The organism is Streptomyces sp. P9-A4, assembly GCF_036634195.1.
GTDB lineage: Bacteria > Actinomycetota > Actinomycetes > Streptomycetales > Streptomycetaceae > Streptomyces.
In genome coordinates this window covers 3275672-3331317 of sequence record NZ_JAZIFY010000001.1, presented here as the reverse complement: position 1 = coordinate 3331317, position 55646 = coordinate 3275672, and the positions used below count along the sequence as shown (strand labels likewise).

Annotated in this window: 53 protein-coding genes (1 of these 53 cut by a window edge); 31 read left to right on the top strand and 22 right to left on the bottom strand. The window is 72.3% G+C overall.

Features of this window, described 5'->3' with window-relative positions:
* Positions 1–50: 50 nt before the first annotated feature.
* Entirely contained in the window at positions 51–254 is a 204-nt protein-coding gene (locus V4Y03_RS14890) for a hypothetical protein (RefSeq protein ID WP_332435229.1), read from the top strand.
* Between the two features lie 594 nt (positions 255–848).
* Here the strand turns inward: V4Y03_RS14890 and V4Y03_RS14885 are convergent.
* Positions 849–1718: a sigma factor-like helix-turn-helix DNA-binding protein gene (locus V4Y03_RS14885; protein WP_332435228.1), complete on the bottom strand. Its 870-nt coding sequence runs from the start codon at positions 1716–1718 to the stop codon at positions 849–851.
* 15 nt (positions 1719–1733) lie between these two features.
* Positions 1734–2117, bottom strand: coding sequence for a DUF6479 family protein (locus V4Y03_RS14880; RefSeq protein WP_317878994.1), 384 nt, complete (start codon positions 2115–2117; stop codon positions 1734–1736).
* Positions 2118–2255: 138 nt separating this feature from the next.
* Between V4Y03_RS14880 and V4Y03_RS14875 the strand changes: the two genes are divergently transcribed.
* Together V4Y03_RS14875 and V4Y03_RS14870 are read left to right on the top strand one after the other, a co-directional pair.
* On the top strand, positions 2256–2765 hold the full coding sequence (locus V4Y03_RS14875; protein ID WP_317878995.1) for a SigE family RNA polymerase sigma factor: 510 nt from the start codon (positions 2256–2258) through the stop codon (positions 2763–2765).
* A 169-nt stretch (positions 2766–2934) separates the two neighbouring features.
* The gene (locus V4Y03_RS14870) at positions 2935–4245 is read left to right on the top strand and encodes a hypothetical protein (RefSeq protein WP_332435227.1); all 1311 of its coding nucleotides are present in this window, start codon (positions 2935–2937) and stop codon (positions 4243–4245) included.
* A 77-nt stretch (positions 4246–4322) separates the two neighbouring features.
* On the opposite strand, the gene V4Y03_RS14865 is transcribed toward V4Y03_RS14870, so the two are convergent.
* Positions 4323–6014, bottom strand: a complete 1692-nt coding sequence (locus tag V4Y03_RS14865) for a bifunctional 3'-5' exonuclease/DNA polymerase (protein ID WP_332435226.1) — start codon at positions 6012–6014, stop codon at positions 4323–4325.
* A 106-nt stretch (positions 6015–6120) separates the two neighbouring features.
* A complete protein-coding gene (locus V4Y03_RS14860) occupies positions 6121–7365 on the bottom strand; it encodes a helix-turn-helix transcriptional regulator (RefSeq protein ID WP_332435225.1) in 1245 nt (414 codons plus the stop codon).
* A gap of 265 nt (positions 7366–7630) precedes the next feature.
* On the opposite strand from V4Y03_RS14860, the gene V4Y03_RS14855 reads away from it, so the two are divergent.
* The gene (locus V4Y03_RS14855) at positions 7631–8557 is read left to right on the top strand and encodes an NADP-dependent oxidoreductase (protein ID WP_332435224.1); all 927 of its coding nucleotides are present in this window, start codon (positions 7631–7633) and stop codon (positions 8555–8557) included.
* 125 nt (positions 8558–8682) lie between these two features.
* Positions 8683–9243, top strand: coding sequence for a GNAT family N-acetyltransferase (locus tag V4Y03_RS14850; RefSeq protein ID WP_317878628.1), 561 nt, complete (start codon positions 8683–8685; stop codon positions 9241–9243).
* Positions 9244–9484: 241 nt separating this feature from the next.
* On the opposite strand, the gene V4Y03_RS14845 is transcribed toward V4Y03_RS14850, so the two are convergent.
* Together V4Y03_RS14845 and V4Y03_RS14840 are read right to left on the bottom strand one after the other, a co-directional pair.
* The gene (locus V4Y03_RS14845; RefSeq protein WP_332435223.1) at positions 9485–11629 is read right to left on the bottom strand and encodes an ABC transporter permease; all 2145 of its coding nucleotides are present in this window, start codon (positions 11627–11629) and stop codon (positions 9485–9487) included.
* Positions 11623–12495, bottom strand: a complete 873-nt coding sequence (locus V4Y03_RS14840; protein WP_332435222.1) for an ABC transporter ATP-binding protein — start codon at positions 12493–12495, stop codon at positions 11623–11625. The genes V4Y03_RS14845 and V4Y03_RS14840 overlap by 7 nt, the downstream gene beginning before the upstream one ends.
* Positions 12496–12742: 247 nt before the next feature.
* Between V4Y03_RS14840 and V4Y03_RS14835 the strand changes: the two genes are divergently transcribed.
* From V4Y03_RS14835 to V4Y03_RS14825, 3 genes are all read left to right on the top strand, one after another.
* Positions 12743–13882 (top strand): DUF2786 domain-containing protein, encoded by a 1140-nt coding sequence (locus V4Y03_RS14835; protein WP_332435221.1) that lies wholly within the window; start codon positions 12743–12745, stop codon positions 13880–13882.
* A gap of 221 nt (positions 13883–14103) precedes the next feature.
* Entirely contained in the window at positions 14104–16233 is a 2130-nt protein-coding gene (locus V4Y03_RS14830) for an FUSC family protein (protein WP_332435220.1), read from the top strand.
* A gap of 266 nt (positions 16234–16499) precedes the next feature.
* On the top strand, positions 16500–16712 hold the full coding sequence (locus tag V4Y03_RS14825; RefSeq protein WP_063992029.1) for a DUF397 domain-containing protein: 213 nt from the start codon (positions 16500–16502) through the stop codon (positions 16710–16712).
* A 98-nt stretch (positions 16713–16810) separates the two neighbouring features.
* Here the strand turns inward: V4Y03_RS14825 and V4Y03_RS14820 are convergent, their stop codons facing one another.
* On the bottom strand, positions 16811–17308 hold the full coding sequence (locus tag V4Y03_RS14820; protein ID WP_317877662.1) for an ATP-binding protein: 498 nt from the start codon (positions 17306–17308) through the stop codon (positions 16811–16813).
* A gap of 340 nt (positions 17309–17648) precedes the next feature.
* Between V4Y03_RS14820 and V4Y03_RS14815 the strand changes: the two genes are divergently transcribed.
* The 6 genes from V4Y03_RS14815 (at position 17649) to V4Y03_RS14790 (ending at position 23280) form a co-directional block, all read left to right on the top strand.
* Positions 17649–18521, top strand: coding sequence for a helix-turn-helix domain-containing protein (locus V4Y03_RS14815; protein WP_317877661.1), 873 nt, complete (start codon positions 17649–17651; stop codon positions 18519–18521).
* Between the two features lie 62 nt (positions 18522–18583).
* On the top strand, positions 18584–20041 hold the full coding sequence (locus tag V4Y03_RS14810) for an aldehyde dehydrogenase family protein (protein ID WP_332435219.1): 1458 nt from the start codon (positions 18584–18586) through the stop codon (positions 20039–20041).
* 97 nt (positions 20042–20138) lie between these two features.
* Positions 20139–20681: a DinB family protein gene (locus V4Y03_RS14805; RefSeq protein ID WP_332435218.1), complete on the top strand. Its 543-nt coding sequence runs from the start codon at positions 20139–20141 to the stop codon at positions 20679–20681.
* A 53-nt stretch (positions 20682–20734) separates the two neighbouring features.
* Complete coding sequence (locus V4Y03_RS14800; protein ID WP_317877658.1) at positions 20735–21349, top strand: PadR family transcriptional regulator; 615 nt, start codon at positions 20735–20737, stop codon at positions 21347–21349.
* 204 nt (positions 21350–21553) lie between these two features.
* Entirely contained in the window at positions 21554–22519 is a 966-nt protein-coding gene (locus V4Y03_RS14795; protein WP_332435217.1) for an ATP-binding cassette domain-containing protein, read from the top strand.
* On the top strand, positions 22516–23280 hold the full coding sequence (locus V4Y03_RS14790; protein WP_317878710.1) for an ABC transporter permease: 765 nt from the start codon (positions 22516–22518) through the stop codon (positions 23278–23280). Before V4Y03_RS14795 ends, V4Y03_RS14790 begins: the two co-directional genes overlap by 4 nt.
* An 80-nt stretch (positions 23281–23360) precedes the next feature.
* Here V4Y03_RS14790 and V4Y03_RS14785 read toward each other — a convergent pair whose 3' ends face one another.
* Together V4Y03_RS14785 and V4Y03_RS14780 are read right to left on the bottom strand one after the other, a co-directional pair.
* Complete coding sequence (locus V4Y03_RS14785; RefSeq protein ID WP_332435216.1) at positions 23361–24779, bottom strand: glutamate decarboxylase; 1419 nt, start codon at positions 24777–24779, stop codon at positions 23361–23363.
* 37 nt (positions 24780–24816) lie between these two features.
* Positions 24817–26124, bottom strand: coding sequence for an ion channel protein (locus V4Y03_RS14780; protein ID WP_332435215.1), 1308 nt, complete (start codon positions 26122–26124; stop codon positions 24817–24819).
* Positions 26125–26256: 132 nt separating this feature from the next.
* Between V4Y03_RS14780 and V4Y03_RS14775 the strand changes: the two genes are divergently transcribed.
* A complete protein-coding gene (locus V4Y03_RS14775) occupies positions 26257–27018 on the top strand; it encodes a MerR family transcriptional regulator (RefSeq protein WP_332435214.1) in 762 nt (253 codons plus the stop codon).
* Positions 27019–27039: 21 nt separating this feature from the next.
* On the opposite strand, the gene V4Y03_RS14770 is transcribed toward V4Y03_RS14775, so the two are convergent.
* Positions 27040–27408 (bottom strand): YbjQ family protein, encoded by a 369-nt coding sequence (locus V4Y03_RS14770; protein ID WP_317878213.1) that lies wholly within the window; start codon positions 27406–27408, stop codon positions 27040–27042.
* A 152-nt stretch (positions 27409–27560) separates the two neighbouring features.
* Here V4Y03_RS14770 and V4Y03_RS14765 point away from each other — a divergent pair, with 152 nt between their 5' ends.
* The gene (locus V4Y03_RS14765; protein ID WP_317878211.1) at positions 27561–28256 is read left to right on the top strand and encodes a DedA family protein; all 696 of its coding nucleotides are present in this window, start codon (positions 27561–27563) and stop codon (positions 28254–28256) included.
* A 77-nt stretch (positions 28257–28333) separates the two neighbouring features.
* Here V4Y03_RS14765 and V4Y03_RS14760 read toward each other — a convergent pair whose 3' ends face one another.
* Together V4Y03_RS14760 and V4Y03_RS14755 are read right to left on the bottom strand one after the other, a co-directional pair.
* Positions 28334–30004, bottom strand: a complete 1671-nt coding sequence (locus tag V4Y03_RS14760; protein WP_317878212.1) for a threonine/serine ThrE exporter family protein — start codon at positions 30002–30004, stop codon at positions 28334–28336.
* Between the two features lie 119 nt (positions 30005–30123).
* Positions 30124–30615, bottom strand: a complete 492-nt coding sequence (locus V4Y03_RS14755; protein WP_024758444.1) for an inorganic diphosphatase — start codon at positions 30613–30615, stop codon at positions 30124–30126.
* 102 nt (positions 30616–30717) lie between these two features.
* Between V4Y03_RS14755 and dacB the strand changes: the two genes are divergently transcribed.
* The 7 genes from dacB to V4Y03_RS14720 all read left to right on the top strand — a co-directional run bounded on the left by dacB (position 30718) and on the right by V4Y03_RS14720 (position 39138).
* Positions 30718–32121 carry a D-alanyl-D-alanine carboxypeptidase/D-alanyl-D-alanine endopeptidase gene (gene dacB / locus V4Y03_RS14750; protein ID WP_332435213.1) on the top strand — a complete coding sequence of 468 codons (1404 nt, stop codon included), beginning with the start codon at positions 30718–30720 and terminating at the stop codon, positions 32119–32121.
* A gap of 126 nt (positions 32122–32247) precedes the next feature.
* Positions 32248–33384 carry a zinc-dependent metalloprotease gene (locus tag V4Y03_RS14745; RefSeq protein WP_332435212.1) on the top strand — a complete coding sequence of 379 codons (1137 nt, stop codon included), beginning with the start codon at positions 32248–32250 and terminating at the stop codon, positions 33382–33384.
* Positions 33385–33590: 206 nt separating this feature from the next.
* Entirely contained in the window at positions 33591–34607 is a 1017-nt protein-coding gene (tilS, locus tag V4Y03_RS14740) for a tRNA lysidine(34) synthetase TilS (RefSeq protein WP_317876918.1), read from the top strand.
* A gap of 41 nt (positions 34608–34648) precedes the next feature.
* Positions 34649–35188, top strand: a complete 540-nt coding sequence (gene hpt, locus V4Y03_RS14735; RefSeq protein WP_317876926.1) for a hypoxanthine phosphoribosyltransferase — start codon at positions 34649–34651, stop codon at positions 35186–35188.
* A 172-nt stretch (positions 35189–35360) separates the two neighbouring features.
* The gene (gene ftsH, locus V4Y03_RS14730; protein WP_317876919.1) at positions 35361–37376 is read left to right on the top strand and encodes an ATP-dependent zinc metalloprotease FtsH; all 2016 of its coding nucleotides are present in this window, start codon (positions 35361–35363) and stop codon (positions 37374–37376) included.
* A 97-nt stretch (positions 37377–37473) separates the two neighbouring features.
* Entirely contained in the window at positions 37474–38079 is a 606-nt protein-coding gene (folE, locus tag V4Y03_RS14725; RefSeq protein ID WP_317876920.1) for a GTP cyclohydrolase I FolE, read from the top strand.
* A gap of 69 nt (positions 38080–38148) precedes the next feature.
* A complete protein-coding gene (locus V4Y03_RS14720) occupies positions 38149–39138 on the top strand; it encodes a hypothetical protein (RefSeq protein WP_332435211.1) in 990 nt (329 codons plus the stop codon).
* Between the two features lie 3 nt (positions 39139–39141).
* On the opposite strand, the gene V4Y03_RS14715 is transcribed toward V4Y03_RS14720, so the two are convergent.
* From V4Y03_RS14715 to V4Y03_RS14690, 6 genes are all read right to left on the bottom strand, one after another.
* Complete coding sequence (locus tag V4Y03_RS14715) at positions 39142–39621, bottom strand: DUF3180 domain-containing protein (RefSeq protein WP_317876922.1); 480 nt, start codon at positions 39619–39621, stop codon at positions 39142–39144.
* Between the two features lie 61 nt (positions 39622–39682).
* Entirely contained in the window at positions 39683–40282 is a 600-nt protein-coding gene (gene folK / locus V4Y03_RS14710; protein WP_332435210.1) for a 2-amino-4-hydroxy-6-hydroxymethyldihydropteridine diphosphokinase, read from the bottom strand.
* Positions 40279–40638 carry a dihydroneopterin aldolase gene (gene folB, locus V4Y03_RS14705; RefSeq protein ID WP_332435209.1) on the bottom strand — a complete coding sequence of 120 codons (360 nt, stop codon included), beginning with the start codon at positions 40636–40638 and terminating at the stop codon, positions 40279–40281. The genes folK and folB overlap by 4 nt, the downstream gene beginning before the upstream one ends.
* Before the next feature lie 134 nt (positions 40639–40772).
* The gene (locus V4Y03_RS14700) at positions 40773–41180 is read right to left on the bottom strand and encodes a nuclear transport factor 2 family protein (RefSeq protein ID WP_442809777.1); all 408 of its coding nucleotides are present in this window, start codon (positions 41178–41180) and stop codon (positions 40773–40775) included.
* A 65-nt stretch (positions 41181–41245) separates the two neighbouring features.
* Entirely contained in the window at positions 41246–42109 is an 864-nt protein-coding gene (gene folP, locus V4Y03_RS14695; RefSeq protein WP_332435208.1) for a dihydropteroate synthase, read from the bottom strand.
* Between the two features lie 28 nt (positions 42110–42137).
* Positions 42138–43991, bottom strand: coding sequence for a phosphatidylglycerol lysyltransferase domain-containing protein (locus V4Y03_RS14690; protein WP_332435207.1), 1854 nt, complete (start codon positions 43989–43991; stop codon positions 42138–42140).
* Positions 43992–44157: 166 nt separating this feature from the next.
* Between V4Y03_RS14690 and V4Y03_RS14685 the strand changes: the two genes are divergently transcribed.
* On the top strand, positions 44158–45270 hold the full coding sequence (locus V4Y03_RS14685) for an alpha/beta hydrolase (RefSeq protein WP_317877509.1): 1113 nt from the start codon (positions 44158–44160) through the stop codon (positions 45268–45270).
* 25 nt (positions 45271–45295) lie between these two features.
* Here V4Y03_RS14685 and V4Y03_RS14680 read toward each other — a convergent pair whose 3' ends face one another.
* Positions 45296–46303, bottom strand: a complete 1008-nt coding sequence (locus V4Y03_RS14680; RefSeq protein WP_317877508.1) for an ABC transporter ATP-binding protein — start codon at positions 46301–46303, stop codon at positions 45296–45298.
* A 144-nt stretch (positions 46304–46447) separates the two neighbouring features.
* Here V4Y03_RS14680 and V4Y03_RS14675 point away from each other — a divergent pair, with 144 nt between their 5' ends.
* From V4Y03_RS14675 to V4Y03_RS14655, 5 genes are all read left to right on the top strand, one after another.
* On the top strand, positions 46448–47134 hold the full coding sequence (locus V4Y03_RS14675; RefSeq protein ID WP_332435206.1) for an ABC transporter permease: 687 nt from the start codon (positions 46448–46450) through the stop codon (positions 47132–47134).
* Between the two features lies 1 nt (position 47135).
* A complete protein-coding gene (locus V4Y03_RS14670; protein WP_332437182.1) occupies positions 47136–47879 on the top strand; it encodes an ABC transporter permease in 744 nt (247 codons plus the stop codon).
* Positions 47880–47883: 4 nt separating this feature from the next.
* Positions 47884–48882, top strand: coding sequence for an ABC transporter substrate-binding protein (locus V4Y03_RS14665; RefSeq protein WP_317877506.1), 999 nt, complete (start codon positions 47884–47886; stop codon positions 48880–48882).
* Positions 48883–49012: 130 nt separating this feature from the next.
* A complete protein-coding gene (locus V4Y03_RS14660; protein WP_332435205.1) occupies positions 49013–50125 on the top strand; it encodes a hypothetical protein in 1113 nt (370 codons plus the stop codon).
* Complete coding sequence (locus tag V4Y03_RS14655) at positions 50122–50610, top strand: GNAT family N-acetyltransferase (RefSeq protein WP_332435204.1); 489 nt, start codon at positions 50122–50124, stop codon at positions 50608–50610. The genes V4Y03_RS14660 and V4Y03_RS14655 overlap by 4 nt, the downstream gene beginning before the upstream one ends.
* A gap of 13 nt (positions 50611–50623) precedes the next feature.
* On the opposite strand, the gene V4Y03_RS14650 is transcribed toward V4Y03_RS14655, so the two are convergent.
* Both V4Y03_RS14650 and V4Y03_RS14645 read right to left on the bottom strand, forming a co-directional pair.
* Entirely contained in the window at positions 50624–51766 is a 1143-nt protein-coding gene (locus V4Y03_RS14650; protein WP_317878194.1) for an NADH-quinone oxidoreductase subunit D, read from the bottom strand.
* Positions 51767–51770: 4 nt separating this feature from the next.
* Positions 51771–52805, bottom strand: a complete 1035-nt coding sequence (locus V4Y03_RS14645) for an SAM-dependent methyltransferase (RefSeq protein WP_332435203.1) — start codon at positions 52803–52805, stop codon at positions 51771–51773.
* 96 nt (positions 52806–52901) lie between these two features.
* Between V4Y03_RS14645 and V4Y03_RS14640 the strand changes: the two genes are divergently transcribed.
* Together V4Y03_RS14640 and V4Y03_RS14635 are read left to right on the top strand one after the other, a co-directional pair.
* Positions 52902–54104 (top strand): sensor histidine kinase, encoded by a 1203-nt coding sequence (locus V4Y03_RS14640; RefSeq protein ID WP_317878196.1) that lies wholly within the window; start codon positions 52902–52904, stop codon positions 54102–54104.
* A gap of 29 nt (positions 54105–54133) precedes the next feature.
* Positions 54134–54811 (top strand): response regulator transcription factor, encoded by a 678-nt coding sequence (locus tag V4Y03_RS14635; protein WP_317878197.1) that lies wholly within the window; start codon positions 54134–54136, stop codon positions 54809–54811.
* A gap of 14 nt (positions 54812–54825) precedes the next feature.
* Here the strand turns inward: V4Y03_RS14635 and V4Y03_RS14630 are convergent, their stop codons facing one another.
* Positions 54826–55646 carry the 3' portion of a DUF5937 family protein gene (locus V4Y03_RS14630; protein ID WP_332437181.1) on the bottom strand. It continues 262 nt past the right edge of the window, so the window shows 821 of its 1083 coding nt (coding positions 263–1083); the start codon falls outside the window, past its right edge; it ends in the stop codon at positions 54826–54828.

The following is a 55646-nucleotide window of genomic DNA, read 5'->3' as shown; positions in this document are numbered from 1 at the left end:
TGGATCCCGGGTGGAAGGTAGGTCCGGACAACGACGAAGGAGGGCTGCAGGTGTCATACGAGTACGTCGTCATCTGGGTATTGAGCGGGGTGGTAGCCGTGGAAACGGCCGTGATCTGCGGAGGGATCACGGGCGTACTGCACCACCTCGGCGGCAACCCTCTTCCAGCTGTACTGCTGAAGGCTGGCACGGCGTTTGGAGCCTGTCTCACGTTGAGCGCCGCGATGGCAGGGCTCCTGATCAGCAAGGGTTGACGATCCCAGCAAGGCCAGGCAGGGCCCTTCCAGATCTCGCTGGATGGGCCCTGCCTCACCGCACGCGCGCGTGCAACCGCTTGAAGCGGCGGTGGAGCCACCCGATACGACAAAACCACCACCACGCCGCCATCTTCATCGGCCAGCGCGGTGATCGGAAGGAAGCGCCCTGGGCCCCTGGGCTCCAGCCGGGGCGTGAGGTTTGAGGCCCTGGCTCGGGGGCGAGTCACGCAGAGCCAGGAGTAAGGACCCGTACGGATGGTCGCCTTTCGAAGGCCAGCAACCTGCGGTTTTGCGGTCGTCGGACACCCTGCTTGCGTGAGCGCTGCGTGAGCGGACTGAGTGGCACGGGCGCGGACCAGGTGTCACGGTGATCACGGCCGCAAGCCTCTGATCAGCGGAAACGGGATTCTGCGGCATCGCCTGACACCAGCCGGGATGATCTTGCAGGCCCTCGTAATGCGTAGGTCTCGGGTTCGAATCCCGAAGGCGGCTCGGAATTACCCTAGGACTCACTCGCCGTGACCTGGGGTTTTTCTTGTTTTCGGGGTGAAGCGGAGCTGGGGAAAGTCGTATTCCTTCCGCCTGCTCGTGTCACCTCTCGCGCCGGGTGTCCTCCGGGGGAGTGAGCCGGACGCCCAGGTGGTTCAGGTGCTCCTCGTCCGACAGCAGGTCGATTGCCGTGATCCTGCCCTCCAGGACCGTGAAGCCGAGTACGAGCCCCGGGTCCGCGAGCAGGCCCGCCGCTCCGTCCACCAGGGCCGGGCGGGCCGTGCTCGCCGGCGCGGCGACCGCCTCGGCCACCGGACCCGGGCCGTGCGCCCCCGTGGCCGTGATCCCGCCGTCGGCCGCGTCCGTCCGCAGCACCACCTCCGGGTCGAGGAGCGCCCGCAGGGCGGTCGTGTCCCCGTCGCGCGCCGCCGTCAGGAAGGCCTCCACGACCTTCCGCTGGCGCGGCAGGTCCCGCTGCGGCATCTCCTCCGCCTCCCGCACCCGGTAGCGCGCCCGGGAGGCCAGCTGCCGCGCGACGGCCGGCGGGCGTTCCAGGACCGGTGCGACTTCCTCGTACGGGACGGAGAAGAGGTCGTGCAGGACGTACGCCACCCGTTCCGTGGGGGTGAGGCGGTTCAGGGCGGTGAGGAGCGTTCGCTCCTCGGGATCGCCTGGGTCCCGGGGATCCCATGGGTCCCACGGGTGCGTGCGGTGTTTCTCCCGGGTGCGGAGTTCCGCCAGGCAGGCGCGGGCCACCGCCGCGGTCGGATCGTCGGGGTCGGAGGGAACGGCGGGGTCGGCGTCAGGGCCGCCGCTCGCGCGGCGCTCGGCGTCCCGCCGTCTCCCCCGCCACGTCCTTTCCGCAGCCGCCACCGTCTCGTCCGCCTCCGCCCTTGTGCCGAGCAGGTGGTGGGCGATCTCCCTCAGGCGCGGCCCGTTCTTCTCGAAGGCGGCGTCCTCGTCCGCGTTCACGGGGTGTGACCTCCGTCAGTCGCCGTGCCCGGTGCCTCCGCTGCCGAAGCCGCCGCTGGAGATCCCGCCCCACTTGCGCTTCTCCTCGCTCGGCGGGTCGGGTGACGTCTCCGTGGCCGACTCCTTCAGCTGGTACGGCATGAGCCGGTGCTCGCCGTCCGTCTGTGGCATCTCGGCCGGCCTGCGGTACTCGGACATCTCGCCGGGCAGCCGGTCCGTCTCCGGCCGGTGCGGCTGTTCGTCGGGCTTGGGAGTTCGGGATTCGCGGTCGCGGACCCGGAAGCCCAGCCAGACCGCCGCGATCAGTACGGCGACCAGCACGAGGCCGCCGATGACCTGCCCGAGGCCTGACTGCCAGACTCCCGCAGCCAGCGTCTGTGCTGTGCTGAGAGTGTTCATACTCCAGGATTACCCGTTTTGATCCTATTTGGACGCATCCAGTGGAGACAGCTGAAGAATCTTGAAACATTCCCCGCCCCCCATCGCGTCAGTGAGGTGTACGGCGACCACACCACGTGACCGAGGGAATGGAGGGGCATGAGAAAGACCCGCGCGGACGAGTTCCTGGAGTTCGCCTCCGCCCGCTCTGGGCATCTGTTCCGATCGGCATGCCTGCTGACCAGCGGTGACACCCATCTCGCCGAGGACCTCGCTCAGGAGACCCTCGGCCGGATGTACGTCCTCTGGGGCCGCATCGCACGGATCGACAACCCCGCCGCGTACGCCCAGACCGTCCTCGTCCGCACCTTCCTCAGCCATCAGCGGCGCCGCTCCGCGACCGAGCGTCCGCTGGGCGAACTGCCCGACCGCGTCCCCGACGGCGGTGCGGACCCGGCCCTCCGGATCGCGCTGCTCGACGCGCTGGCCGGGCTCGCACCCAAGGACCGTGCGGTCGTGGTGCTGCGCTACTGGGAGGACCGCAGCATCGAGGAGACCGCCCACACCCTGCACGTCAGCTCCGCCGCGGTACGCACCCGGTCCGTACGGGCGCTCGCGAAGCTGCGGGAACGCCTCGGCGGCAGCATCACCGAGTTCGCGACCCGCTGATCCAGGGCCCGCTGCCCGCGCGGCCCGCTGACCTGCGGACCCGCACACACCCGCTGACCTGCGGACCCGCGCGCACCCGCAGACCTGCGCACACCCGCTGACCTGCGGACCCGCGCACCCGTTCCTTCCAGACTTCCGCCATCCATCAACCGGAGACGGTGAATTCGACATGCCCCAGCACGAAGGACCCCAGCACGAGGGATTCGAAGAGGAACTCGGCGCCGTCCTGCGCGGCACCGGCGACATCTTCGCCACCGACGGCCGGCGCGAGCTCGCCGAGGGCGGGCTCCGGCGCGGCCGGCGCCGCCTGGTCCGCCGCCGCCTCGCCGTGACCGGCGGCGTCCTCGCCCTCGCCGCCGTCAGCGTCGGCGGCGTCTACGGCGGCTCGCTGTTCGGCCCCGCCGGGCCCCCGGTGACCGCCTCCGTGGCGGCGCCCCCGCAGCCGAGCCAGGCCGACGGCGCCGCCCACTCCCCGAAGGAGCCGGGTGCCGACGCGGAGATCCCGGTCAAGGACATCGCCGCCGTACTCAAGGCCCACACCCCGCAGGGCGCGTGGACCTTCGACAACCTCGGCGGCACGGGCCGGGCGGTCGTCGGCGTCTTCGACGACGGGAAGGGCAAGGCCGCCGTCACCGTCGGCCTCTTCCGCGCCTCCGGCAGCGGCGAGGGCGGCGAGGAGCGGGTCACCTGCCCCGACAAGGTCGCCGTCCCCTTTGACGACTGCACGACCCAGAACCTGCCGAACGGCTCCCGGCTCATGATCTTCCAGGGGTACGAGTACCCCGACAAGCGAGAGGAGACAAAGAGCTGGCGCGCTGTCCTGCTCACCAAGGACGGCTTCCTCATCGACGCGAGCGAGTACAACGCCGCCGCCGAGAAGGGCGCCCCGATCAGCCGCGCCAACCCGCCGCTCACCCCCGCCCAGCTCAAGAACCTTGTCACGGCCGACGACTGGCGCCCGCTGCTCGCGCGGCTGCCCGTTGTCCCGCAGAAGCCGGGCGGCGGCGACGACGAGCCGCAGACCCCCGAGCCCACCGGCACCGCCGTCAGGAACGCCCTGCGGTCCCTCCTGCCCCAGGGCCTCACGGTGAAGAGCAAGGGCGGCGAGGGCAGCCACGGCTACCTCGTCGTGGACGACGGCAAGGGGGCGAGCCTCGTCGGGGTCGACGTCCAGCCCGGCTCCCGCGAGCTGATCGCGGAACTCTTCAGCGGCGGGGACGTCGTCACGCTGCCCGACGGCCGGATGGTCCGGGCCACCCAGCAGGCCGGTGAGAAGGGCGGCGCCGGAGTCGTCTGGTGGAACATCGACACCATCACCCCCGACGGCTTCCGGGTCATCGTCTCCGCCTTCAACTCCGCGGCGCAGCACGAGGCCGCCACGCGTGCCGAGCCCGCGCTCACCATGGAGCAGCTGAAGTCGATCGCGCTGAGCCCGAAGTGGCAGAAGCTGCCCATGCAGATCGGGCCTCGCCGCCGCTGAGAAGCGGTGGAGAGAGGTGGGGCGGGGGGAGTGGGTAGGGAGGCTGCCTCCCTCTCCGACTCCCCGCTCCTCCCCGCCTACTTCGCGTCCGCGTACCTCTCGACCGTCGCCGTCGTGAACGGGAACCTCACCGGCGTCTCGCCGAACGCGATCCGGCCCGCCTCGTCCCCGGCCGCGCCGATCGCCGCAGCGACCGCCTCCGTCTCCTCCGCCGGGCAGTGCACGATCACCTCGTCGTGCTGGAAGAACACCAGCTCGGCCCGCATCCCGGCGAGCGAGCGCCGCAGCGCCGCGAGCATCAGCAGCGCCCAGTCGGCCGCGCTGCCCTGCACCACGAAGTTACGGGTGAACCGGCCGCGCGCCCGTGCGTTCCCCGAGGCGTACCCGGGGGTGAACTCGGCCTCCGCCGAAGCCGGTTCGCCGCCCTCCTGTGGCAGGCCCGCCTCCTCGTCGTCGCCCGCTCCCACCGCCCGCGGGCTGGTCCGGCCCAGCCAGGTCCGTACGAGCCGGCCCTCCTCGCCCGCCTTCGCCGCCTCGTCGACATAGGCCACCGCGCGCGGGAAGCGCCGCCGCAGCGCCGCCAGGTTCTTGAGGCCGTCGCCGCTGGTCTGGCCGTAGATCGCACCCAGCAGTGCGATCTTGGCGTGGTCGCGGTCACCGGAGAAGGCCCGGTCGGAGAGCCGGGTGTACAGGTCGTCCGGGTGCCCCGCGACCTCCATCAGCCCCGGATCGCGGGAGATCGCGGCGAGCACCCGCGGCTCCATCTGGTCGGCGTCCGCCACCACCAGCCGCCAGCCGGGGTCCGCGACCACCGCCCGCCGGATCACCTTCGGGATCTGCAGGGCCCCGCCGCCGTTGGTCGTCCAGCGCCCGCTGACCGTGCCCCCGGGCAGGTACTCGGGCCGGAACCGGCCGTCCCGCACCCAGTCCTGGAGCCACGACCAGCCGTGCGCCGTCCAGATCCGGTACAGCTTCTTGTACGCGATCAGCGGCTCCACCGCCGGGTGGTCAAGCTCCTCCAGCTCCCAGCGCCGGGTGGACTTCAGCCGTACGCCCGCTCCCGCGAAGGCCTTCACCACGTCCGCGGGAAGGTCCGGCCGGACCCGGCGCCCGAAGGCCGCCGACACCTGGTCCGCGAGCTCGGCGAGGCGGCGCGGCTCGCCCCCGCCCGCGTACCGCTCGCCCAGCAGCTCCGTCAGCAGGTCCCGGTGCACGTCCGCCCGCCAGGGCAGCCCGGCCCTGTGCATCTCGGCCGCCACCAGCATCCCCGCCGACTCGGCCGCCGTGAGGAGCCGCATCCGGCCCGGGTGCTCCGCCCGGTCGTGCCGGCGCAGCTGCTCCGCGTAGACCGCGAGGAGCCCGTCCAACGGTACGGACACCGTCGGGCGCGGCTCGAACAGCGAGTCCTGCGACCCGGGCTCGGCACCGCGCTGCGGCGGATCGGGCGGTACGGGAGCGTCCCGCAGGCGCGCCCAGGCCGCCGCCGCCGAACGGGGCTCGCCGAGCCGCCCCTCATGCCCCAGGAGCAGCTGCTCGGCGTCCTCGATGTCGTAACAGCGCTCGACGCGCACCCCGGCGGCGAGCAGCCGGGGGTACACCTCGGCCGTCGACCGCCACACCCAGCGGGCCACGTCGGGCCTGGCCCGTACGGCCGCCACGAGGTCCGGCTCGCGCCGCACCTCCCCGGCGGGCAGCCCGTCGGGGCCGAGAGGGACGAGCAGTGCCCCGTCCCCCTCCGCCTCGGCGGCCAGCGCCCACCTCTCGCTCATGGGTGCGAGTCTGGCACCCGGCACTGACAGTGGGGCGGAGGCGGGGCTGGGGGCCGGGCGGGGCCGGGGCCACGCGCCCGCGTACGTGTGCGTACCGGCTCCCGCCCTACGCCGCCGCGTGGAACAACGCCGCCGCCTCGCCCCGGGAGTCGACGCCCAGCTTGTTCAGGATGTTCGCCACGTGGAACTTCACCGTCGACTCGCTGATGTGCAGCTCCTCCGCGATCCGCCGGTTGCGGTGTCCGAGGGCCAGGTGGCGCAGGACCTCGACCTCCCGCCCGCCGAGCCCGGTCAGCGGGTGCGCCGCCTCGACCGGCGCGGCCGGTGCCGCCAGCGGGATCACGGCCGTGATCGTCGTGCCCCAGCCGGCCACCGCGTCGATGTCGAGCCGCCCGCCGAGCACGTCCAGCCGGTCCCTGATCGTGCCCGCGCCCAGGTCGCAGGGGGCGAGGGCGCCCGCGCCGTCGTCCCGTACCGAGGCGCGCAGTTCGTGCTCGGTGAGCTGCCAGCCGACGTGGATCCGGCGCACCGAGTCCTGTTCGAGCACGATGAGGAGAAGTGACCTGACGATCGCCCGCGCGCTGTGCGCCACGTCCGCCGCGAGCGAGCGCGTCGAGTCCGGGGCGCCCAGGTCGAGCCGGACCCGGCTGTGCCGCAGCATCGGCCGCAGCTCTCCGGCCAGCCGCTCGAAGGCGTCCTCGGCGGGCTCCTCCGCGAGCGCCCGGTCCCGGCGCTGCTCCGCCCGCATCTCGATCAGCGCCGAGGCGGCCAGATCGGTCGCGGTGGTCCGGGCCGTCGTGTCGTCGAGGGCCCGGCTGCGCAGCACCCCGAGGACCCCGGAGAGCGCCGCCGTGTGCGAGGCGGTCAGCTCCGCGATCACCCGGGCCCGGGTGTCGGCCGCCGCCCGGGAACGGGCGAGCGCCCCCGGCATCGCCTCCGTCGCGAACCGGTCGAAGTGCCCGGACACCAGGTCCCACAGGGCCTGTGCGACACCCAGTTCGGCCGCGCCAGCCGGGGCGGCGCCGTCCTCCCGTACGAGCACGAGGACCGCCCCGCGCCGGGTCGCGTGGCTGGTGACGGCGACGACCTCGCGGGTCCGCCCGCCGATCGTCGCCGGGCCCTGCCAGGGGCTTCCGGGCACGCCGGCCGCGAGGAGCGGCGCGAGTTCGGCGGAGGTGAGCAGCGTCGTACCGCCGAGCGCCTTGAAGGGGGAATGGGCGCAGTGGGTGGAGAGTTCGGCCGCGTCCACGTGCGGGATCAGGGGGGCGAGGGCGGCCGAGACCTTGGGGAGGATCGAGCCGAGCGGCTGCCGGATGATCTCGTACGCGGCGGTCAGGGTGAGCGCGTCCATGCGGCCAGCGTACGGGCGAACGGGCAGGGCGCGGCCGGTCTTTCGGACAGGTGGGACTGGCCGTTGGGAGGGCGGGGAGAGGGGTGCCGGGGGCGCAGGCTTGGGGACGTCGGAGAGCGGAAGCGACGACGGGACGCCGGTGGGCGGGCCCGTCGGTCAGCGGATGCGACGGCGTGGCGCCGAAGCGCGGACACGCCGTAGGGCGGAAGCCGTGGCGTGGCGCCGAGGGGCGGGCACGTCGCAACGGGGAACTGTGGAGGCTGAGATGGAAGCGGTCGTGTACGAGGAGTTCGGCGGTCACGAGGTACTGCGTCACGAGACGGGCGTCGCCGTGCCGCAGCCCGGCCCCGGCGAGGTACGCGTCCGGGTCGCGGCCGTCGGCCTCAACCCGGTGGACTGGAAGCGCCGTTACGGCTGGCTCGAGGAGTTCTACCCGACGACCTTCCCTGCCGTCCCGGGCCTGGAGTTCGCCGGCACCGTCGACGAGGTCGGCGCGGGCGTGACCCGTGTGGCCGTCGGTGACGAGGTCCTCGGCTGGACGAAGACCGGCGCGTACGCCGAGTACGCCATCGCCGGGATCGTCGCCCCCAAGCCCGCCGGGCTCTCCTGGGAGGCGGCGGCGAGCCTGCCGGTCGCCGGTGAGACGGCGCAGCGCGTCCTGGACCTCATCGGCGTACGGGAGGGCGAGACGCTGTTCCTGCACGGCGCCGCGGGGGTCGTCGGCTCAGTGGGCGTCCAGCTCGCCGTCGCCGCCGGGATCACGGTCGTCGGCAGCGCGTCCGAGTCCAACCACGCCTACCTGCGCGAACTCGGCGCGATCCCCGTCGCGTACGGGGACGGGCTTGCCGACCGGGTCAGGGCCGCCGCCCCCGGTGGCGTCGACGCGGTCTTCGACGCCGCCGGCCACGGGGTGCTGCCGGTCGCCATCGAGCTCCTCGGCGGGGACGACGCCCCGAAGGAGCGGATCGTGACGATCGCGGACACGGACGCGGAGCGGTACGGGATCGTCTTCTCGGGGGTCCTGGGCGAGGAGGAGTCGGTACGGTCCGGGCTCGCGTCCCACGCCCGGCAGGCGGCCGAGGGCAGTCTGACGGTCCGGCTCGCCGAGGTGCTTCCCCTGAAGGAGGCCGCGCGGGCACAGGAGCTGAGCGAGTCGGGGCATGTGCGGGGCAAGCTCGTCCTGATTCCGTGACGCGGGCGGGGGCGGGGCGAGGGAGTGGCCCGGGGGAGCGGCCGGGCGGGGTGAGAGGATCACCCCGCCGCGGGGCCGCGAGCAGCCCGGTCCCGCTCCGACCCCGGAAGGCGATGACGACGACGATGTACGCGATACCCCTGGGCGACGACGGCGCGGAGCTGCGCCCGCTCGAACCGTGGCAGGCCGATGAGTTCCTGGCCCACATGGACCGCGGCCGGGACTTCATCGGCGCCCGCAACGGACTTCCCGACGTGATCACGGACCTGGAGTCCAGCCGGGCCTACCTCCGCGCCTACGCGGAGAAGACGGCCACCGACACCGGCCGCATCCACGGCATCTGGTCCGACGGGACCCTCGTCGGCGCGGTGATCCTCCGGATGCTCGACATCAAGGGCGGCCGGGCCGAGGCGGGCTGCTGGCTGGAGCCCGCGGGCGTCGGCAAGGGCCTGATCACCCGGGCGGCGCGGCTGCTCGTCGACTGGGCGATCGAGGTGCGCGGGATCCGCCGGGTGGAGTGGGTGGTGTCCTCCGACAACGAGCCCAGCATCGCGGTGGCCAGGCGCCTCGGCATGAGCAGGGACGGGGTCCTGAGGGAGAGTTACGCGTACCGGGGCCGGCTCCACGACGAGGAGGTCTGGTCGGTACTGGCGGGGGAGTGGCGGGCGGCCAAGTCGGGGGCGTGAGAGCGGGGCCGGATGCGGGGCCGCGTGCGGGTGGTGCCGTGCCCGCGCCCGGGGCGACGCGCGCGTAGTGCCGTGTCCACGCGTGCGTGATGCGTGTCCGTGTCCACGCGCGCGTGATGCCGTATCCAGGTCCACGCGCGCGTAGCGGTGCCCCGGCCGTCGGCCCGTGGCCGTACGCCTGGACGGGGCGGTGACCCGGCTCCGACCCCGGTCACCGCCCCGTCCGTCCCACCATCGCCGCTCAGCGCGTCATGCGCCACGCGGGGAGGGCCGCCGCGGTGACCGCGACCGTCGCGCAGGCGCCCGCCGCCGCGCCGACCGTCGTCCACGGCAGGGTCAGGGCCACCGGGGCGGACAGGGCGGCGAGGCCCGCTCCCAGGGTGCCCAGGGCGAGCGCCGTGACCAGCAGGCCGAGCAGCGTGCCGATCGCGACGGCGAGCGCCGCCTCACCCGTCACCACCCGCAGGATCTGGGCCCGGGTGGCGCCGGCCAGCCGCAGCGAGGCCAGCTCCCCGCCGCGTACCGAGGTCGCCATGAGCAGGGTGTTGGCCAGCCCGATGACCGTGTAGACGAGGGCGATGCCCAGGACCAGGACCAGCCCGAGCCGGGTCTGCGGGCTGCCGCTCGCCGGGCGTTCGGCGTCGGCCCAGGCGTCGGCGGTCCTGACGGTGCCGCCGCTCCTTTCGAGGGCCCGGACCGTGGCCGTACCGCCGCCCCGCGCCTCGATCCGGTCGGGGGCGGAGCCGGGGGCGTTCGCCCGGGTGACGTACGGCCCGTTGTCGCCGGTCCCGACGGCGAGGACGGCCGCGACCCGGAGCCGTACCGGACCGGACCCGTCCGCGCGCCAGACCTCGACGGACTCGCCGACCCGGTGCCGTTCGAACTCCTCGTTGACGACGATCGACCGGTCGTCGAGGTCCCGCAGGTCCCCGGCGACCACGGGCAGCCGGGCGAGCGAGGCGAAGGCCGCCGGGTCGGTGACCGCCCGCGCCCCGTACTTCACGACCGCCTCCGCCCCGTCCCGTACGAAGACGGAGGTCGCGCCGGTGGCGGACACGACGGCCCCGGGCGGCGCCGTCACCGGCCTCAGCGCCGGGCCGGCCACGACGTGCTCGGCGGCCGTCGCCTCCCGCACTTCCACGCCCTTCGCGCGCGTGACGCTCGTCGCCGAACCGAACAGCGTCCCCGCCAGCGCCACGGTCACGAGGACCGGCGCGGCGACGGCGGCGGTACGGCGTACGGACGCGGCGCTGTTCTCCCGTACCAGCGTCCCCACCGCCCCCCGCGCCCGCAGCAGCCGTGCCACCGGCCCGACGAGCAGCGGGGAGAGCAGGGCGACGCCGGTGATCAGGAGCATCGGGAGGGTCGTGTACGTCTTCCGCTTGAGCAGCGCGCCAGGGTCCGTGGCGTACGTCCAGGCCAGGAGTCCGAGCCCGGCCAGGAGCAGGGCCGTACCCAGCAGGGCCCGGCCGGGGGGAAGGGTGTCGGCGTCGACGTCCGCTTCGCGGAGCGCCGCCGTCGGGCCGACCTTCCCGGCGCGCCGGGAGGCGGCGACGGCCCCGGCGAGGGAGACGGTCACCCCCGTCCAGAAGGCGGCGTGGAAGGGCCAGGCCGCCCCGCCGACGGCGAACCACTCGGGGGCGAGACCGCGGGCGACGAGGGCCCTGGCGAGCAGGGGCGCGCCCAGCGCGCCGAGCGCGCACCCGGCGGCGGAGGCGAGCACACCGAGCACGGCGGCCTCGGCGAGGAGCAGACGGCGGATCTGCCCGGGGGTGGCCCCGGCGGTCCGCAGCAGTCCGAACTCGCGGCGGCGCAGTGCCACGGCGAACGCGAAGGTGGAGGCGACGACGAAGACGGAGACGAAGGCGGTGACGCCGCCGGAGGTGCCGAGGAGGGCGTTGAGGGCGACGAGCGCGTCGGCGTCCCGCTCGGGGTCGGGGTCGGCGCGTCGGCGGTCGTCGCCGGTGAGGACCTGGGCGCGGTCGCCGACGAGGGCGCGGACATCGGCGGCGGGGGCGTCGACCCCGACGGCGTCGGGGCCACCGGCGTCGGGGCCACCGGAGACGGGAGTGCCGGAGAGCGTGACCGTCCAGCGGGCTCGGAGCTGGCCGAGGAGTTCTTTGTCCACAGGCTGTGGACGGTCGAGCCGCTGTGACACGGCGGCGGTGCCGGGCCCGCGCCGCACGTCGAGCGTCAGCCGGTCCTGGCCCTGTACGACGACGGGCGAGGAGGCGAACCGCTCGGGAGGACGCTCCGGTGCGTGGAAGGTGGCGGAGAGGCCGAGCCCCATGGTGACGAGCAGCCCGACGCCGAGCGCGAGGGCGAGGAAGCCGCCGAGGAAGGAGGCCCAGCGGGCCCGGAGCCCGGAGAGGACGACAGTCAGCACGGGAGGCCTCCGGCGGGGGGAGCCGAGACGGTCGTGGTGGTGGGGCACTCCGGTGCGGCCGGTATGGCCCCCGGCGCCTCCGGTGCCGTCTCCAGCGTCGCCATCCTGGCCGTGACCGACTCCACCGTCGGGGACGGCAGTTCGCCCGCCACGCGCCCGTCGACCAGGAAGACCACCCGGTCCGCGCGGGCCGCCGCCACCGGGTCGTGGGTGACCATGACGATCGTCTGGCCGTCCCGGTCGACCAGCTCCCGCAGCATGTCGAGCACCTCGCGGCTCGTCGTCGAGTCGAGCGCGCCGGTCGGCTCGTCGCCGAAGAGGACGGCCGGGAGGGTGATCAACGCGCGGGCGATGGCGACCCGTTGCTGCTGTCCGCCGGAGAGTTCGCCGGGCCGGTGCCGCTCCCGCCCCGCGAGCCCGACGCGCGCCAGCGCCTCCCTGACCTCCGTACGGGAAGGGCGGCGGCCGGCGAGCCGCAGGGGCAGGGCCACGTTCTGCGCGGCGGTCAGGGCGGGCAGCAGGTTGAAGGACTGGAAGACGAAGCCGATCCGGTCCCGCCGCAGCAGGGTCAGCCGCCGTTCGCTCAGCCCCTCCAGGGCGACCCCGCCGACCTCCACCCGCCCGGCGGTGGGCCGGTCGAGTCCGGCCGCGCACTGGAGCAGCGTGGACTTGCCGGAGCCCGAAGGGCCCATGACGGCGGTGAAGGTCCCGGCGGCGAAGTCGAGGTCGACGCCGTCGAGGGCATGGACGTCCCGGTGGTGGCGGGTCAGCCGGCGGAGCCGTACGGCGGGGGAGGCGGCGGGGGTGGTGCCCGCCGCACGAGAGGCCGGGGCGGTCGGGGCGGTCGGAGCCGTCGTCGAGGTCATGCCTCAAGCCAACCGTTTCCGCCGCCGCCGATCACGACCACTGGCGGGCGTCCGAGGGTATGCCTGGCCCTACCCCTCCCGTACGGCCCGCGCGAACCCTCCCGTGGTGGCGGCCCGGGACACGGCGGCTGAGACCATCGTGGTGACCGCGAAGACATCGAACACAGCGAAGACCGAGAGCACAGCGAGACCGAGAACGCCGCGGGGCGACCGCGCGAGGAACGGGACACGAGGACGGCGTGAGCGCGTGAGCACCAGCACCACCATCGACAAGGCCTTCGAGGCGCTGTACGCCGGCGACGACGGCTCGCTCGACACGGCCGCGTCTCTGCTGGCCGCCGACCCGGGAGCCGACGCGGAACTGGCGCGGCGCGGGGAGGCGTTCGTACGGACGCTGTGGGAGCGGGGCTGGCAGCCCGCGGACGCCGTACGCATCGTGCGCCGCGACCTGGCCGACGAGCACCTCCGGGTCCTCGCCACCCTGGTCCGGGCCGAGACCGCCCGCTACGAGCGGCTGCCGCACCGCTGGCAGCCGCAGCTGGCCGAGCTGGCCGAGCAGGCCGGCGCTCCCGGGCGGCCGACGGACCGCTTCTCGTACGCCACGACCGTCCTTGAGCTGTACCGGCTCCTGGTCAGGCTGCCGCGCCTCGACGCGGTCGGCCCGGTGCCGGGGGAGACGCTGCCGCCGGCCGCCGCCGGGGAGCCGCGGATGCTCACCCGGATCAGGGCGCTGCTCGCGAAGGCGGAGGCGACCGGGTACCCGGAGGAGGCGGAGGCGCTCACGGCCAAGGCCCAGGAGCTGATGGCGCGGCACAGCCTCGACGAGGCGACGCTCGCGGCCGGCGCGCCGTCGCCGGAGACGCCGGGCGCGATCCGGATCGGGGTGGAGCCGCCGTACGAACAGGCGAAGGCGATCCTGCTCGACGCGGTGGCGACGGCGAACCACTGCCGGGCCGTGTGGAACGAGGCGTACGGCTTCTCGACGGTCGTCGGCTTCGAGGCGGACCTCGACCCGGTGGAGCTGCTCTACACCTCGCTGCTCGTACAGGGCACGTCGGCGATGACGCGGGCGGAGGCGGAGCAGCGGGCCGGCGGACGCAAGCGTACGAAGTCCTTCCGGCAGTCCTTCCTGCTGGCGTACGCGAACCGGCTCGGCACCCGTCTCGCGACGACGTCCCGCCGGGTCGCGGCGGAGGCCCCGACGCTCCTCCCGGCCCTCGCCTCCCGGGACCTGGCGGTCACCACCCGTACGGACGAACTGTTCCCGGAGACGCGGACGGCCCGGGTGCGCGCGGCCTGGGACGAGGAGGGCTGGACGCACGGGGCGTCGGCGGCGGACAGAGCGGGCCTGCATCCGGGGCGGAAGGGGGTGCGGGGGGCGGAGTAGCGGGGCGGGGTCCCGGCCCCGGGCGGGACCCCACCGCCCGTCGGCTGGGACCGACCCGCCCGTCGGCTGGGCCCCACCCGCCCGTCGGCTGGGACCCGTCCCCTTTGGCTGGGGCCCACCGGCCCGCCGGCTCCGCCCACCGGCCCGCCGGCTCCGCGCCCCACTCCACCCCTGCGGGGTGAAATGCCCGGTTCGAGGTAGATCGCGGATACGCTCGGGCCATGAGCTGGCTCCGGGCGTTGAGGGAGACCGCCCGTTCCGGACTCACCGTCGAACGGCGGCGGCTCGAACCCGCCATCGCCGCCCGAGCGGCCCTCGGGCTCGCCCTGGTCATCGGCTTCTCCCTCGCCGTCTTCGGGCCCGCCGTCGCCGCCTCCTCCGCCTTCGGCGCCTTCCAGGCGGCCATCGCCACCTTCCAGCGCTCCTGGCGCCCCCGCCCCACCCTCGCCCTCGCCTCCGGCGCCAGCCTCGCCGTGTCGACCTTCCTCGGCTACGTCACCGGCGCCCACGAACTGCTCTTCCTCGCCCTCCTGCTGCTCTGGACGTTCCTGGCGGGGCTGGTCTGGGCCGCCGGGCCGACCGTCGGCATCATCGCCTCCTCCAACGTGGCGATCATGCTGGTCACGGTCACCCTGCCCACCTCCGTCGCCGAGGCCGCCGGCCACGCCGCCATGATCTTCACGGGCGGTGTCGTCCAGGCCGCCCTGGTCGTCCTGCTCCCCGTACGCCGCTGGGGCGCCCAGCGCGACGCCCTCGCGGACGCGCTCGCCGCCGAGGCGGACTACGCCCGCAGGCTCCGCCACGACCCGGTCGCGCCGTTCGACCCCGTACCGCTGATGACGGCCCGCAGCGCCGCCGCCGTGACGCCCGGCCAGGCCCGCCGCCGCCCGGCGGAACTGGCCGGGGCGCGGGGCCTCGCGGAACGCATCCGCCCGGTCCTCGCCTCGCTCGCCGACCCGGCCGTCGGGGTTCCGGAGGAAGGCCCGGAACGCGCGCGCGTGCGGGAGCTGCTCGCCGCGGCGGGCGCCGTCCTCGACGCCGCCGCGCACGCGATCCGGCACGGCGATCCGGTCGACCTCCCGTGGGCGGCCGCCGCCGCCCTCCGTACCCCGGACACGGGCGAGATCCTCAACGGCCCCTCCCGCCGCGCGGCCGTCCGCCTCGCCGCGCTGCTCGGCGACGTGGTGGAGACGGCGGAACCGAGGACGGAGACTTCGGGCGGCTCGGGCGGTTCGGGCGCGGCGAAGTCCGGCACTTCGGGAAGCGCCGCCTCCGGCGCGGCGGAACCCCCCGCCCACACCCCCCGCACCCGGCCCTCCCTCGCCCGTCTCACCCCCGTCGTCCTCGCCAAGATGCGCGCCGAGATGCGCCGTGACTCCCCGATCCTGCGCCACGCGATCCGGGTCTCGGCGGTCACGGCCGCCGGCTACCTCCTGGGCGCGGTGCTGCCCTTCGGGCACGGCTACTGGGCGCCGATGGCCTCGGTGATGGTGATGCGCCCGGACTTCACGCAGACGTACGCGCGCTCGGTGGCGCGCTTCGGCGGCACCCTGGTGGGCGTCGCGCTGGCGACGGCAATCGTGCAGTCGGCGCACCCGGACGTGTACCTGTCGGCCGTGCTCGCGGTGCTGTGCGCCTTCACGATGTACCTGCTGATGCGCACCGGGTACGCGGCGGGGCAGGTCTTCGTCTCCGCGTACGTCGTCTTCCTGCTCGACATGGAGGGCGCGGGGCTGACGCAGACCGTACGGGACCGGGTGACGCTGACCCTGCTCGGCGGGGTCCTCGCGATGCTGTCGTACGCCGTCTACCCGGCCTGGGAGACGCCCCGGCTGCGCGGCCGGCTGGCGGACTGGCTGGCCTCGGTCGGCCGGTACGCGGCGGCCGTCGTCGCGCGGTACGCCGACCCGGCGGGCACCGGAAGTCCCGACGTACGGCAGGCGCTGCTCGACACCCGTGCGGCCCGGGTGGCCTGGCAGGAGGCGGTGGAGCGGGCGACCCACGAGCCGGTACGGCACCGGGGGCTCTCGCACGCGGCGGTGGAGCAGGCCGACAACGCGCTCGCGGAGTTCGGGCGGGTGGCGATGCTCATGGAGGCGCACGTGCCGGAACGCGGCGCCCCGCCCGTACCCGCCGCCGCGACCCTCGCGGAGTCCCTGCACCGGGCGACGGAGCGGGGTGCGAAGGAGGTGCGCGAGCGGAGGGAGCCGCACTGGGAGGACCTGCGCGAGACGGTCGACGCCTGGTCGGCCGACCCGCCGGACCACTTCCTGCTGCACAAGGGCGCCGTGCTGCTCCTCGACGTCCTGGAAGAACTCACCACGGCACTGACGGAGTCACGGCGGCACTGACGGAGTCACGGCGGCCCCGGCCGAGTCCCGATGGCGCCGACGGGTTCCAAGATCGGGAGCCGTAAGGTGGCCCAGGTGGGGGCGGGTGCGGACCCGTGTACCCGGTGGTAGCACGCTGAGTGGTGTAGCCGCTACGCCACCCCCCGTGCACGTGCATCTGCTCATGCATCGGCATATGAACACAGCTATGATCCGAGGAAGTTGACACCTGCACCAAGCAACTCGGGGAGCTACCAGTGCATCATGCGCATCACGCGTACAACGGCATGGCGGCCACGGAGCTGCGAGGCGTCGTGTGGCAGAAGAGCAGGCACAGCAACTCCCAGGGATCCTGCGTGGAGTTCGCCAAACTTCCGGGGGGAGACGTCGCCGTGCGCAACTCGCGCCACCCCGACGGCCCCGCCCTCGTCTATACGCCGGCGGAGATAGAGGCGCTCCTGCTCGGCGTCAAGGACGGGGAGTTCGACCACCTGGTGTGAGGTCCGCGCGAACGGCGGACACGAGAAGGGCCCGGGCGTGATGACGCCCGGGCCCTTCTCTTCATATGTCTTTCCGTACGTCCGTGCCTTCCGGCGCCCTACTCCGCACCGATCCGGAACAGCGCCCACACGACCTTGCCCCGCAGCGTCCCCGCCAGCGGGTGCCAGCCCCAGCTGTCGCTGAACGAGTCGACCAGGAACAGCCCGCGTCCCGACTCGGCGGCGAAGTCCTCCTCGCCGCCGCGCGCCTCCGGGCTCTCCTGGCTGGGGTCGCGCACGGCGCACACGAGGCGCGAGGACCAGCGCATCAGGTGCAGCCGGACCGGTGGGTTCTGGCCTTCTTCCTGCGGCGCGTCGCCGGGCACCGCGTGCCGCAGCGCGTTGGTGACGAGCTCGGACACGACCAGGGCCACGTCGTCGAAGCGCTCGGACAGTTCCCAGCGGTCCAGCGTCGCGCTGGTGAACTTCCGGGCCCCGCGCACGGCTTCGTACCGCGCGGGCAGGGCGCAGGAGGCGGAGGTGGAGACGGCGCCGGGATCGATCGGCGGCAGGCCCTGCCGTAACGGCTCGAGCACGGTCGATCCATTCGTCCCCATGCGAGGCACTCCCGGGAATCGCGACTGTGGTGCGACAACACGACAACACGAACGAGTACGCGGCTGCGCGGGGTCCATGGTTCCGAATGCGACCACTGGATGCAAGGGCAGATGCACGTGCACGCGCCTGACCTGTCCGCCCCCGTGCCGAATCTATGCATAAGTCATCCACAGGTTGAGGGGAACCTGCCGCTGATTTCCCCGGATCTGCACGCGCCGTGCCCGCGGATGCCCGGAAGTAGTCGTCTTTCCGTAATCGAATGTGTACGCGCTGAAGCGTTTGGTGGCAGAATCCGGGGCTCGACGGGGGCTCGACACCGTAAAGGGGAGGCTGGGAGCCGTGACCGCAGGCGAATCGGGCGGAACGAGCGGGAGTGTGGTGCGGCGCATCCTGCTGGGCTCCCAGCTGAGGCGGTTGCGCGAGTCGCGCGGGATCACCCGCGAGGCGGCCGGCTACTCGATCAGAGCGTCCGAATCCAAGATCAGCCGCATGGAGTTGGGACGGGTGAGCTTCAAGGCCAGGGACGTCGAGGATCTGCTCACGCTCTACGGGGTCGGGGACGAGGCCGAGCGCGGCTCGCTCCTCGGGCTCGCCCGCGAGGCCAACGTGGCCGGCTGGTGGCACAGCTTCGGCGACGTCCTGCCGGGCTGGTTCCAGACGTACATCGGCCTGGAAGGCGCCGCCTCCCTCATCCGCGTCTACGAAGTGCAGTTCGTCCACGGCCTGTTGCAGACCGAGGCGTACGCCCAGGCCGTCGTCACCCGGGGCATGCCCGACGCCCCGGCCGTCGAGATCGACCGCCGGGTCGCCCTGCGCCTCGAACGGCAGAAGGTGCTCGTCTCCGAGCGAGCCCCCCAGCTCCACGCCGTCCTCGACGAGGCCGCGCTGCGCCGCCCCTACGGCGACCGGGCCGTCATGCGGGGCCAGTTGAAGCATCTCATCGAGATCTCCGAGCATCCTGGCGTCACGCTCCAGGTCATGCCCTTCAGCTTCGGCGGTCATGCCGGCGAGAGCGGCGCGTTCACGATGCTGCGCTTCCCCGAGTCCGATCTCTCCGACATCGTCTACCTGGAGCAGCTCACCAGCGCCCTCTACCTCGACAAGCGCGAGGAAGTCGCCCAGTACCAGCGGGTGATGGAGAAATTGCAGCAGGACGGTCCCGATCCGGCCGAAAGTCGCGATCTTCTCCGGGGCCTCCTTCAACTCTCCTGATACATCAGTACGATGACGCCACATCAGTCGCACTGCAGGTAGCGGGTAGAGGGGTCTCCACCATGTCGCACTTCACCGACCTGGCCCACCAGTACATCGATGGCGAGTGGAAGCCGGGCAGCGGCTCGTGGGACATCATCGACTTCAACCCGTACACCGGGGAGAAGCTCGCGTCGATCACCGTGGCCACCGCCGACGAGGTCGACCGCGCCTACCGGGCCGCCGAGCGCGCCCAGACCGAGTGGGCCGAGACCAACCCGTACACGCGCCGGCTCGTCTTCGAGCGCGCCCTGCGGATCGTCGAGGACCGCGAGGACGAGATCGCCGAGACGATCGTCGCCGAGCTGGGCGGCACCCGCCTCAAGGCGGCCTTCGAGCTGCACCTCGCCAAGGAGTTCCTGCGTGAGGCGGTGCAGCTGGCGCTGCGCCCCGAGGGCCGCATCCTGCCGTCCCCGGTCGACGGCAAGGAGAACCGGGTCTACCGCGTCCCGGTCGGCGTCGTCGGCGTCATCTCGCCCTTCAACTTCCCCTTCCTCCTCTCGATCAAGTCGGTCGCGCCCGCGCTCGCCCTCGGCAACGCGGTCGTCCTCAAGCCGCACCAGAACACCCCGATCTGCGGCGGCACGCTCGTCGCCAAGGTCCTGGAGGAGGCCGGTCTGCCGGCCGGTCTGCTGAACGTCGTCGTCACCGACATCGCCGAGATCGGCGACGCCCTCCTCACCCACCCGGTCCCGAAGGTCATCTCCTTCACCGGCTCCGACAAGGTCGGCCGCCACGTCGCCACGGTCTGCGCGCAGAACTTCAAGCACGCCGTCCTCGAACTCGGCGGCAACAGCGCCCTGATCGTCCTCGACGACGCCGATGTCGACTACGCCGTGGACGCGGCCGTCTTCAGCCGCTTCGTGCACCAGGGCCAGGTCTGCATGGCCGCCAACCGCATCCTGGTGGACCGGGCCGTGGAGGAGGAGTTCACCGAGAAGTTCGTCGCGAAGGTGAAGACTCTCCGTGTCGGCGACCCGGCGGACCCTGCGACCCACATCGGCCCGCTGATCAACTCCCAGCAGGCGGAGGCCGTCTCCTCGCTCGTCGACCAGACGGTGGAGGCCGGCGCGACCGCGCTGCTGCACGGCACCGTGGACGGCAACCTCGTCTCCCCGTCCGTCCTCACCGGCTTCGCGCCCGACGCGCCCGTCCTCGGCCAGGAGATCTTCGGCCCGGTCGCCCTGATCGTCCCCTTCGACGGCGAGGAGGAGGCCGTACGGATCGCCAACGACACCCCGTACGGGCTCAGCGGCGCCGTCCACACCGGCGATATCGAGCGGGGCGTGCGGATCGCCAAGCGCATCCACACCGGCATGATCCACATCAACGACGGCACCGTCCACGACGAGCCGATCGTCCCCTTCGGCGGCGAGAAGCACTCGGGCATCGGCAGGCTCAACGGCGAGGCGATGGTGGAGAGCTTCACCACTCAGAAGTGGATCTCGATCCAGTACGGCCGGAGCCGCTTCCCGTTCTGATCTCTCTTGAGGACCCTTCCCTTGAGGACAGTAGCTGTCCTCAAGGGTCCGTAGCGTGAGGGGTGTCGAGAAGGTTCACGTACGGAAGGCGGACATCATGGTCACTCTCGTTTCGGCCGAGACCCACGGCGACGAGCGCGGCGCGCTCCTCAACTTTGTCGAGACCCAGCGCGCGGCGCTCCGGCGCTCCCTCATCGGCCTGACCGAGGAGCAGGCGGCGAGCCGCCCCAGCGTCAGCGAGCTGAGCCTCTCCGGGCTGGTCAAGCACGTCGCCGAGGGCGAGCTGAACTGGCTCCGGATGGCGCAGTGCCGGCCGAACGAGAAGGTGCGCGACCAGGAGACCTGGAGCGAGGGCTTCAAGCTCGTCGACGGCGAGACGATCCCGGAGATCCTGGAATTCTGGGCGGGCGTGGCGAAGGAGACCGAGGAGTTCGCCCGGTCCGTGCCGAGCCTGGACGACACCTTCCCGCTGCCCGAGGCGCCCTGGTTCCCCAAGGAGGGGCGCGTGTCGATGCGCTGGATGCTGCTGCACCTGGTCGAGGAGGCGGCCCGGCACGCGGGCCACGCCGACATCATCCGCGAGTCCCTCGACGGCAAGGGGTCCTTCGACCTGGTCGCGGAGGAGCAGCGGGGGCGGTGACACAGCGCGCGTACCCTGGTCAAAGTTGACTGACTGACTGGGAGGTACACGGGATGTCGGCGATCCGTCTCCTCGTCCTGGGTGCGGTCAAGCAGCACGGCCGCGCCCACGGATACCAGGTGCGCAACGACCTGGAGTACTGGGGTGCGCACGAGTGGTCCCACGCCAAGCCGGGCTCGATCTACCACGCGCTGAAACAGATGGCGAAGCAGGGACTGCTGCACGCGCACGAGGTGGCGCCGAGCACGGTCGGCGGGCCGCCGCGTGTCGAGTACGAGCTGACGGAGGCCGGTACGGAGGAGTACTTCACCCTCCTCCGCGAGGCGCTGACCACGTACGACCAGAAGACGGACGTCCTGTCCGCGGCCATCGGCTTCATGGTGGACCTGCCCCGCGAGGAGGCCGCGTTCCTGCTGCGCCGGCGGGTGCGGGCGCTCGACGAGTGGCGGACGGCGGTCACCGAGTACTACACGCCGGAGGGCGGCCCCGGCCAGCTCGGGCACATCGGCGAGATCATGCACATGTGGCTCCACTCGGCGGACGCGGGCAAGGAGTGGACCCTCGGTCTGATCGAGCGGATCGAGGGCGGGGCGTACGTCTTCGCGGGCGAGGGAGACCCCTTCGTGGGCGTCCTGGCGGAGGGCGAGGAGAACCCGTACGCGGTGTGACGCGGGTCGGGGTGGTCTGACGCGCGGGTCGGGTGGTCTGACGCGGGCCGGGGTGGCCTGACGCGGCTCGGGGTGGCCGGGACCGTCGCTGTCGACAGAGCTAATCAAGTTTGATTATTGCCTCACGAGGGCATACCGTCCTCCGTCGGCGGTATCTGGTCAAGTTTGACTACGACATTTTCGGGAACGCTCAGGAGGAGACGGATGACAGCGGAAGCGATCCTCATGGAGGGCGCGCGCAAGCGGTACGGCGGGAAGGACGCCCTGGCCGGCCTCGACCTGAGCGTCGGGCGCGGCACCGTACACGGACTGCTCGGCCCCAACGGCGCGGGCAAGACCACGACGGTACGCATCCTGGCCACCCTGCTCCGGCACGACGAGGGCCTGGTGCGGGTGGCGGGCCACGACGTACGGACCGAGGCCCGGGAGGTACGGCGGCGGATCGGACTCCTCGGCCAGCACGCGGCCCTCGACGAGGAGCTGGGCGGCCGGCAGAACCTGGAGATGTTCGGCAGGCTCCACCACCTCGGCGCCCGCCGCGCCGGGTCACGGGCCGACGAACTCCTGGAGCGCTTCGGCCTCGCCGACACCGGCCGCAAGCCGGTCGGGCAGTACAGCGGCGGCATGCGGCGACGGCTCGACCTGGCCGCCTCCCTGATCACGGAGCCCGAGGTGCTCTTCCTCGACGAGCCGACGACCGGACTCGACCCGCGCGGCCGGGGCGAGGTCTGGGAGTCGGTGCGCTCCCTGGTCGGGGGCGGCACCACCGTGCTGCTCACCACCCAGTACCTGGAGGAGGCCGACCGGCTGGCCGACCGCATCTCGGTCGTGGACCGGGGCCGGGTCGTCGCCGACGGCACCGCCGACGCGCTCAAGGCACGGGTCGGCGCGGACCGCGTCGACGTGGTCGTACGGGACGCGGCGCGGCTCGACGAGGCCGCCGGGCTGCTGCCCGGCGCGCGGGCCGACGTGGGCGTCGACGCCGACCGGCGGCGGCTCAGCGTGCCCGTGGCCGACCGGACGGCCTCGCTCGTCGAGACCGTCCGGGCACTGGGGGAGGCCGGGATCGAGGTGGAGGACATCGCCCTGCGGCGGCCCACGCTCGACGAGGTCTTCATGCATCTGACGGACGGGTCCGACGCGCGTCGGGAGCGGGAGGTGGCGGCATGAGCGCCGCGTACGTGCTGGGCGACTGCTGGACGATGACCCGCCGGGAACTCGCGCACTGGGCGCGCCGGCCGGTGCAGGTCCTCGTCGGGCTGGTGTTCCCGGTGATGATGCTGCTGATGTTCGGCTATCTGGTCGGCGGCGGGCGGAGCGTCGACGGCGACTACGTCGACTACCTGGTGCCCGGCATGCTCACCCTCACCATGGTCTTCGGTCTCGAAGGCACCATGACGGCGGTGACCCAGGACCTGAACAAGGGCGTGATCGACCGGTTCAGGTCGATGCCGATGACCGACGGCGCGGTGCTCGTGGGGCGGGCCGCCGCCGACATGCTCCAGTCGGCGGTGGGGCTGCTGGTGATGGTCGGGGTCGGGTACGGGATCGGCTGGCGGGCGGCCGGGGGACTCGGGAGCACCCTGGGGGCCCTGGGGCTGTTGCTCCTGCTGCGTTTCGCGATGCTGTGGATCGGGATCTTCCTCGCCCTGGTCGCGGGGCGCGCCGAACTGGTCCAGGCCGTGCAGATCCTGGTCTGGCCGGTGGGCTTCCTCTCCAACGCGTTCGCGTCGCCGGACTCGATGCCGGGCTGGCTCGGCGCGGTCGTGGAGTGGAACCCGATGTCGGCGACCGCGACGGCGGTCCGTGACCTCTTCGGCAACCCGGGCGGCGAGCCGGGGCACGTCGTGGCGGCGGTGCTGTGGCCGCTGGTCCTGCTGGCGCTCTTCTTCCCGCTGGCGGTACGGAAGTTCGGGCGGCTCGGGAAGTAGCGGCACGGAGGCGGACCACGGCCCGGACGGGCGGCCCCGTTTCGCTCCTGGGGCCGCCCGTCCCGGGTCCCTGTCCGCCCTCAGTGGTGGAAGGAGGTCGCCGCGCTCTTGTCGTGGGTGAAGGGGTGGGACTGGCTGCGGAGTTCGGGAAGGACTTGGCTCAGGTCCTCGATGAGGAGTCCCGCCAGGTCGGCGGAGAAGCCGTTGCGGCAGACCACGCGGAGGACGGACAGGTCCTCGCGGTTGGCCGGGAAGGTGTACGCGGGGACCAGCCAGCCCCGCTCCCGCAGCCGCCGTGACACGTCGAAGACGTCGAAGGAGGTGATGTCGGGAGAGGTGGTGAAGGCGAAGACAGGCAGCTGGTCGCCGCGGGTGAGGAGCCGGAAGTCGCCCAGCGCCTCGACTCGTTCGGCGAGCCCGCGGGCGATGTCCCGGGAGGTCTGCTGCACCGCCCGGAAGCCCTCCCGGCCGAGCCTCAGGAAGGTGTAGTACTGCGCGACGACCTGGGCGCCCGGCCGGGAGAAGTTGAGGGCGAAGGTGGGCATGTCGCCGCCCAGGTAGTTGACGCGGAAGACGAGTTCCTCGGGGAGCTCGACGGGCGAGCGCCACAGGGCCCAGCCGACGCCGGGGTAGACCAGGCCGTACTTGTGGCCGGAGGTGTTGATGGAGGAGACGCGGGGGAGCCGGAAGTCCCACACCAGGTCCTCGTCGAGGAAGGGGGCGACCATGGCGCCGGAGGCGCCGTCGACATGGACGGGGATGTCGAGGCCGGTGCGCTCCTGGAGGGCGTCCAGGGCGGCGCAGATGTCGGCGACGGGTTCGTAGGAGCCGTCGAAGGTCGAGCCCAGGACGGCGACGACCCCGATGGTGTTCTCGTCGCAGAGCGCGGCGGCGGACTCGGCGTCGAGGTGGAAGCGGTCGCCCTCCATGGGGACGAGACGGGGCTCGACCTCCCAGAAGTTGCAGAACTTCTCCCAGCAGACCTGGACGTTGATGCCCATCACCAGGTTGGGGCGGGCGCTGCCCGGGTAGCGGTCGGCGTTCCGCTTGGTCCAGCGGCGCTTGAGGGCCAGGCCGGCGAGCATGCAGGCCTCGCTGGAGCCCGTGGTGGAACAGCCGACGGCGGTGGCCGGTTCCGGGGCGTTCCACAGCTGGGCCAGCATGGCCACGCAGCGCCGTTCCAGCTCGGCGGTGCGCGGGTACTCGTCCTTGTCGATCATGTTCTTGTCGCGGCACTCGCCCATGAGGACCCCGGCCTGGGGCTCCATCCAGGTGGTGACGAAGGTGGCCAGGTTGAGCCGGGAGTTGCCGTCGAGCATCAGCTCGTCGTGGACGATCTGGTAGGCGCTCATCGGGGGCAGTGGGCCGTCGGGCATCCGGTGGCGCGGAGGGGCCTCGGTCATGCCGCCGACCGGGTCGGCCTCCGCGAAGAAGGGATTGAGCGCGAGCCGGCGCTCGGGTTCGGAGGGGGAGGTGGCGGGGCCCTGGTGGAGCGGCATGAGGGGACTCCTTCTGTTCGGTGGGCGGGGGAGCGGATCAGCGCAGGGCGCGGCCCCGCTCGTCGAGTTCGAGCTGCGGGCGGCCGGTGACGAGCAGCCAGGCGGGCAGCGAGGCGACGCACAGGAGGGCGAGCATCGCGGGGGAGGCGGCGAGGACGGCCGCGGTGAAGAGGCTGATCCAGCCCTGCCGGGTGGTGGCGAGCAGGACGCCGAGGACGGCGGAGGAGACGGCGACCGCCGGATGGACCTCGGTGACCAGGGCCTGGGCGAGCAGCCCGAAGGCCGCTCCGATGAAGACGGCGGGGAAGATCCGGCCGCCCCGGAAGCCGCAGGAGGCGGCGACGAGGAGGGCGAGGAGCTTGACCACGGCGAACTTGGCCAGCTCGCCGGAGGACCAGCCGCCGAGGGAGGAGGTGAGTTCCTTGACCTCCGCCAGGCCCTTGAAGAGCGTCAGGGGGCCGCCGACGGCGCCCAGGAGGCCGAGGACGAGGCCGCCGACGGGAAGCATCACCATGGGGTGGCGCAGCCGCCGGAAGGCGGCGTGGAGGTAGGGGAAGAGGTAGCAGGACGCGAGGCCGAAGAGGGCCGCGGCGGAGGCGATGACCATGGCGGCGAGCAGGTCGCTCCCGCCGGGGTCGGTGAGCGGCGGGAGACCCATGTCGAAGCTGGGTTCGGCGAGCAGCTGGGTGGTCATCGCACCGGCGCCCGCGGCGACGAGGGGGGCGAAGAGCCGGTCCCAGAGGGAGCCGCGCCCCGGCTGCCCCGCGAGCGCCTCGGAGATGACGAGGGCGGCGGCCACCGGGGTGCCGAAGAGCGCGCCGATGGTGGCGGAGGAGGCGAGCGCGACCCAGGCGGCGCCCGGCACGGCGGGCGCCGCCTTGCGGCCGAGCCAGTAGGCGAGGGCGATGTTGGCGGCGATGATCGGGTTCTCGGGGCCGAGGCTGACCCCGCCGGCGAGGGCGAGGGCGCTCGCGAGGAGCAGTCCCGGTACGACCCCGGGGGCGAGCGGCGGGCCGCCCAGTCCCATGGCGGCCGGGTCGGGGCCCGCGTGGCCCGGCACCTTCCAGACCACGAGGCCCACGGCGACGCCGGTGGCCGTGAGCATGGCGATGATCCAGAGGGAGGAGTATCCGCCGATGCCGAGGGCGTCCGGCAGATCGTCCCAGAGGACGCCCTCCAGCTTCTCCGCGAGCGCGCTGATCCCCAGGAACAGCAGACTCGCCACGACGCCGACCACGAGCGCCGGCAGGACCTGCGGGAGCAGGATCCGCAGCGGGGCCTCGACGGCGGAGGGCGGGACGGCGGAAGGTCCGGAGGGGGCGGGCGGAGCGTGATCGGCGGTCACCGACTCACCATAAGCGGGCAAATGCCGCACGACATCCTGAGATCCCGGGCCGGAGGGACGTACACCGACTTGCACCTCACGTCACGTCAGGCCCGAGGCTGACACGCGTACCGAGAAGAAAGGGGGCGGCCGATGGGCTACTCCGTGGGACAGGTCTCCGGCTTCGCCGGGGTCACGGTGCGGACTCTGCACCACTACGACGCGATCGGACTGCTCTCCCCGAGCGGCCGCAGCACGGCGGGCCACCGCCGCTACGACGACGCGGACCTCGACCGGCTCCAGCGGATCCTGTTCTACCGGGAGCTCGGCTTCCCCCTCGAAGAGGTCGCCGCCCTCCTCGACGACCCGCACGCGGACCCGCAGGAACACCTGCGGCGGCAGCACGCGCTGCTGACCGGGCGGATCGGCGAGCTGCGGAGGATGGCGGCGGCCGTCGAGCACGCCATGGAGGCGAACAGGATGGGCATCAACCTCACCCCCGAGGAGAAGTTCGAGGTCTTCGGGGACAAGGACCCCGAGCGGTACGCCGAGGAGTCCGCCCGCCGCTGGGGCGGCAGCGACTCGCACGAACAGGCCCGGGCCAGGGCCGCCGCGTACACCAAGGAGGACTGGCAGCGGATGAAGGACGAGGTGGACGCCTGGGGCGCCGCCTACGCGGCCCTCATGGACCGGGGCCTGCCCCCGGGCTCCGAGGAGGCGATGGACCTCGCCGAGGCCCACCGCCGCCACATCACCACCTGGTTCTTCGCATGCCACCCGAAGACCCACCAGGAGCTCACCGAGATGTACCTCGCGGACGAGAACTTCCACGCCTTCTACGAGGCGATCCACGAGGGCCTTCCCGAGCACCTGCACGCCGCCGTCCGGGCGAACGCCGAACGCCTGGCGGCCTGACCCGGGGCCCCACGGGCAGGCTCAGGCGTGCGGTGCGATCACCACCGCCGTGCCGTACGCGCACACCTCCGTGCCGACGTCGGCCGCCTCGGTCACATCGAAGCGGAACATCAGCACGGCGTTCGCACCGCGCGCCCGGGCCTGCTCCACCAGGCGTTCCATCGCCTGGTTCCGGGTCTGGACGAGGGTCTTCGTCAGGCCCCGCAGCTCACCGCCGATCATCGACTTCAGCCCCGCGCCGATCTGACTGCCCAGATGGCGTGAGCGGACGGTGAGCCCGAAGACCTCACCGATCACCTGCCGGACCTCGAAGCCCGGCACGTCGTTCGTCGTCACGACCAGCACATCAGGGTGCGGCCCCTGGCCGCCTCCGTACTCCTCGATGCCCATCGGCATGCACCTCCTGACACCCCACCCTCGGGGTGCCGGGCCCGCTCCGCATCTCGTGGGGGCCGGGTGGAACCGGGCGCGTTCGGCTCACGTTGATAGCTTGGGGCCAGCCGTCCCCCCATGCCCCCACCAACCGCAGGAGCCCGGAACCCGTGAACACGCTTGCCCTCGGACCGAGCTGGCTGGACCCGGACTACCTCATCGGCGAGTTCGGTCTGATCGGTGTCCTCACCATCGTCTTCGCCGAGTCCGGACTCCTCATCGGGTTCTTCCTGCCCGGTGACTCGCTGCTCTTCACCACCGGCCTGCTCGTCACCACCGGCAAGCTGGACACGCCGCTGTGGCTGGTGTGCGCCCTGGTGGTCGGCGCCGCGATCCTCGGCGACCAGGTGGGCTACCTCTTCGGCCGGAAGGTGGGGCCCTCCCTCTTCAAGCGCCCGGACTCCAAGCTCTTCAAGCAGGAGAACGTCGAGAAGGCCCATCAGTTCTTCGAGAAGCACGGCCCGAAGTCGCTGATCCTGGCCCGCTTCGTTCCCATCGTGCGGACGTTCACGCCGATCATCGCGGGCGTCAGCCGGATGAACTACCGCTCGTTCATCACGTTCAACGTCATCGGCGGCCTGCTCTGGGGCGCGGGTGTGACCCTGCTCGGCGCCGCCCTCGGCAAGATCGACTTCGTGCACAAGCACATCGAGATGATCCTGATCGCGATCGTCCTGATCTCCGTCGTCCCGATCGCGATCGAGTTCCTCCGCGCCCGGTCCCACGCCAAGAAGGAGCAGGCCGCGGGCAGCGACCACGACGCCCCCGGCACCCCCAACCCCCGCGGCCGCCACGCCAAGCGCTGACGCCGCGACCGACGCACGACGAGGGGCCCCGCACCACGTGCGGGGCCCCTCGTACGTACCGGCTGAGAAGCCCGCGCTCAGAAGCCCCTCGTCCGCTTCGCCGCCCGGCGGGCCGCCGCCGCCCCCGGGGCCTGCATGAAGAGCCGGGCGAGCTCGCCACCCAGGTTCACACCGATCGCGATCGCCAGGGCCAGCGCCGCCGCCTTCGCCAGCGACGCGAAACCCTGGTCCAGATTGTTCTGCGCGATCGCCAGCACCCCGAAGTACGTCGCCGAACCGGGCAGCAGCGGGCCGATCGCCGCCGTCACGTACGGCAGCGACGAGGTGTGCTCGTAGCGGGCGATCAGCTGCCCGAAGAGCCCCACCAGACCCGCCGCCACCGCCGTCGCCATGACCGTCGAGCCCCCGGCGGTCACCGAGATCGACGCGTAGATCACCCAGGCCACCCCGCCGTTCAGCGTCGCGAACAGCACCGTCGCCCGCGACTGCTGCAGAAGGATCGCGAACGTCGCGCACAGCACCATCGACGCCAGGATCTGCGTCACCGGCCGCTCCACCGCCCGCAGCGCCCCCTCGGGGTTCAGCTGCGCGTCGAACTGCACCGCGATGTACAGCACCGACAGCACGCCCACCACGATCGCGACGAAGAAGTACGCGACCTCCAGGAGCCGCGCCGAGGCCGTGATGTAGAAACCGGTCAGACCGTCCTGCACGGCCGCCACGAGCGCCCGCCCCGGGATCAGCGCGAACAGGCCACCGGTGATCACCGCCGAGGGCCGCAGGTCCGCGTGGAGCAGCGTCAGCAGCACCCCCATCGCCGCCGGCGGCATCGCCGCCACCAGGAACTGGTAGAACTCCGGCATCCCGCGCCCCGCGAACAGCCACGCCAGCCGGTCGCCCAGCACCGCGCCCAGCGCCGCCACGAAGAACACCGTGGGACCGCCGCCCAGCAGCACCGAGGCCGCACCCGCGAGCACACCGGCAGCCGCCGTGAGCACCCAGCCCGGATACGGATGCCGGTTCCGCCGGATCTCCGCCAGCCGCCGGTACGCCTCCTCGGGCGTCACCTCGTGCGCCCGCGCGTTGATGTCGGCCAGCAGCGTGTAGACCGCCGCCAGCCGCGTGTAGTCCGTCCCCCGGCGCCGTACCGTCCGGTTCGCCGTGATCGGGTCGTCCACCAGCGACGGCTGGTACGTGACGGACAACAGCGTGAACGTCACCGTCGGCTCGACCCGGTCCAGACCGTACGAACGGCAGATCACGAACATCGCCGCCTCGACGTCCTCCGCACCCTCACCACCCGCGAGCAGCAGCTCGCCGATGCGCAGCGTCAGGTCGAGCACACGCGGCACCGAAGGACCCGACTCGTCCTCCTTGCGCAGCGCCTCCGGCACCGGCCGCTCACCCACCGGCAGCCGCAGCATCGTCCGCATCCGGTCCTGCCACGGAGCGTCCTGCGGCAGCCGCACCAGCGGAATCCCGTACGCCGGGGTGAACGCGGGCGGCGAGTTCTTCGCCGAATAGGTGGCCGGCGTCGCGAACGCCGAACCCTCCGGCTCGGCCGGCGGCTCCGGCGTCAGCCCCGGCGGAAGGGCGAACTCGGAGGTCGGATGCTCCTCCTCGGGCGGCGCGGGCTGATCCACCCCGGCCGGCGGAACGAACGCGCTCCGCGCCTCGTCCGACTGCGGCTTCCGGTCCTCCGGAACCTCGCCCGGAGCGTCCTTCCCGCCCTCCGGCTCCGCCACCACTCTCTCCGCCTCACTGCCTAGGGAACCGTGGCTTCCAGTATGAGCATGAGACGGATGTGCGAAAGGCGGTGCACCCCAAGAGGTGCACCGCCTTCTCACACGACCGGAACGAGACCGGCTCAGTGGCCGCCCTGCTCCTTGGCGCGCGCGTACGACTTCTCGATCTCTTCCTCGGCCTCGGCGCGACCGACCCAGTCGGCACCCTCGACCGACTTGCCCGGCTCCAGGTCCTTGTAGACCTCGAAGAAGTGCTGGATCTCCAGACGGTCGAACTCCGCCACGTGGTGGATGTCCCGCAGGTGCTCCATGCGCGGGTCCGTCGCCGGGACGCACAGCAGCTTGTCGTCGCCGCCGGCCTCGTCCGTCATACGGAACATGCCGATCGCGCGGCACTTGATCAGGCAGCCCGGGAAGGTCGGCTCGTCGAGGATGACGAGCGCGTCCAGCGGGTCGCCGTCCTCGCCGAGGGTGTTCTCCACGTAGCCGTAGTCGGTCGGGTAGGCCGTCGACGTGAAGAGCCGACGGTCCAGGCGGATGCGACCCGTCTCGTGGTCGACCTCGTACTTGTTCCGCGATCCCTTCGGGATCTCGATGAGAACGTCGAACTCCACGGGTGGCTCCTCCTGAATCAACACAAGTGAATGCTCGCGACGGCGCGCGGTGGTTAAGTGTCCCTCACGCACGTGTGTGATCGCGAAAGGGGCTGGTCAGCAATGCCCGAGCCGAGGATGTGGCAGCTCACGGCGGGCTCCGCCGTCCTCGGTCTGGCCCTGGCCGCCGTGGCGGTGACCGCGGCCGGCCCGTGGGACTCGGGCCAGCGTACGGCCGAGCGGGCCCGCGCCGCCGCCCCGCAGGCGGGTGGCGCACGTCACTCCCCGGCCCCCGCGCCGCCCGCGCCCCGCCTCCCCGCGCCCGCCCCCAGCGCCCCCGGCGTCCTCACCGCCCTGCACGCCCCGGCGCCCGCCACCCGCGCCGCCGACCTCGCCGCCGTCCTCGTGCCGCTGCTCGCGGACCCCGGCCTCGGCCCGCTGCGCACCGCCTCCGTCGTCGACACCGCCACCGGCACACAGCTGTACGGCGAGGGCGAGGGCACCCCCATGACCCCCGCCTCCACGGTGAAGATCGCCACCGTCGCCGCCGCGCTCTCCGCCCTCGGCCCCGACCACCGCATCCCCACCACCGTCACCGCCACCCCCGACGGCACCACCGTCACCCTCGTCGGCGGCGGCGACCCCACGCTCGACCCGGCCCGCCTCAAGGCCCTCGCCGCCGACACCGCGCGCGCCCTCAAGAAGCGGGGCACCACCTCCGTACGCCTCGCCTACGACACCCACCTCTACCAGGGCGCCGAGCTCCACCCCATCGGCCCCAACGAGAACCTCGCCCCCGTCGTCGCCCTCATGACCCGCGAAGGCCGCCTCGACGACAGCGCGAGCGGCCCCGCGCCCCGCACCGCCGACCCGGCCGGCGACACCGCCACCGCCTTCGCCGGCCTCCTCACCGGGGCCGGGATCACGGTCACCGGCGACCCGGCCCCCGGCCGCGCCCCCAAGGCCGCCCCCCTCGCCCGTACGTACTCGGCCCCCCTCGCCGACCTCGTCGAGCGCACCCTCACCCACAGCGACAACGACCTCGCCGAGGCCCTCGCCCGGCAGACCGCCCTCGCCCGGAAGCAGCCCGCGAGCTTCGACGGCGCGGGCCGGGCCGTACGGGACGAACTCGGCCGCCTCGGCCTCCCCGTCACCGGCGCCCGCTTCGCCGACGGCAGCGGACTCGACCGGCGTGACCGCGTCTCCGCCGCCCTCCTCACCGGACTCCTCACCCGGGCGGCCGACCCCGCCCGCCCCACCCTGCGCCCGCTCCTCACCGGACTGCCCGTCGGCGGCTTCACCGGCACCCTCGCCGGCCGCTTCGACACCGCGCCGGCCCGGTCGGGAGCCGGCCTCGTCCGCGCCAAGACCGGCACCCTCACCGGCGTCAACACGCTCGCCGGGACCGTCGTCACCGCCGACGGCCGCCTCCTCGCCTTCGCGTTCCTCGCCGGCCGCACCACCTCCCCGTACGAGGCGCAGCCCGCCCTCGACCGGCTCTCCGCCGCCCTCGCCGGCCCGCGCTGACCCCGACCCGGCTGGTACGGGCCCCACCCGGCCCCCGTACGGGACACCGTCCGGCCGCCGCCCCGACCCGCACCGAAGCCGTCCCGAACCCACACCGAACGGCCCCCGAGACCGTACGGTTGACGCATGACGAGCATCGGTGGCGCAGGCACATCCGGGATGGTCGACTGGAACCTCGCGGTCGCGACCGCGACCCGCCTCGTGCGGCCCGGACCCGAAGTCAGCCGCGACGAGGCCCGCGAGGTCGTCGCCGAACTCCGCAGGCACGCCAAGGCCTCGGAAGAACACGTCCGCGCCTACACGCGGATGATCCCCGAGGGCACGGAGCCGCACGACACCCCCGTCCTGGTCGTCGACCGGGCCGGCTGGATCAAGGCCAACGTCGCCGGCTTCCGCGAACTCCTCACCCCTCTCCTCGGCAAGATGCAGGACCGCCGGTCCACAAGCCCCGGCAGTGCCGTCCTCGGTGCCGTAGGCGGCAAGATCACCGGCGTCGAACTCGGCATGCTGCTGTCCTTCCTGGCCTCCCGCATCCTCGGCCAGTACGAGACCTTCGCCCCCGCCACCCGCGCCCTCCCCGCCGGAACCGGCGGCGGGCGCCTCCTCCTCGTCGCCCCCAACATCGTCCACGTCGAGCGCGAACTCGACGTCTCCCCGCACGACTTCCGGCTCTGGGTCTGCCTCCACGAGGAGACCCACCGCACCCAGTTCACCGCCGTCCCCTGGCTGCGCGACCATCTCCAGGGCGAGATCCAGTCATTCCTCGCCGCCACCGACGTCGACCCCGGCACCGTCGTCGAGCGCCTCCGCGAAGCCGCCCAGACCCTCGCCGGCGGGCGCCCCGAGGCCGAGGAGGGCGAACCCGCCCCCTCCCTCGTCGAACTCGTCCAGACCCCCGAGCAGCGCGAGATCCTCGGCCGCCTCACCGCCGTCATGTCCCTCCTCGAAGGCCACGCCGACTACGTCATGGACGGCGTCGGACCCGAGGTCGTCCCCTCCGTCGCCGAGATCCGCGAGAAGTTCAAGGAGCGCCGGGCCCGGGGCGCCTCCCGCCTCGACCTCGCCCTGCGCAAACTCCTCGGCCTCGACGCCAAGCTCCGTCAGTACCGCGACGGCGAACGCTTCGTCCGCGCCGTCGTCGACGAGGTCGGCATGGACGGCTTCAACCGCGTCTGGACCTCGCCCAACACGCTCCCCACCAAGACCGAGATCGCCGCCCCCGCCGACTGGATCGCGAGGGTGCACCGTAAGGCAGACTCGTGAGACGGGTGCGACGGACGGCACACGAACACGTCGCGACACCCCACCAATCACCCATCCGAGGGACCCTGGACATGGGGTGAGGCGTGCAATGCTCGGGTAACGGCCGGGTTTCTGTCACCATCGACGCACTCTGAGTGACTGAGCCCCTTTCCGACCGTTAAGACTCCGACCGAGGCACCCCACCCCCATCACGAAGGGCACCGGACATGGGTCCCCATCCTGCGGTCGCGGCGATACGCCTGGCGGTCCGCCGCGTACTCCACGACGTTCTCACCGAGCACCAGACCGACCCCGCCACGGCGGACGACGGAACCCCCCTCGTTCTCGTCGCCTGCTCCGGAGGCGCCGACTCCATGGCGCTCGCCTCCGCCCTCGCCTTCGAGGCCCGCAAACTCCCCGTGCGCGCCGGCGGCATCACCGTCGACCACGGACTCCAGCACGGCTCCGACACCCGCGCCCGCGAGGTCGCCGGACGCATGACCGCCCTCGGCCTCACCCCCGTCGAGGCCGTCGCCGTCACCGTCGGCCGCGAGGGAGGCCCCGAGGCCGCCGCCCGCGACGCCAGGTACGCGGCGCTGGACGCCGCCGCCGAGCGCCACGGAGCCGCCGCGATCCTCCTCGGCCACACCCGCGACGACCAGGCCGAGACCGTCCTCCTCGGCCTCGCCCGCGGCTCCGGCATCCGCTCGCTCTCCGGCATGGCCGCCGTCTCCGGCGCCGCCGGCCGCTACCGCCGCCCCTTCCTCCGGCTCGACCGCCAGACCGTTCGCAAGGCCTGCGTCGCCCAGGAACTCGCCGTCTGGGACGACCCCCACAACACCGACCCCGCCTACACCCGCTCCCGGCTTCGCCACGAAGGCCTCCCCGCACTGGAGAAGGCCCTCGGCAAGGGCGTCGTCGAAGCCCTCGCCCGAACGGCCCAGCTCTCCCGCGACGACGCCGACGCGCTCGACACCTGGGCCGCCGACGCCGAGACCTCCGTACGCGACGAGGCGGGCGCCCTCGAATGCGCCAAGCTCCACGGGCTGCCCACCGCCGTACGCCGCCGCGTCCTGCGCCGCGCCGTGATCGCCGAGGGTGCCCCCGCCGGCTCCCTCTTCGCCCGGCACATCGAGGAAGTCGACCGGCTCATCACCGGATGGCGCGGCCAGGGGGCCATCAACCTGCCCGGCCGCGTCGAAGCCCGTCGTCAGGGTGGCAGACTGGTCATCCGGCAAGGCTGACGCACGCTGCAACGAAAGTGACCCGGGTGAACGAGAAGGACATGGGCACCGACCTCCAGTCGGTGCTCATCACCAAGGAAGAGATCGACGCCAAGCTGGCAGAGCTGGCCGCGAAGATCGACGCGGAATACGCGGGCAGGGACCTGCTCATCGTCGGCGTCCTCAAGGGCGCGGTGATGGTGATGGCGGATCTGGCTCGCGCCCTTTCCACCCCCGTCACCATGGACTGGATGGCCGTCTCCTCCTACGGCGCCGGCACCCAGTCCTCGGGCGTCGTCAGGATCCTCAAGGACCTCGACACCGACATCAAGGGCAAGCACGTCCTGATCGTCGAGGACATCATCGACTCCGGCCTGACCCTGTCCTGGCTGCTGTCGAACCTCGGCTCGCGCGAGCCCGCCTCCCTGGAGGTGTGCACGCTCCTGCGCAAGCCCGAGGCGGCGAAGGTCGCGATCGACGTCAAGTGGATCGGTTTCGACATCCCCAACGAGTTCGTCGTGGGCTACGGCCTCGACTACGCCGAGAAGTACCGGAACCTTCCGTTCGTCGGCACGCTCGCCCCGCACGTGTACGGCGGCTGACAGTCGCCTCGTCATGGGGAACCCGTACCGCCTTCCCTCCGTTGAACCACGGGAAGGCGGTCGCGGGCGACGATGCTGAGGTACCGTCCGAAGAACAGCTTTTTCACACAGCAGCTCTCACAGCAGCATTTTCCTACGGGCAGGAGGGACGGGGCGTTCTCGCTCCGTATGGATGGACGTGAAGCGATACTTCCGTGGGCCGGTCATGTGGATCGTGCTGGCCGTCCTCGCCGTGGTCGTGCTGATGCAGGTCGTCGGCTCGTCCGAGGGCTACAAGACGGTGGACACCGGCAAGGTCGTCCAGGCGATCGACAAGAACCAGGTCAAGCAGGCAAAGGTCACCACCGGTGACGAGCAGATCGTCAAGATCGAACTCGTCGACGGCCAGAAGATCGACAACAGCAGCAAGGTCCAGGCCAGCTACATCGGCACCCAGGGCGCCGACCTGGCCGACAAGCTGCAGCAGAAGTTCGAGGCCGGGCAGATCGAGAAGGGCTACACCGTCTCCCCGACGAAGCAGTCGCCCTTCGTCTCGATCCTGCTCTCGCTCCTCCCCTTCGTCCTCATCGTGGTCGTCTTCCTGTTCCTGATGAACCAGATGCAGGGCGGCGGCTCGCGCGTCATGCAGTTCGGCAAGTCCAAGGCGAAGCTCATCACCAAGGACACGCCGAAGACCACGTTCGCCGACGTCGCGGGTGCGGACGAGGCCGTCGAGGAACTCCACGAGATCAAGGAATTCCTCCAGGAGCCCGCCAAGTTCCAGGCCGTCGGCGCCAAGATCCCCAAGGGCGTCCTGCTCTACGGTCCGCCCGGAACCGGCAAGACGCTCCTCGCGCGCGCCGTCGCCGGCGAGGCCGGGGTCCCCTTCTACTCGATCTCCGGCTCCGACTTCGTCGAGATGTTCGTCGGCGTCGGCGCCTCCCGGGTCCGCGACCTCTTCGAGCAGGCCAAGGCCAACGCGCCCGCCATCGTCTTCGTCGACGAGATCGACGCCGTCGGACGCCACCGCGGCGCCGGCCTCGGCGGCGGTCACGACGAGCGCGAGCAGACCCTCAACCAGCTCCTCGTCGAGATGGACGGCTTCGACGTGAAGGGCGGCGTCATCCTGATCGCCGCCACGAACCGGCCCGACATCCTCGACCCGGCGCTGCTCCGTCCCGGACGGTTCGACCGGCAGATCGCCGTCGACCGGCCGGACATGCTGGGCCGACTGGAGATCCTCAAGGTCCACCAGAAGGGCAAGCCGGTCGCCCCGGACGTCGACCTCGGCGCCGTCGCCCGACGCACCCCCGGCTTCACCGGAGCGGACCTCTCCAACGTCCTCAACGAGGCGGCGCTCCTCACCGCGCGCGGCGATCAGAAGCTGATCGACAACCACGCGCTCGACGAGGCGATCGACCGTGTGGTCGCGGGCCCGCAGAAGCGGACCCGGATCATGTCGGACAAGGAGAAGAAGATCACCGCGTACCACGAGGGCGGCCACGCCCTGGTCGCGGCGGCCTCACCGAACGCCGACCCCGTCCACAAGATCACCATCCTGTCCCGGGGCCGCGCCCTGGGCTACACGATGGTCCTGCCGGACGAGGACAAGTACTCGACCACCCGCAACGAGATGCTCGACCAGCTGGCCTACATGCTGGGCGGCCGTGCGGCGGAGGAACTGGTCTTCCACGACCCGACCACCGGCGCCGCCAACGACATCGAGAAGGCCACGGCCACGGCCCGCGCGATGGTCACCCAGTACGGCATGACCGAGCGTCTGGGCGCCATCAAGTTCGGCGGCGACAACACCGAGCCGTTCCTCGGGCGCGAGATGTCGCACCCGCGCGACTACTCGGAAGAGGTCGCCGCGCTGGTCGACGAAGAGGTCAAGAAGCTCATCGAGACCGCGCACAACGAGGCCTGGGAGATCCTCGTCGAGAACCGTGACGTCCTCGACAACCTGGTCCTCGCCCTGCTGGAGAAGGAGACGCTGGGCAAGGAGGAGATCGCCGAGATCTTCACCCCCATCGTCCGGCGCCCGGCCCGCCCGGCCTGGACCGGCTCCTCCCGCCGTACGCCGTCCACGCGTCCGCCGGTGCTCTCCCCCAAGGAGCTCGCACTGACGAACAGCGCGAACGGCTCGGCAGCCCCGGTCGACACCACGAAGGGCATCGACATCGCCCCGGTGGACACCCCCGAGGACTGACCGCAGGACCCCGGAATGGCTGCCGCGCCCCCACAGGTTTTAGCCTGTGGGGGCGCGGCATTTCGCGCACATCAGCCAGACGGAACGAGGCACAGAGATGACCGACCCGGTGACGCTGGACGGCGAGGGCAAGATCGGCGATTTCGACGAGAAGCGCGCCGAGGCGGCCGTACGCGAGCTCCTCATCGCGGTCGGCGAGGACCCGGACCGCGAGGGTTTGCTGCAGACCCCTGCCCGCGTTGCGCGTGCATACAGGGAACTGTTGGCCGGAATGAGGCAGGAACCCGAAGACGTTCTGACCACGACGTTTGACATCGGTCACGATGAAATGGTCCTCGTGAAGGACATCGAGCTCGTTAGCTTCTGTGAACATCATTTGCTCCCGTTTCACGGTGTCGCCCATGTGGGCTACATCCCGGCGGAGAGCGGCAAGATCACGGGGCTCTCGAAGCTGGCCCGGCTCGTCGATGTCTTCGCGCGGCGTCCGCAGGTCCAGGAACGCCTGACGACCCAGATCGCCGATTCGCTGATGAGGATCCTCGAGGCGCGCGGCGCGATCGTCGTCATCGAGGCCGAGCACATGTGCATGTCGGTACGCGGCATCCGCAAGCCGGGCGCCAAGACGACCACCTCGGCGGTACGTGGGCAACTTCGTGACGCTACTACGCGCGCCGAGGCCATGTCTCTGATACTGGCTCGTTAGTGGCGGGCTGTCCGCCTTGCTCCATACCGTCCTCGATCAGCGGAGTCGATCGCTGATCAAGGGGGCGGTATGGGGTACGGACCGACCAGCAAGATGCTGGTCAACCTGGTGGACGGGTGCGCGCAGGCCAAGAACGTGGTGCTGGGCAGCACGATGTGGACCCTGGACGGCGACCGGACGGTGCAGACGACGGTCGTGGACGTGACGGCGGCGAAGGCGCGTGCCGCCATGGACGTGGTCACGGACCACATGACCTTCACCGCCAGCCCGGATCTGCTGCTGGCGACACCGGACGGGTGGACGCACGCTGCGGACGCGGCGGGGACGACGGTTGCCTGGACGTATGCGCGGAAGCTGTGCCGGGAGCGACTGACGATCAAGTCGGGGTACGAGTTCGGCTACTTCGTGGGAGCCACGTGCGCCGACGGGACCGTGGGCAAGAACTACGTCTCGCGGGTCGTGAACGAGGAGGCCTTCGCGGCCCGCTACGCGACCGCGCTGACGGCCTGTACGGGTCTTCCGGCACGGCTTGAGGCGGTGACCCGTCCATCCGGCTATCTGAAGCGGGACCTGCCGGGTTTCCGGGTACGGGTGGTGTCGTCGTACCTCTCGGACGCTTTGCGTCACTACGTGGGTGGGGATGCCCACCACATGCGGCAGCGATTCCCTCGGGTGGTTCTAAGAGACGGCGATACGTTCGAGGGCTTCCTGGACGGATACATCGAGGGTGACGGCTGCCGCCTCAAGCATTGGCACGGACGCATGATCGCGAGCGCCAACGCTCCTTTCCTGGCCGAGCTCGCTTCCATCATCGGGGCCCGGTTCACTCCGAAGGCCAAGGGAGCCTCGCAACTCTGCGTATCGGACCGCTGGGCGAGCCGCAACACCTTCGCCCCCGAAGATCACCCCCTCGACCCGCCCGAATCCTCCTGGATCAATATCCAAGAGGTCCGCCCCCGCCCCGCCCTCGGCACCAAGCCCTTCACCTTCTACAGCTACGGGCTCGCCCCGTACCCGACCTTCCTGCTGAACGGGCACCTCGCGCGCGAGGCCCGATAGGGGTCAGGCGGCCGGGGCCCGGTTCTTGTCGTCGTCCTCCGGCAGCCTGCAGACGCGTTCCAGGAAGAGGGCGGCCGCGATGACCGCGATGCCTGCCGCTACCGAGAAGGCCGCGTAGACGGCCTGGTCGCGGCGGGCCGGGACGTCCAGGGAGCCCAGGAGGAAGACACCCGTGCCGCCGTACATGCCGGCGACCAGGGCGGCCACCAGGGCGCTCGCCTGGCCGAAGACCACCGCGCGGGCCGCCATCAGGGGCTCGACGCCCTTCGCGCCGGGGCGGCGCTCGCGCTGGGCCTTGAGGCGGGCGCGGATCGACAGCGCGGTCGCGGTGAGGACGACGGCGATCACGGCGAGGACGATGGGCGCGGCGATCGGCACGCTGGGGAGGGTGCCGACCGAGTCCCAGAGTTTGGCGGCACCCCAGGAGAGGATGCCGGCCACGAGGAACAGTCCGGCGAGCACCTTCAGCCGCAGTTGTTTCACCGGGTGTCCTTCACGTGTTCGTCGGTCGTGTTCGTGGGCGGTCTGCCACGAAGCGTAACGACTACTCGGGCAGACGGAGTTCCAGGTCGGCGCGGCGGGTGACGCCTTCGGCCCCGAGAGCGGCGAGGAGGTCGGTGACGGCGCCGCGGCCGGGGATCAGGGCCTCGGGGTCCACGTCGTGCCAGGGAGCGAGCACGAAGGCGCGCTCGTGGGCGCGGGGGTGCGGGAGCGTGAGGACGGGGTCGGCGGAGACCACGTCGGCGTACGCGACGATGTCGACGTCGATGGTGCGGGCGCCCCAGCGCTCCTCGCGGACGCGGTGGAAGGCCTCCTCGACGGCGTGGGCCCGCTCCAGGAGGGAGGAGGGCGGCAGCGTGGTCTTCACCAGCGTGACGGCGTTGAAGTAGGCCGGCTGACTGCCGGGCTCGACGCCCCAGGGCTCCGTCTCGTACACCGGGGAGACGGCCTTGACCCGGAGGCCGGGAGTGTCCGCGAGGGCGTCGACGGCCCCCTGGAGGGTCTCCAGGCGGTTGCCGAGGTTGGCGCCGAGGGCGATGACGGCCCAGCGGGGGTTGGAGAGGGTCACATCGGCCGCGTCGACGGTCTCGACGACGGAGGCGGGTACGGGCTGGACGGTGGGGTCGCTCTGCGTCGGTTTCATCGTCGGCTCCGGGTGATCGTGACGGTCACGTCGTCGAAGGGCACGGTGATGGGCGCGTCCGGCTTGTGGACGACGACTTCCACCTCCTGGACCCCGGCGTGGCTGAGGCACTGCTGGGCGATGCGCTCGGCGAGGGTTTCGATGAGGTCGACGGGCTCGCCCTGGACGACTCCGACGACTTCCTCGGCGACGATCCCGTAGTGCACGGTCTTCGTCAGGTCGTCGTCGGCGGCCGCCGGGCGGGTGTCCAGGCCGAGGACCAGGTCCACGATGAAGGTCTGGCCCTCCTCGCGTTCCTTGGGGAAGACGCCGTGGTGGCCCCGGGCCTTGAGGCCGCGCAGCGCGACACGATCCACGCGAATCACTCCTGCTGTCGTAGTTCGGGTGGCCACGCAGCCGGGTGCGGACGGCCGGGTGTCCATCGTCGAATCTACCTGCGGGCACCGACAGGGCTTGCCCGTGGGGGGCGTGGGCGGGTCCGGAGCGGGTTCTACGCGTCGTCCGGGCGGGTCCCCTCGTCCTCGGATTCCTCGGTCTCCGCAAGGACAGGGGAGGCGTGGTGGGACCAGATCCGCCAGCCGTCGGGTGTGTGGCGGAACACATTGGTGGCGACCACGAGCTGGCCGACGAGGGGTCCGAGTTCGGCGCCGTCCTCGGCGGGGCCGCCGCTGAGGATGTTCTCGGTGCAGGTGACGATCGCGGTGCCGCCGGCCAGGGAGATCTTCAGGTCGGTGAGGAAGAACTGGATGTACTCGGTGTTCGCCATGATCAGCGCGTACGAGCGGAGCACCTCGCCGCGGCCGGTGAGGACGGGCCAGCCGGGGTGGACGCAGGTGATGGGGGTGGCGCCGTCGTCGAGCCAGAGCGCGGAGACGGTCTCGAAGTCGCCGGTCTCCATCGCCTCGTAGAAGGCCGTGTTGGCGGCTTCGACGGCCGTCTCGTCGGAGTTGCGGCCGGTGCGGCTCACGCGGCTCCCTCGACGGCGCGGGCGACGCGTACGGCGTCGGCGGTGGCCCTGACCTCGTGGACGCGGACGGCCCACGCGCCCGCGTGGGCGGCGAGGGCGGAGACGGCGGCGGTGGCGGCGTCCCGTTCGCGGGCGGGTGGCGGGGCGGCGCCGGGTTCGCGGGTGAGGACGTGGCCGAGGAACCGCTTGCGGGAGGCGGCGACGAGGAGGGGCCGGCCGAGGGCGCGGAGCTCGGGGAGGTGGGCGACGAGCGCGAGGTCGTGGGGGGCGAGCTTGGCGAAGCCGAGGCCGGGGTCGACGACGATCCGCTCGGGGGCGATCCCGCCGTCGACGACGGCCTCCAGGCGGGTGCGGAGTTCGCGGACGACCTCGGTGACGACGTCGTCGTACACGGCGAGGCTGTTCATGTCCTGACTGAATCCGCGCCAGTGCATGACGACGAAGGGGACTTCGGCGGCGGCGACGGCGGGGACCATCTCCGGGTCGGCGAGGCCGCCGCTGACGTCGTTGACGAGCAGGGCCCCGGCCTCGACGGCGCGGGCGGCGACGCCGGCGCGCATGGTGTCGACGGAGACGGTGACGCCCTCGGCGGCGAGGCCGCGTACGACGGGGACGACGCGGCGGAGTTCCTCCTCCTCGTCGACGCGGGTGGCGCCGGGGCGGGTGGACTCGCCGCCGACGTCGATCAGGTCGGCGCCCTGGGCGACGAGGTCGAGGCCGTGTTTGACGGCGGCCGTGGTGTCGAACCAGCGGCCGCCGTCGGAGAAGGAGTCGGGGGTCACGTTGACCACGCCCATGACCGCGCAGCGGTCCCACTCCGGCAGGCCCAGGGCCGTACCCCGGTCGATCGTCGTACTCATGTGTCCAGCGTAGGGCCCATGGGCGGGATCAGGCCGCGTGGATCTCGCGCTCGGCGGGGGCGGGGACGATGTGGGCGCAGGGCCGGGGGGCCGGGGCGGGGCGCCGGCGGGCGAAGGGCCGGGGCAGGGAGACGTTCACGAAGCCTTCGGCCTGCATGGCGGCGAAGCCGATGCGGGGGAGGTCGCGGCTGTTGCGGTAGACGACGAAGCGGGGTTCCCAGCGTGGCCGGAACTTGGCGTTGAACTTGTAGAGCGACTCGATCTGGAACCAGCGGGAGAGAAAGACGAGGAGTCCGCGCCAGACGCGGAGGACGGGTCCGGCGCCGATCTTCTCGCCGCGGGCGAGGGCGGAGCGGAACATGGCGAAGTTGAGCGAGACGCGGGTGATGCCGAGGGCGGGGGCGTCCTGGAGGGCGGCGACGATGAGCAGCTCGTTCATGCCGGGGTCGGCGGAGCGGTCGCGGCGCATGAGTTCGAGGGACATGCCGTCGGGGCCCCAGGGGACGAAGTGGATGATCGCCTTGAGGTCGCCGTAGGGGGAGTGGGGGTCGTCGTCGGTGTCGGTCTTGTGGGCGGTCGCTATCACGGCGTCCCCGTCGCCGGGGGCTCCGATGCGGCCGAGGGCCATGGAGAAGCCGCGTTCGGTGTCGGTGCCGCGCCAGTCGGCGGCGGCGCGGCGGACGCGTTCGAGTTCGGCGTCGTCGAGGTCGCGGACGCGGCGGACGCGGGTGGTGTAGCCGTTGCGTTCGATGCGCTTGACCATCTGGCGGACGTTGCGCATGGCGCGTCCGGAGAGGGAGAAGTCGGCGACGTCGACGACGGCCTCGTCGCCGAGTTCGAGGGCGTCGAGGCCGGTCTCACGGGTCCAGACCTGGCCGCCGGTCTCGGAGCAGCCCATGACGGCGGGGGTCCAGGAGTGGGCCTTGGCCTCGTCCATGAAGCGTTCGATGGCCCCGGGCCAGGCTTCGACGTCGCCGATGGGGTCGCCGCTGGCGAGCATGACGCCGGAGACGACGCGGTAGCAGACGGCGGCCTTTCCGCTGGGGGAGAAGACGACGCCCTTGTCGCGGCGGAGGGCGAAGTGGCCGAGGGAGTCGCGCCCGCCGTGCTGGTCGAGGAGGACGCGCAGCCGGGTCTCGTCCTCGTCGGTGAGGCGGGCGGCGGGGTGCTCGGGCCGGAAGGCGAAGTAGATGGTGGTGAGGGCGGTGAGCATGCCGAGGGCGCCGAGGGAGTAGCCGACGGTCCAGTCGACGCCCTTGGTGTAGCCGACGGGGCCTTCGAGTCCGACGAGTCCGTAGAGGACGTGTTCGAGGCGGTCGGCGAGGCTGGGGTCGCCGATGACGCGGCGCGGGTGGGCGCTGACGATGACGAGGCCGAGGGCGATGGAGCCGGCGCCCATGAGGACGAAGTTGGCGAGGGCGCGCCAGCGGCTGCGGGGGTCGGGGAGGGCGGCGAACTCGTCGCGGTGGCGGAGGAGGAGGGCGAGAAGGGCGAGGGAGAAGAGGGTGCCGATGACGGAGTGGCGCCAGAGGAACTGGGCGGCGGCGCCGAGGGGGAGCAGGACGACGACGGCGCGCCAGGCGCGGCGCTTGTTGCGCTTGAGGCCGTGGGCGAGGAGCAGGAGGAGGACGCCGGCGCTCAGGGAGAGGGCGGCGGAGAGGGGGCCGAGGGGGCTGAGGGTGCCCGGGAGGACTTCGGCGAAGGAGTGCATCCGGCTGACGCGGAAGCGGGGGAAGACGCCGGCGGCGATGTCGATGAGGCCGCCGAGGGTGACGGCCGTGCCGATGAGCGTGGGGACGTTCTCGGGACGGGGGCCGCGGAGAATCCGCCGTACCCGTACCGGAACCAATCCTGATTTGTCCCCATCTACCGTGACAGACATGGCTTCCCGTACTTCCCGTGGTCCTGCGAAGGGTCCTTGACTCCGGTCGGGCCCTGCGGCGCATTCGGCGGGCCGTCCCGGGTGGTGCGCCTCTTAGGACGGAGTCGTGCGGGTTCGGGTTCATCGGTTCACAGGAAATTCTCGGAAAGGAAGGCTCGGTAGTCCCATGGGTCTCACCAGTAGCAAAGTTCTCGTGGTGGCGGTCGTGCTGGCCGTGGCGCTGTTCCTCGCCACGGTCTGGCTGTGGCCGCGGCTCGCGCGCCGGGGGTGGCGCGCGTACACGGGGCGGGTGGGGCTTCTGCTCGCGACCCAGCTGGCTCTGTTCGCGGCGGTGGGGCTGGCGGCGAACCGGTCGTTCCTCTTCTACGGCTCCTGGGCGGACCTGTTCGGGCAGGAGCAGGAGATGGGGGTGGTCGTCGACCACGGGGCCGGTTCGAAGGCGGTTCGGGTGGTGGGCAGGCAGGGGCTCGACGTGCCGGGCGGCGGGCGTCCGGAGGTCGGCGGGCAGATACAGAAGGTCGTGGTGGCGGGGGAGCGGTCGGGGATCGTCTCGCCGGCCTATGTGTACCTGCCGCCGGAGTACTTCCAGGCGCGGTACGCGAAGCGCACGTTCCCGGCGTCGCTGGTGCTCACGGGGTATCCGGGGACGGCGGAGAACCTCATCAAGGGGTTGAAGTACCCGAAGACGGCGTACCTCCAGGCGAAGGAGGGGCGGATGCAGCCGATGATCCTGGTGATGCTGCGTCCGACGGTGGCGCCGCCGCGGGACACCGAGTGCGTGGACGTGCCCGGGGGGCCGCAGACGGAGACCTTCTTCGCCGAGGACCTGCCGAAGGCGGTCTCGGCGACGTACCGGGTGGGGACGAAGCCGCGGAACTGGGGGTTCATGGGCAACTCCACGGGCGCGTACTGCGCGCTGAAGATCGCCCTGCACCATCCGGACCGGTTCGCGGCGGGGGCCGGGTTCTCGGCGTACTACCGGGCGGCGGAGGACGTGACGACGGGTGACCTCTTCCACGGGGACGACGGGCTGCGCAAGCGGTCGAACCTGCTGTGGAGCCTGGATCACCTGCCGCAGGGGAAGTCGTCGTTCCTGGTGACGACGTCGAAGCGGGGCGAGGACAACCTGCGGGGTACGAAGGAGTTCATCAAAAAGGTGAAGAGCCCGGCCAGGGTCTCGTCGATCACGCTGGACAGCGGCGGCCACAACTTCAACACGTGGAACCGGGAGATCCCGCCGGGCATGGTCTGGATGGGCGGCAAGCTCAGCGCGAGCTGATCCCAGGACCGTCCGCCCCGGGGGGTTACGAGACCGAGGCCCGGCGCAGGGCGCGGTGGACGCCCTCCGGGGTGAGGACGCCGAGGGGGCGGCCGTCGGCGCCGGTGACGAGGAGACGGCCGGTGTCGTGCTGGAGGAGCACGGCGAGGGCGTCCTTGAGGGAGGTCCCGAGAGGGACGGGGTCGGGGGCGCCGTCCGCGCTCCCGGCCGTCGCGGTCGCCGGTGCCGCCCCGGGGTCCGCCGCCTTCTCCAGGGGTACGGGTTCCAGGTCGGCCTCGGTGACGGGCGTGACGGCCAGCCGCTTCAGGCCCCGGTCGCTGCCGACGAAGTCCGCGACGTACGGGGTGGCGGGGGAGCCGAGGACGGTGGCCGGGGTGTCGAACTGCTCGATGCGGCCCTGCCCGTAGACGGCCATGCGGTCGCCCATGCGGACGGCCTCCTCGATGTCGTGGGTGACGAGGAGGACGGTCTTGCGGACGGTGGCCTGGAGGGCGAGGAACTCGTTCTGGAGGCGCTCGCGGACGACGGGGTCGACGGCGCCGAAGGGCTCGTCCATGAGCAGGACGGGCGGGTCGGCGGCGAGGGCGCGGGCGACGCCGACGCGCTGCCGCTGGCCGCCGGAGAGCTGGGCGGGGTAGCGGGAGCCGTAGACGGCAGGGTCGAGGCCGACGAGGTCGAGGAGTTCGGCGGCACGCGCGCGTGCGGCGGCCTTCTTCCAGCCGAGCAGCGCGGGGACGGTCGCGGTGTTGTCGAGGACCGTGCGGTGGGGGAAGAGCCCGACCTGCTGGATGACGTATCCGATCTTGCGGCGCAGGGCGACGGGGTCGACGCCGGCGATGTCCTCGCCGTCGACGAGGACGCGGCCGGAGGTCGGCTCGACGAGCCGGTTCACCATCATCATCGTGGTCGTCTTGCCACAGCCGGACGGCCCCACGAGGGTGACGAGTTCGCCCTCGGCGACCTCGAAGGAGAGGTCGTCGACGGCGGTCGTGCCGTCCTCGTACCGCTTGGTCACCTGCTCGAACCGGATCATGGTTCCCCATTCTGGCCCCTGGATGCCGGGGGTGTGTGAAGGGCGTGTTGCCGCATTGTGGCGGGTCTCGGGGATTGTCGGTGGCGGGGGTTAGGGTCGTCACACATGCGTTCGGGAAGGTCGGCCACCCGGGGGGAGGGACGGATGAGCGCACCGAACTGTCTGGTCACGAACGACTGGATATGCGGGGAGTATCTGCGGACGCGCGCCCAGGAGTTGACGGACGCCACGCTCCAGCATGTGGGAATCACGGTCGTGTCGGTACTGATCGCGCTCGCCGTCGCCGTACCGCTCGCCCTGCTCGTCCGGGCCAGGCCGCGCTTCGCGGGACCGGTCCTCGGACTGACCACCCTGCTCTACACGGTGCCGTCGCTCGCCATGTTCTCGCTGCTGCTGCCCTTCTTCGGGCTGTCGTCGGCGCTCGTGGTGACCGGCCTCGTGCTGTACGCGTTGACGATCCTCGTGCGGAACGCGCTGGCGGGGCTCGCCGCCGTGCCCGCCGAGACACGGGAGGCCGCCCGGGGCATGGGGTACGGCTCGCTGCGCCTCCTCTGGCAGGTCGAACTGCCGCTGGCGCTCCCGGTGCTGATGGCGGGGATACGGATGGCGACGGTCTCCACGATCGCGCTGACGACGGTCGGTTCGGTCGTCGGCCGCGGCGGCCTCGGCAATCTCATCGAGGACGCGCTGCCCACCTTCTTCAAGGCGCAGATGCTCGCCGCCTCCGTGCTGTGCGTGCTGCTCGCCGTCGTCGCCGACCTGCTGCTCCTGGGGCTGCAGCGGCTGGTCACGCCGTGGACCCGCATACGGACCGCGCCGGGGGGTGGGTGACATCGGGGTCGTGTCGGACGCCTGGGGCTGGCTCACCACCGGCGCGCACTGGACGGGCGAGGACGGCATCGGGCAACGGCTCGCCGAGCACGTGTACGTGAGCGGGGCCGCGCTGCTGATCGCCGCGGCGCTCGCGCTGCCGCTGGGGCTCTGGCTCGGCCACCTCGGCAGGGGCGGGGCGCTCGCGGTGAACGTGTCGAACGTGGGGCGGGCGATCCCCGTCTTCGCGGTGCTGGCCCTGTTCATGGTGTCGCCCCTGCGGAACGCCGGGTATGTGCCGACGGTCGTGGCCCTGGTGCTGTTCGCGATACCCCCGCTCCTGACCAACGCGTACGTGGGGGTGCGGGAGGTGGACCGGGCCGCGGTGCGGGCCGCGCGGGGGATGGGGATGACGGGCGGGCAGCTGTTCCGCCGGGTCGAACTGCCCCTCGCCCGGCCGGTGGTGATGACCGGGGTCCGCTCGGCGGCGGTGCAGGTGGTGGCGACGGCGACGGTCGCGGCGATGGTCGGGCAGGGCGGCCTCGGCCGGATCATCACGGCCGGCTTCGCCACGTACGACACCGCGCAGGTCGTCGCGGGCGCGGTGCTCGTGGCCCTGCTGGCCCTCCTGGTGGAGGGCGTACTGGTGGGCCTGGACCGACTTCTCGAACTCCGTGGCCGACCGGCAGAACGACGACCGGCAGAACGACGACCGGCAGTACGACGACCGGCCGAACGCCGACCGGAACGACCGACCAAACGCTGACTGGATGGGTGATCTCGTGAACAGGGTCTCGCGTATCGCGGGCGCGGTGCTGGGGACGGCGGCGCTGACCGTCGCGCTCGCCGCGTGCGGCGGTGACAGCCTGGAGCAGGGCAAGCAGAAGGAGTCCGGGGGCTCCGGCGACTCCGGTGGCGGGAAGAAGGGCTCGCTGGTGGTCGGCGCGGCGGCGTTCACCGAGGCCAAGGTGCTGGCCGAGCTGTACGCGCAGTCGCTGCGGGCCGCCGGATACTCCGTGTCGATCACCACGGTGAAGAATCGCGAGCTGTACGAACCGTCGCTGGAGAAGGGCGAGATCGACGTCGTCCCGGAATACGCGGCGACGATCGCGGAATTCCTCAACGCGAAGGTGAACGGGCCGAAGGCGCCGGAGGACGCGCCGGTCGCGTCCGGTGACGCGACGGCCACCGTCGAGGCGCTGCGGAAGCTCGCCGAACCGCGCGGTCTGAAGGTCCTCGCGGCCGGTGCGGCGGTCGATCAGAACGCCTTCGCGGTGACGAAGGAATTCGCCGCGAAGAACAAGCTGACGACGCTTTCCGATCTCGGCCGCGCGAAGCTGAAGGTGAAGATCGCCGCCGGTGACGAATGCGCGGTCCGGCCGTTCTGCGCGCCCGGTCTGAAGAAGACGTACGGGATCGACGTGACCGGGATCGACCCCAAGGGAGTCGGCACCCCGCAGGCCAAGCAGGCGGTGAAGGACGGGGTGGACCAGCTGGTCCTGACCACCACGACGGACGCCACGATCGACGGCTACGGCCTGGTCTTCCTCACCGACGACAAGAAGTTGCAGAACGCCGACAACGTACTGCCGGTGGTGAACGCGAAGGACGCCGGTTCCCCCGAGATAGCCGCCGCCCTGGACAAGCTCACCAAGGTGCTGACCACAGCGGATCTCGCCGAACTCAACCGCAAGGTGGACGCCGAGCGGGCGAAGCCGGAGGACGTCGCCAAGGACTATCTGGTGACGAAGGGGCTGCTCAACAAGTAGGCGTCGGGGGAGGGGCGTCGGCCCGAAGCGGAACCGGAACGGTTGATATCCACTTCTGATGGCGAGAAGTGGCCAAGAGATTGCCGGGCCGACGCCCCACACAGCGCCTACGCACGGTAAATTTCAGGCCATGCCACGTGGACGCCACCGCCATTCCCCGCCTCTGCACAAGCTGCTGCCGCCCTCAGCGGTCGCCGGCGCCGCGGTCGTGTGCGCCGCGGCCGCCTGGCTGCCCGGCGATCAGGTGCTCGCGCGGCTGCTCGCGGCGGCCGCGGCCGCCGCCGCCGTCACCGGGGCCGTCCTCATGCGCAGTTGGGACCGGAGCGCCGGTCTGCGGGTCGCCGAGCTCGACCGGGCGCGCACCGCCGACCAGTGGAAGGCCGAGGAGCGGGTCGCCGAGCTGGAGTCCGACCTCGAGGAGTCCCGCGCGCTGCGGGCCCGCCTCGACGCCAAGCTCCGCGCCAAGCGGGTCGAACTGGCCGGGCTGCGCGGCGAGCACGCCGACCTGCTCCGCCGGTACGCCACCGCCGAGACCGAGCGTGCCAGCGCCTTGGAGGGCGCCCGCGTCCTGGCCCTGGAGACGGCGGCCGGCGCGGTCGCCTCGGCCGCCGCCAAGGCTCTGCCCGCCGGTGGGTCCGCGCCCACCCCGGAGGCCTTCCGCCGCGCCGCCCAGGCACTTCGCGACCTGCCGCGCAGCGCCGCCGCCCAGCACGCCCGCCGGACCACCGAGGCGGCCCGCGCCCGTGACCTCGCCGAGCGGGCCCGCGAGACGGAGGAGCCGCAGGGGAAGCACGCGGCGACCGCCGCGACCGAGCACACCCGCCCGGCCGCCCCCGCCCTCGCGCTCCCGCCGGCCGCGCCGGTCCCGCCCGCCTCCACCATGGTCCCGGCCGTCCCGACCGCGACCGCGATCGTCCCGTACGCGGCCCGCAGGCCCGTGCCGCGCCCCGAGGGCGGCTTCGACTTCTTCGGTACGCAGAAGGCGGCGGCAGCCATCGAGGCCGTGCAGAACACCGACCTCGCCGATGTCGTCGGCGAGGAGGTCCTCGAAGAGGTCCTGGCCGCGCAGGCCGCGCTCGGCGCTCCGCTGCTCACCCCGATCAGCCCCTCGGGCACCCCCGTCAACCCTCTCCCGCCCCGGGTCACCCCGTCCCGCGCGGTCGGCCAGGTCATCGACCTGACCGCGCACGACGAGACCGAGCAGCTCGACCTGGCCGAACTCCGGGGAGCGGTGAACTCGTGACGTACCGCCTCACCGACCTCACGGCCGGTGGGGCCGCCGAGCGCCGCGACGAACTGCTCGCCCTGTGCGCCCAGGCCTTCTGCGGCGCCCCCTGGCACGAGCCGCCGCTCGGCGCCGTACGGACGGTGGACCGGCTGCTGGACTCCGCGGCCGGGCGGCCCGATTACCGGGGCGTCGCCGCGCTCGGCCCCGACGGGGAACTCCAGGGCTTCGCCGCCGGCTGGACCGACACCGCGCTGTCCGGCCGCGAGCCCGCCTTCGAACTCGCCGAACTCGTCGTCGCCCCCGCCCGGCAGGGCCTCGGCCTCGGGCGCGCGCTCCACGACGCCCTGCTCGACGGACCGCCCCCGGGACCCCGGCTCCTGATGACCCTCGACGTACCGGAACTGACCGGGCGGTACGCGCGCTGGGGCTGGACCGTGGCCGAGCGGCGACGGCCGGCCGGGGAGGAACGGGAGTACGTCGTGATGCGCCGGGAGCGCTGACTCCCGGCCCCGGCTACTTGTCGATGTCGCCGACGACGAAGAACAGCGACCCCAGGATCGCCACCATGTCGGCGACGAGCGTCCCCGGCAGCAGTTCCACGAGCGCCTGGATGTTGTTGAAGGACGCCGAGCGCAGCTTCAGCCGGTACGGGGTCTTCTCGCCCTTGGACACCAGGTAGTAGCCGTTGACGCCGAGGGGATTCTCGGTCCACGCGTACGTGTGGCCCTCCGGCGCCTTGAGCACCTTCGGCAGCCGCTGGTTGATCGGCCCCGGCGCCAGCTCCGCCATCCGGTCCAGGCAGGCGTCCGCCAGGTCCAGGGAGTTGTGCGTCTGGTCGAGGAGGCACTCGAAGCGGGCCAGACAGTCGCCCTCCTCGCGCACGGCGACCTTCAGGGTGTCCTGGAGGTCCCCGTAGGCCAGGTACGGCTCGTCACGGCGCAGGTCGAAGTCGACGCCCGAGGCGCGGGCGATCGGCCCCGACACACCGTAGGAGTGGACCGCCGCCGGGGACAGGACGCCGACCCCGCGCGTACGGCCCCGGAAGATCTCGTTGCCGAGGACGAGCCGGTCGTACACGTCCATCCGCGACCGCACGTCGGCGACGGCCTGCCGGGCCCTCCCCAGCCAGCCGGCCGGCAGGTCCTCCTTGAGGCCGCCGACCCGGTTGAACATGTAGTGCATCCGGCCGCCGGAGACCTCCTCCATCACCGCCTGGAGCTCCTCGCGCTCCCGGAAGGCGTGGAAGACCGGGGTGATCCCGCCCAGTTCGAGCGGGTAGGAACCGAGGAACATCAAATGGTTGAGGATCCGGTTCAGCTCCGCGAGGAGGGTACGGGTCCACACCGCGCGCTCCGGGACCTCCATGCCGAGCATCCGCTCGACGGCCATGACCACGCCGAGCTCGTTGGAGAAGGCGGACAGCCAGTCGTGACGGTTGGCCAGCATGATGATCTGCCGGTAGTCGCGCGCCTCGAAGAGCTTCTCCGCGCCCCGGTGCATGTAGCCGATCACCGGCTCGGCCTGCCGCACGACCTCGCCGTCGAGCACGAGCCGGAGCCGGAGCACGCCATGGGTCGAGGGATGCTGCGGCCCGATGTTCAGCACCATGTCGGTGCTCTCCGCCGCGCCGCCGATGCCGACCGTCGTCTCCGTCATGCGGTCAGTATCCCCCGAGGCCCGACACGGCCCGGCCGCCCCGTCCCGGCACCCGCCGGGTCAGCCAGAGGAAGTCCCCGAGCCCCCCGCGCGCGGTGAGCTCCGCGGCCTCGCCGGCGGCGGACAGCGCACGCAGGTACGCGGCGGGATCGGCCGAGGCGAGGGCCAGCGGCGGCCGCCCGCCCTCCACCCCGAGCCGGCCCAGGGCCTCCCGCTGGGTGACGAGCCCGCCGAGGCCGTCCGGAGCCGTCGGGACGTCCGCGCCCCCACCCGCCGCCGCGCACGCGTCAAGAGCCACGTGCGCCGTCACGTCGCAGGAGCCGTCCGGGGCCGGTGGGACCTCGCGGCCCGCGCGGAAGCCGGTCAGGGAGCCGAAGGGCGGCCGGGACGCCCGTACGTGCGCGTAGTCCACGGCCACCGCCCTGCCCGCCGCCAGCGAACCCACCGCCGCCGCCCAGGCCTCGTCCCGGGGCCACCCGATCTCGGCCCGCGCCCCCGGCTCCGTCAGCGGCCACCAGCGGGCCAGCCACTCCGCGTCCCGGCCCTCCACGGGACCGCCGAGCCGCTCCGTGCCGTCCGGGCGGACCTCCACGTACCTGACCGTGCCCTCCGCGTCCGCCTCGGCCACGTCCACCGGCACGTTGTCGAGCCACTCGTTCGCGAAGAGGAGTCCGCGCGTCCCCCGGGGGATCCGGCCGGTCCACTCGATCCGGGGGTCGAGCCCCGCGGGCCGGCCGGCCCGCTCGACGGCGTACGCCCGGACCGTGAGCCCGCTGCCCTCCGTGGCGGCGAGCACCCCGGTGAGGAGTTCACCGCGCCCCGCGCCCACGTCCACCAGGTCGATCACGGTCGTCCCCAGCTCCTCCGCGACCTCGCCGAGCAGCCGGGCCACGGCCCCCGCGAAGAGCGGGGAGGCGTGCACCGAGGTGCGGAAGTGACCCGCGGGTCCCTCCGGGCGCAGATAGAAGCCCCCCGGGCCGTACAGCGCCCGTTCCGCGGCTTCCCGCCACCCCTGCCACTGACACGTCTCATCCGTCACGGGCCCAGTCTCCACCTCGGGGAGTACGGGCCCCGCGCCAAGGATCGACCCCACGGTTGATCCCCGCACCCGCCTCCCTTCCCTACCCTGGGTGACGTGCAGCGCCTCTACGACTTCATCCGCAGACACCCGACGGGCGTCGACAGCTTCTGGGCCGTCGTCCTCCTCGGGTTCTCCCTGCTGTGGGTGGGGGAGACCTCCCCGGGGCTCGGCCAACCCGTCGCGTACGGCGTGGTCGCCCTGCTCTTCTCCCTGGTCCTGGCCCTGCGGCGGCGAGCCCCCGAGAAGATGCTGCTGCTCTCGACCGGACTGGGGCTCGCACAGCTCGGCTTCGGCCTGAGGCCGTTCATCGCCGACTTCGCCATGCTCATGATCATCTACACGGTCGCGGCGCACGACGGACCCCGCTGGGCGTCCCGGCTCGCGCTCGTCGGCGGACTCTGCGCCTCGCCCCTCTCCCAGCTGAGATGGCCGATGGAGGCCACCGACTCCGGTGCGGCCAAGGTCTTCTTCGTCATCATCATGACCGTGCCGTTCGCGCTCGCCTGGGTCCTCGGCGACTCGCTCCGCACCCGCCGCGCCTACTTCGCGCAGCTGGAGGAGCGGGCCTCCCGGCTGGAGAAGGAGCGCGAGGCGCAGGCCAAGGTCGCGGTCGCCGCCGAGCGGGCCCGGATCGCCCGCGAGCTGCACGACGTCGTCGCGCACAACGTGTCGGTGATGGTGGTCCAGGCCGACGGCGCCGCCTACGTCATGGACTCCTCCCCGGAGACCGCGAAGCAGGCCCTGGAGACCATCTCCACCACCGGCCGGCAGGCGCTCGCCGAGATGCGCAGACTCCTGGGCATCCTGCGCACCGGGGAGCACCAGGAGGCCGGGGAGTACGTGCCCCAGCCCGACGTGGGCCAGATCGAGGACCTCGTCGAGCAGGTGCGGGGCGCCGGGCTCACCGTGGACTTCGCCATCGAGGGGAGCCCGCGCCCGCTGCCCAGCGGCGTCGAGCTCACCGCGTACCGGATCGTGCAGGAAGCCCTCACCAACACGCGCAAGCACGGCGGCCCCGATGTCGGCGCCAGCGTCCGCCTGGTCTACTTCGACGACGGGCTCGGACTGCTCGTCGAGGACGACGGCCGGGGCGCGCCGCAGGAGATGTACGAGGACGGCGGCGCCGACGGCCGTGGCCACGGCCTGATCGGCATGCGCGAGCGGGTCGGCATGGTCGGCGGCACCCTGGACGCGGGACCCCGTCCGGGCGGAGGCTTCCGGATCAGCGCCCTGCTCCCGCTCAAGCCCGCTCACTGACGATCCGAACACGACCCCGAAGGAACCTGATGTCCATCCGCGTGATGCTCGTCGACGACCAGGTGCTGCTGCGCACCGGATTCCGCATGGTGCTCGCCGCCCAGCCGGACATGGAGGTCGTGGCGGAGGCGGGGGACGGGGTCGAGGCCCTGGAGGTCCTGCGCGCGACGGCGGTCGACGTCGTCCTGATGGACGTCCGCATGCCGAAGCTCGACGGGGTGGAGACGACCCGGCGGATCTGCTCCCAGCCCGACGCCCCGAAGGTGCTGATCCTGACCACCTTCGACCTCGACGAGTACGCCTTCTCGGGGCTCAAGGCGGGGGCGAGCGGCTTCATGCTGAAGGACGTGCCGCCGGCGGAGCTGCTCGGCGCGATCCGCTCGGTGCACAGCGGCGACGCGGTGGTGGCGCCCTCCACCACCAGGCGGCTCCTCGACCGCTTCTCGCCGATGCTGCCGTCGACGGGCCGGGAGCCCGAGCACAAGGAGCTGGGGCGCCTCACCGACCGGGAGCGCGAGGTGATGATGCTGGTCGCGCAGGGCCTGTCGAACGGCGAGATCGCCGCCCGGCTGGTCCTCTCCGAGGCGACGGTGAAGACCCACGTGGGCCGCATCCTGACCAAGCTGGGCCTGCGCGACCGGGTGCAGGTCGTCGTCCTCGCGTACGAGACGGGTCTGGTCAGGGCGGGCGGCGGCGCGGCGGGCTGACCCGGGGGCAGGTCCTAGCGCAGCACGCTCTCCAGGAAGTCGCTGCCGAGGCGGGCGACGACGGCCACGTCCAGCTGGTGGAGCACGTATCGGCCCCGGCGCTGGGTGGTGACGAGTCCGGCCTTCTTCATGACCGCGAGGTGCCGGGAGACCTCGGGGGCGGTGATGTTGTACGCGTCGACCAGCTCGCTCGTCGTGCTCGAACCCCGGGCCAGACTGCGGCAGAGCCGCATCCGCATGGGGTGGGCGACGGCCTCCAGACGCCGGGTGACCGCCTCGACGGAGGCCACACCACCGGGCTCGCGGTCGGGGACGGGGTACTGGATGACGGGCTGCCAGCCCGGGGCGTAGAGGGCGAAGAGGTGCGGCCAGCCGAAGGCCGTCGGCAGGAACGTCACCGCGGAGCCGGCGGCGCTCGCCCGGCCCTGGACCAGCTTGTCGACGACGATCCGGGAGCCCGCCGCGTCCTCCTCCAGGGTCATCGCGGGGGACGCGTCGGCGACGGCCTCCGCCAGGCCCTTGTGCCGCATCAGCTCGGTCTTGTGGCGGGCGTCGGCGGCGAGCTGGACGCGGACACGGCACCAGGTGTCCGCGAAGAAGGCCTCGTCGCAGTCCTCGAGGAGACGCCGGACCCACGCGCGCGTACCGGGCGGGTCGGCGAGCATCCGCTCCACGAAGGCGACCTGGCGCGGGCCGCGCGCGGCGGCCAGGTCCAGGGTGCGGCGGCGCATCCGCTCGTCGACGAGCGGCGAGGGAGCGCCGTGCGTGTACTTGCTGTTGCAGGAGATCTCCAGGGCGGAGCCGACGTACTTCTCGTCGTCCATGCGGTCGAGGT

Bases quoted from the DNA above. Each gene is read 5' to 3' on its own strand.
- V4Y03_RS14685 (WP_317877509.1), top strand. From the start codon at position 44,158: ATGGGTCTCACCAGTAGCAAAGTTCTCGTGGTGGCGGTCGTGCTGGCC.
- V4Y03_RS14675 (WP_332435206.1), top strand. From the start codon at position 46,448: ATGAGCGCACCGAACTGTCTGGTCACGAACGACTGGATATGCGGGGAG.
- V4Y03_RS14840 (WP_332435222.1), bottom strand. From the start codon at position 12,495: ATGACCTCGACGACGGCTCCGACCGCCCCGACCGCCCCGGCCTCTCGT.
- V4Y03_RS14830 (WP_332435220.1), top strand. From the start codon at position 14,104: ATGAGCTGGCTCCGGGCGTTGAGGGAGACCGCCCGTTCCGGACTCACC.
- V4Y03_RS14810 (WP_332435219.1), top strand. From the start codon at position 18,584: ATGTCGCACTTCACCGACCTGGCCCACCAGTACATCGATGGCGAGTGG.
- V4Y03_RS14795 (WP_332435217.1), top strand. From the start codon at position 21,554: ATGACAGCGGAAGCGATCCTCATGGAGGGCGCGCGCAAGCGGTACGGC.
- V4Y03_RS14865 (WP_332435226.1), bottom strand. From the start codon at position 6,014: ATGAGCGAGAGGTGGGCGCTGGCCGCCGAGGCGGAGGGGGACGGGGCA.
- folE (WP_317876920.1), top strand. From the start codon at position 37,474: ATGACCGACCCGGTGACGCTGGACGGCGAGGGCAAGATCGGCGATTTC.
- V4Y03_RS14680 (WP_317877508.1), bottom strand. From the start codon at position 46,303: ATGATCCGGTTCGAGCAGGTGACCAAGCGGTACGAGGACGGCACGACC.
- folP (WP_332435208.1), bottom strand. From the start codon at position 42,109: ATGAGTACGACGATCGACCGGGGTACGGCCCTGGGCCTGCCGGAGTGG.
- tilS (WP_317876918.1), top strand. From the start codon at position 33,591: ATGGGTCCCCATCCTGCGGTCGCGGCGATACGCCTGGCGGTCCGCCGC.
- V4Y03_RS14805 (WP_332435218.1), top strand. From the start codon at position 20,139: ATGGTCACTCTCGTTTCGGCCGAGACCCACGGCGACGAGCGCGGCGCG.
- V4Y03_RS14635 (WP_317878197.1), top strand. From the start codon at position 54,134: ATGTCCATCCGCGTGATGCTCGTCGACGACCAGGTGCTGCTGCGCACC.
- V4Y03_RS14820 (WP_317877662.1), bottom strand. From the start codon at position 17,308: ATGGGGACGAATGGATCGACCGTGCTCGAGCCGTTACGGCAGGGCCTG.
- V4Y03_RS14880 (WP_317878994.1), bottom strand. From the start codon at position 2,117: ATGAACACTCTCAGCACAGCACAGACGCTGGCTGCGGGAGTCTGGCAG.
- V4Y03_RS14850 (WP_317878628.1), top strand. From the start codon at position 8,683: ATGTACGCGATACCCCTGGGCGACGACGGCGCGGAGCTGCGCCCGCTC.
- V4Y03_RS14660 (WP_332435205.1), top strand. From the start codon at position 49,013: ATGCCACGTGGACGCCACCGCCATTCCCCGCCTCTGCACAAGCTGCTG.
- V4Y03_RS14650 (WP_317878194.1), bottom strand. From the start codon at position 51,766: ATGACGGAGACGACGGTCGGCATCGGCGGCGCGGCGGAGAGCACCGAC.
- V4Y03_RS14785 (WP_332435216.1), bottom strand. From the start codon at position 24,779: ATGCCGCTCCACCAGGGCCCCGCCACCTCCCCCTCCGAACCCGAGCGC.
- dacB (WP_332435213.1), top strand. From the start codon at position 30,718: ATGCCCGAGCCGAGGATGTGGCAGCTCACGGCGGGCTCCGCCGTCCTC.
- V4Y03_RS14665 (WP_317877506.1), top strand. From the start codon at position 47,884: ATGGGTGATCTCGTGAACAGGGTCTCGCGTATCGCGGGCGCGGTGCTG.
- V4Y03_RS14720 (WP_332435211.1), top strand. From the start codon at position 38,149: ATGGGGTACGGACCGACCAGCAAGATGCTGGTCAACCTGGTGGACGGG.
- V4Y03_RS14855 (WP_332435224.1), top strand. From the start codon at position 7,631: ATGGAAGCGGTCGTGTACGAGGAGTTCGGCGGTCACGAGGTACTGCGT.
- hpt (WP_317876926.1), top strand. From the start codon at position 34,649: ATGGGCACCGACCTCCAGTCGGTGCTCATCACCAAGGAAGAGATCGAC.
- V4Y03_RS14870 (WP_332435227.1), top strand. From the start codon at position 2,935: ATGCCCCAGCACGAAGGACCCCAGCACGAGGGATTCGAAGAGGAACTC.
- folK (WP_332435210.1), bottom strand. From the start codon at position 40,282: ATGAAACCGACGCAGAGCGACCCCACCGTCCAGCCCGTACCCGCCTCC.
- V4Y03_RS14770 (WP_317878213.1), bottom strand. From the start codon at position 27,408: ATGGGCATCGAGGAGTACGGAGGCGGCCAGGGGCCGCACCCTGATGTG.
- V4Y03_RS14700 (WP_442809777.1), bottom strand. From the start codon at position 41,180: ATGGAGACCGGCGACTTCGAGACCGTCTCCGCGCTCTGGCTCGACGAC.
- V4Y03_RS14690 (WP_332435207.1), bottom strand. From the start codon at position 43,991: ATGTCTGTCACGGTAGATGGGGACAAATCAGGATTGGTTCCGGTACGG.
- V4Y03_RS14860 (WP_332435225.1), bottom strand. From the start codon at position 7,365: ATGGACGCGCTCACCCTGACCGCCGCGTACGAGATCATCCGGCAGCCG.
- ftsH (WP_317876919.1), top strand. From the start codon at position 35,361: ATGGACGTGAAGCGATACTTCCGTGGGCCGGTCATGTGGATCGTGCTG.
- V4Y03_RS14825 (WP_063992029.1), top strand. From the start codon at position 16,500: ATGGCGGCCACGGAGCTGCGAGGCGTCGTGTGGCAGAAGAGCAGGCAC.
- V4Y03_RS14790 (WP_317878710.1), top strand. From the start codon at position 22,516: ATGAGCGCCGCGTACGTGCTGGGCGACTGCTGGACGATGACCCGCCGG.
- V4Y03_RS14745 (WP_332435212.1), top strand. From the start codon at position 32,248: ATGACGAGCATCGGTGGCGCAGGCACATCCGGGATGGTCGACTGGAAC.
- V4Y03_RS14800 (WP_317877658.1), top strand. From the start codon at position 20,735: ATGTCGGCGATCCGTCTCCTCGTCCTGGGTGCGGTCAAGCAGCACGGC.
- V4Y03_RS14775 (WP_332435214.1), top strand. From the start codon at position 26,257: ATGGGCTACTCCGTGGGACAGGTCTCCGGCTTCGCCGGGGTCACGGTG.
- V4Y03_RS14875 (WP_317878995.1), top strand. From the start codon at position 2,256: ATGAGAAAGACCCGCGCGGACGAGTTCCTGGAGTTCGCCTCCGCCCGC.